The 57671-nt window shown below is 69.3% G+C and carries 54 protein-coding genes, 3 tRNA genes and 1 pseudogene (1 of these 58 running past the window's edge); 26 read left to right on the forward strand and 32 right to left on the reverse strand.

Annotated features, from left to right (window positions below; all coding sequences use genetic code 11):
• Positions 1-577, reverse strand: a pseudogene (locus BST28_RS13445) (DUF5631 domain-containing protein); the annotation flags it as partial.
• A 145-nt stretch (positions 578-722) separates the two neighbouring features.
• Between BST28_RS13445 and BST28_RS24090 the strand changes: the two are divergent.
• Positions 723-881, forward strand: coding sequence for a hypothetical protein (locus BST28_RS24090; RefSeq protein ID WP_165607077.1), 159 nt, complete (start codon positions 723-725; stop codon positions 879-881).
• On the opposite strand, the gene BST28_RS13450 is transcribed toward BST28_RS24090, so the two are convergent.
• The 5 genes from BST28_RS13450 to BST28_RS13470 all read right to left on the reverse strand — a co-directional run bounded on the left by BST28_RS13450 (position 878) and on the right by BST28_RS13470 (position 4598).
• Positions 878-1204: a DUF2694 family protein gene (locus tag BST28_RS13450; protein WP_083081378.1), complete on the reverse strand. Its 327-nt coding sequence runs from the start codon at positions 1202-1204 to the stop codon at positions 878-880. The genes BST28_RS24090 and BST28_RS13450 overlap by 4 nt on opposite strands.
• On the reverse strand, positions 1201-1518 hold the full coding sequence (locus BST28_RS13455; RefSeq protein ID WP_083081380.1) for a type VII secretion target: 318 nt from the start codon (positions 1516-1518) through the stop codon (positions 1201-1203). Before BST28_RS13455 ends, BST28_RS13450 begins: the two co-directional genes overlap by 4 nt.
• 15 nt (positions 1519-1533) lie before the next feature.
• Positions 1534-2859, reverse strand: a complete 1326-nt coding sequence (locus BST28_RS13460; RefSeq protein WP_083081382.1) for a DUF4226 domain-containing protein — start codon at positions 2857-2859, stop codon at positions 1534-1536.
• 123 nt (positions 2860-2982) lie between these two features.
• A complete protein-coding gene (locus BST28_RS13465; protein WP_065289124.1) occupies positions 2983-3813 on the reverse strand; it encodes a C40 family peptidase in 831 nt (276 codons plus the stop codon).
• Positions 3810-4598, reverse strand: a complete 789-nt coding sequence (locus tag BST28_RS13470; protein WP_065289125.1) for a helix-turn-helix domain-containing protein — start codon at positions 4596-4598, stop codon at positions 3810-3812. The genes BST28_RS13465 and BST28_RS13470 overlap by 4 nt, the downstream gene beginning before the upstream one ends.
• A gap of 152 nt (positions 4599-4750) precedes the next feature.
• Between BST28_RS13470 and BST28_RS13475 the strand changes: the two genes are divergently transcribed.
• Entirely contained in the window at positions 4751-5167 is a 417-nt protein-coding gene (locus BST28_RS13475; protein ID WP_019736915.1) for a WhiB family transcriptional regulator, read from the forward strand.
• A gap of 48 nt (positions 5168-5215) precedes the next feature.
• Positions 5216-6193 carry a pirin family protein gene (locus BST28_RS13480; protein WP_019736914.1) on the forward strand — a complete coding sequence of 326 codons (978 nt, stop codon included), beginning with the start codon at positions 5216-5218 and terminating at the stop codon, positions 6191-6193.
• 12 nt (positions 6194-6205) lie between these two features.
• Here BST28_RS13480 and BST28_RS13485 read toward each other — a convergent pair whose 3' ends face one another.
• From BST28_RS13485 to BST28_RS13505, 5 genes are read right to left on the reverse strand one after another with little or no spacing between them, the layout of a single operon-like run.
• Complete coding sequence (locus BST28_RS13485) at positions 6206-7231, reverse strand: zinc-binding dehydrogenase (protein ID WP_083081384.1); 1026 nt, start codon at positions 7229-7231, stop codon at positions 6206-6208.
• Between the two features lie 4 nt (positions 7232-7235).
• Positions 7236-8012, reverse strand: coding sequence for an SDR family NAD(P)-dependent oxidoreductase (locus BST28_RS13490; RefSeq protein WP_019736912.1), 777 nt, complete (start codon positions 8010-8012; stop codon positions 7236-7238).
• Positions 8009-9616, reverse strand: coding sequence for a fatty-acid--CoA ligase FadD1 (gene fadD1, locus BST28_RS13495; RefSeq protein ID WP_083081386.1), 1608 nt, complete (start codon positions 9614-9616; stop codon positions 8009-8011). Before fadD1 ends, BST28_RS13490 begins: the two co-directional genes overlap by 4 nt.
• A 9-nt stretch (positions 9617-9625) precedes the next feature.
• Complete coding sequence (locus tag BST28_RS13500; protein WP_083081388.1) at positions 9626-10546, reverse strand: alpha/beta hydrolase; 921 nt, start codon at positions 10544-10546, stop codon at positions 9626-9628.
• Positions 10543-11907 (reverse strand): flavin-containing monooxygenase, encoded by a 1365-nt coding sequence (locus BST28_RS13505; RefSeq protein WP_083081390.1) that lies wholly within the window; start codon positions 11905-11907, stop codon positions 10543-10545. Before BST28_RS13505 ends, BST28_RS13500 begins: the two co-directional genes overlap by 4 nt.
• A 128-nt stretch (positions 11908-12035) precedes the next feature.
• Between BST28_RS13505 and BST28_RS13510 the strand changes: the two genes are divergently transcribed.
• Both BST28_RS13510 and BST28_RS13515 read left to right on the forward strand, forming a co-directional pair.
• The gene (locus tag BST28_RS13510; protein WP_019737231.1) at positions 12036-12647 is read left to right on the forward strand and encodes a TetR/AcrR family transcriptional regulator; all 612 of its coding nucleotides are present in this window, start codon (positions 12036-12038) and stop codon (positions 12645-12647) included.
• A 64-nt stretch (positions 12648-12711) separates the two neighbouring features.
• Positions 12712-13431, forward strand: a complete 720-nt coding sequence (locus tag BST28_RS13515; protein ID WP_083081392.1) for an SDR family NAD(P)-dependent oxidoreductase — start codon at positions 12712-12714, stop codon at positions 13429-13431.
• 118 nt (positions 13432-13549) lie between these two features.
• On the opposite strand, the gene BST28_RS13520 is transcribed toward BST28_RS13515, so the two are convergent.
• Positions 13550-13632, reverse strand: a tRNA-Leu gene (locus tag BST28_RS13520).
• A 249-nt stretch (positions 13633-13881) separates the two neighbouring features.
• Between BST28_RS13520 and BST28_RS13525 the strand changes: the two genes are divergently transcribed.
• The 7 genes from BST28_RS13525 (at position 13882) to pknB (ending at position 23448) form a co-directional block, all read left to right on the forward strand.
• On the forward strand, positions 13882-15396 hold the full coding sequence (locus tag BST28_RS13525) for an FhaA domain-containing protein (protein ID WP_083081394.1): 1515 nt from the start codon (positions 13882-13884) through the stop codon (positions 15394-15396).
• Between the two features lie 146 nt (positions 15397-15542).
• The gene (locus BST28_RS13530) at positions 15543-16010 is read left to right on the forward strand and encodes an FHA domain-containing protein FhaB/FipA (protein ID WP_019737234.1); all 468 of its coding nucleotides are present in this window, start codon (positions 15543-15545) and stop codon (positions 16008-16010) included.
• Positions 16007-17467, forward strand: coding sequence for a PP2C family protein-serine/threonine phosphatase (locus BST28_RS13535; protein WP_083081396.1), 1461 nt, complete (start codon positions 16007-16009; stop codon positions 17465-17467). The genes BST28_RS13530 and BST28_RS13535 overlap by 4 nt, the downstream gene beginning before the upstream one ends.
• Positions 17464-18873 (forward strand): peptidoglycan glycosyltransferase RodA, encoded by a 1410-nt coding sequence (gene rodA, locus BST28_RS13540; protein ID WP_019737236.1) that lies wholly within the window; start codon positions 17464-17466, stop codon positions 18871-18873. The genes BST28_RS13535 and rodA overlap by 4 nt, the downstream gene beginning before the upstream one ends.
• Positions 18870-20348 carry a D,D-transpeptidase PbpA gene (pbpA, locus tag BST28_RS13545; protein WP_019737237.1) on the forward strand — a complete coding sequence of 493 codons (1479 nt, stop codon included), beginning with the start codon at positions 18870-18872 and terminating at the stop codon, positions 20346-20348. The genes rodA and pbpA overlap by 4 nt, the downstream gene beginning before the upstream one ends.
• Positions 20345-21577, forward strand: coding sequence for a protein kinase domain-containing protein (locus BST28_RS13550; RefSeq protein WP_065289234.1), 1233 nt, complete (start codon positions 20345-20347; stop codon positions 21575-21577). The genes pbpA and BST28_RS13550 overlap by 4 nt, the downstream gene beginning before the upstream one ends.
• Positions 21574-23448 (forward strand): Stk1 family PASTA domain-containing Ser/Thr kinase, encoded by a 1875-nt coding sequence (gene pknB / locus BST28_RS13555; protein ID WP_019738995.1) that lies wholly within the window; start codon positions 21574-21576, stop codon positions 23446-23448. Before BST28_RS13550 ends, pknB begins: the two co-directional genes overlap by 4 nt.
• 3 nt (positions 23449-23451) lie before the next feature.
• Here pknB and BST28_RS13560 read toward each other — a convergent pair whose 3' ends face one another.
• Positions 23452-24132: an aminodeoxychorismate/anthranilate synthase component II gene (locus tag BST28_RS13560; protein WP_083081464.1), complete on the reverse strand. Its 681-nt coding sequence runs from the start codon at positions 24130-24132 to the stop codon at positions 23452-23454.
• Between the two features lie 31 nt (positions 24133-24163).
• Positions 24164-24916 carry a DUF881 domain-containing protein gene (locus BST28_RS13565; RefSeq protein WP_083081398.1) on the reverse strand — a complete coding sequence of 251 codons (753 nt, stop codon included), beginning with the start codon at positions 24914-24916 and terminating at the stop codon, positions 24164-24166.
• A 92-nt stretch (positions 24917-25008) separates the two neighbouring features.
• Between BST28_RS13565 and crgA the strand changes: the two genes are divergently transcribed.
• Positions 25009-25290, forward strand: coding sequence for a cell division protein CrgA (gene crgA / locus BST28_RS13570; protein ID WP_083081400.1), 282 nt, complete (start codon positions 25009-25011; stop codon positions 25288-25290).
• A gap of 236 nt (positions 25291-25526) precedes the next feature.
• The gene (locus tag BST28_RS13575) at positions 25527-25868 is read left to right on the forward strand and encodes a PH domain-containing protein (RefSeq protein WP_234808285.1); all 342 of its coding nucleotides are present in this window, start codon (positions 25527-25529) and stop codon (positions 25866-25868) included.
• Positions 25869-25878: 10 nt separating this feature from the next.
• Here BST28_RS13575 and BST28_RS13580 read toward each other — a convergent pair whose 3' ends face one another.
• Positions 25879-26409: a peptidylprolyl isomerase gene (locus BST28_RS13580; RefSeq protein WP_165758085.1), complete on the reverse strand. Its 531-nt coding sequence runs from the start codon at positions 26407-26409 to the stop codon at positions 25879-25881.
• Between the two features lie 57 nt (positions 26410-26466).
• On the opposite strand from BST28_RS13580, the gene cwsA reads away from it, so the two are divergent.
• Positions 26467-26895 carry a cell wall synthesis protein CwsA gene (cwsA, locus tag BST28_RS13585; RefSeq protein WP_083081406.1) on the forward strand — a complete coding sequence of 143 codons (429 nt, stop codon included), beginning with the start codon at positions 26467-26469 and terminating at the stop codon, positions 26893-26895.
• A gap of 7 nt (positions 26896-26902) precedes the next feature.
• Here cwsA and BST28_RS13590 read toward each other — a convergent pair.
• From BST28_RS13590 to dnaA, 9 genes are all read right to left on the reverse strand, one after another.
• A tRNA-Ala gene (locus BST28_RS13590) sits at positions 26903-26975 on the reverse strand.
• Positions 26976-26987: 12 nt separating this feature from the next.
• Positions 26988-27061, reverse strand: a tRNA-Ile gene (locus BST28_RS13595).
• A gap of 72 nt (positions 27062-27133) precedes the next feature.
• A complete protein-coding gene (locus BST28_RS13600) occupies positions 27134-27976 on the reverse strand; it encodes a DUF3566 domain-containing protein (protein WP_083081408.1) in 843 nt (280 codons plus the stop codon).
• Positions 27977-28031: 55 nt separating this feature from the next.
• On the reverse strand, positions 28032-30527 hold the full coding sequence (gene gyrA, locus BST28_RS13605) for a DNA gyrase subunit A (protein ID WP_019738692.1): 2496 nt from the start codon (positions 30525-30527) through the stop codon (positions 28032-28034).
• A 41-nt stretch (positions 30528-30568) separates the two neighbouring features.
• Positions 30569-32584 (reverse strand): DNA topoisomerase (ATP-hydrolyzing) subunit B, encoded by a 2016-nt coding sequence (gyrB, locus tag BST28_RS13610; protein WP_019738691.1) that lies wholly within the window; start codon positions 32582-32584, stop codon positions 30569-30571.
• A gap of 254 nt (positions 32585-32838) precedes the next feature.
• A complete protein-coding gene (locus BST28_RS13615) occupies positions 32839-33396 on the reverse strand; it encodes a DUF721 family protein (protein WP_083081410.1) in 558 nt (185 codons plus the stop codon).
• The gene (recF, locus tag BST28_RS13620; protein ID WP_083081411.1) at positions 33393-34553 is read right to left on the reverse strand and encodes a DNA replication/repair protein RecF; all 1161 of its coding nucleotides are present in this window, start codon (positions 34551-34553) and stop codon (positions 33393-33395) included. The genes BST28_RS13615 and recF overlap by 4 nt, the downstream gene beginning before the upstream one ends.
• Positions 34554-34591: 38 nt before the next feature.
• On the reverse strand, positions 34592-35788 hold the full coding sequence (gene dnaN / locus BST28_RS13625) for a DNA polymerase III subunit beta (protein ID WP_083081413.1): 1197 nt from the start codon (positions 35786-35788) through the stop codon (positions 34592-34594).
• Positions 35789-36332: 544 nt separating this feature from the next.
• Positions 36333-37802 (reverse strand): chromosomal replication initiator protein DnaA, encoded by a 1470-nt coding sequence (gene dnaA, locus BST28_RS13630; protein WP_019735308.1) that lies wholly within the window; start codon positions 37800-37802, stop codon positions 36333-36335.
• 610 nt (positions 37803-38412) lie between these two features.
• Between dnaA and rpmH the strand changes: the two genes are divergently transcribed.
• The 9 genes from rpmH (at position 38413) to BST28_RS13675 (ending at position 44813) form a co-directional block, all read left to right on the forward strand.
• Positions 38413-38556: a 50S ribosomal protein L34 gene (gene rpmH, locus BST28_RS13635; protein ID WP_019735309.1), complete on the forward strand. Its 144-nt coding sequence runs from the start codon at positions 38413-38415 to the stop codon at positions 38554-38556.
• 17 nt (positions 38557-38573) lie between these two features.
• On the forward strand, positions 38574-38957 hold the full coding sequence (rnpA, locus tag BST28_RS13640; protein ID WP_083081415.1) for a ribonuclease P protein component: 384 nt from the start codon (positions 38574-38576) through the stop codon (positions 38955-38957).
• Entirely contained in the window at positions 38954-39271 is a 318-nt protein-coding gene (gene yidD, locus BST28_RS13645) for a membrane protein insertion efficiency factor YidD (protein WP_083081417.1), read from the forward strand. The genes rnpA and yidD overlap by 4 nt, the downstream gene beginning before the upstream one ends.
• A 43-nt stretch (positions 39272-39314) precedes the next feature.
• A complete protein-coding gene (gene yidC / locus BST28_RS13650) occupies positions 39315-40361 on the forward strand; it encodes a membrane protein insertase YidC (RefSeq protein WP_234808286.1) in 1047 nt (348 codons plus the stop codon).
• A gap of 72 nt (positions 40362-40433) precedes the next feature.
• A complete protein-coding gene (locus tag BST28_RS13655; RefSeq protein WP_205634639.1) occupies positions 40434-40997 on the forward strand; it encodes a Jag family protein in 564 nt (187 codons plus the stop codon).
• A 70-nt stretch (positions 40998-41067) separates the two neighbouring features.
• Positions 41068-41796: a 16S rRNA (guanine(527)-N(7))-methyltransferase RsmG gene (gene rsmG / locus BST28_RS13660; protein WP_083081421.1), complete on the forward strand. Its 729-nt coding sequence runs from the start codon at positions 41068-41070 to the stop codon at positions 41794-41796.
• Positions 41793-42794 (forward strand): ParA family protein, encoded by a 1002-nt coding sequence (locus tag BST28_RS13665; protein ID WP_413784801.1) that lies wholly within the window; start codon positions 41793-41795, stop codon positions 42792-42794. Before rsmG ends, BST28_RS13665 begins: the two co-directional genes overlap by 4 nt.
• 28 nt (positions 42795-42822) lie before the next feature.
• On the forward strand, positions 42823-43839 hold the full coding sequence (locus BST28_RS13670) for a ParB/RepB/Spo0J family partition protein (RefSeq protein WP_083081423.1): 1017 nt from the start codon (positions 42823-42825) through the stop codon (positions 43837-43839).
• Between the two features lie 227 nt (positions 43840-44066).
• Positions 44067-44813, forward strand: a complete 747-nt coding sequence (locus tag BST28_RS13675) for an acetyltransferase (RefSeq protein ID WP_065289251.1) — start codon at positions 44067-44069, stop codon at positions 44811-44813.
• On the opposite strand, the gene BST28_RS13680 is transcribed toward BST28_RS13675, so the two are convergent.
• The 8 genes from BST28_RS13680 to BST28_RS13715 all read right to left on the reverse strand — a co-directional run bounded on the left by BST28_RS13680 (position 44810) and on the right by BST28_RS13715 (position 55443).
• Positions 44810-46030, reverse strand: coding sequence for an N-acetylmuramoyl-L-alanine amidase (locus BST28_RS13680; RefSeq protein WP_083081427.1), 1221 nt, complete (start codon positions 46028-46030; stop codon positions 44810-44812). The genes BST28_RS13675 and BST28_RS13680 overlap by 4 nt on opposite strands.
• Before the next feature lie 157 nt (positions 46031-46187).
• Positions 46188-46529: a thioredoxin gene (gene trxA / locus BST28_RS13685; RefSeq protein WP_019735319.1), complete on the reverse strand. Its 342-nt coding sequence runs from the start codon at positions 46527-46529 to the stop codon at positions 46188-46190.
• Positions 46526-47527, reverse strand: coding sequence for a thioredoxin-disulfide reductase (gene trxB, locus BST28_RS13690; protein ID WP_065289246.1), 1002 nt, complete (start codon positions 47525-47527; stop codon positions 46526-46528). The genes trxA and trxB overlap by 4 nt, the downstream gene beginning before the upstream one ends.
• Positions 47528-47599: 72 nt before the next feature.
• Positions 47600-48103 (reverse strand): RsmA family anti-sigma factor, encoded by a 504-nt coding sequence (locus BST28_RS13695; protein ID WP_083081429.1) that lies wholly within the window; start codon positions 48101-48103, stop codon positions 47600-47602.
• Between the two features lie 31 nt (positions 48104-48134).
• Complete coding sequence (gene sigM / locus BST28_RS13700; RefSeq protein WP_065289248.1) at positions 48135-48743, reverse strand: RNA polymerase sigma factor SigM; 609 nt, start codon at positions 48741-48743, stop codon at positions 48135-48137.
• A 60-nt stretch (positions 48744-48803) separates the two neighbouring features.
• Positions 48804-52226 (reverse strand): murein biosynthesis integral membrane protein MurJ, encoded by a 3423-nt coding sequence (murJ, locus tag BST28_RS13705; protein WP_083081466.1) that lies wholly within the window; start codon positions 52224-52226, stop codon positions 48804-48806.
• Positions 52223-54595, reverse strand: coding sequence for a hypothetical protein (locus BST28_RS13710; RefSeq protein ID WP_083081468.1), 2373 nt, complete (start codon positions 54593-54595; stop codon positions 52223-52225). The genes murJ and BST28_RS13710 overlap by 4 nt, the downstream gene beginning before the upstream one ends.
• Positions 54596-54678: 83 nt before the next feature.
• A complete protein-coding gene (locus BST28_RS13715; RefSeq protein WP_065287005.1) occupies positions 54679-55443 on the reverse strand; it encodes an NUDIX hydrolase in 765 nt (254 codons plus the stop codon).
• A 381-nt stretch (positions 55444-55824) separates the two neighbouring features.
• Between BST28_RS13715 and BST28_RS13725 the strand changes: the two genes are divergently transcribed.
• Together BST28_RS13725 and BST28_RS13730 are read left to right on the forward strand one after the other, a co-directional pair.
• Complete coding sequence (locus tag BST28_RS13725; RefSeq protein WP_019736630.1) at positions 55825-57279, forward strand: CCA tRNA nucleotidyltransferase; 1455 nt, start codon at positions 55825-55827, stop codon at positions 57277-57279.
• Positions 57280-57304: 25 nt separating this feature from the next.
• Positions 57305-57671: the 5' portion of a hypothetical protein gene (locus BST28_RS13730; RefSeq protein WP_019736629.1), read on the forward strand. Its footprint extends 164 nt past the window's final position; 367 of the gene's 531 nt are visible here — the first part of the coding sequence; the start codon lies at positions 57305-57307; its stop codon lies beyond the right edge, outside the window.

The following is a 57671-nucleotide window of genomic DNA, read 5'->3' on the forward strand; positions in this document are numbered from 1 at the left end:
CCCCCGCCGCCTCCGCCACCGGCGGAAGTGGCACCTCCACCGGGGGCGGCGACGTGAGATCGACAGGCGGCTCGACGGCCATCGATTCGGGCATCCGGTGGCGGGCCCTGGACGACTCAGCCGGGCGGAGCTCCTCGGGTTCGGGCGCGGCGGGCGGAGTCGGTTCGGCCGTCTCGACGGGCACCGCGGCCGCATTCAGGCTGACGAATTCCGTCCTGAACTCCAGGGGCTCCTTATGAAGTTGACGCACGGTGGACTCCACCCGCAGGACCGCGAACGCCCTGGCGACATTGATGACCCTGGCCTCCGCGGCCTGACGCGCCTGCCCGGCCAGATCGGAGCGACTGATCGCATGCAGCTTCTCGTTCGCCGAATTGGCGATGCGCCGCAGATCCGCGTTCAAGTACTCGGCGAGCGGCGCCGTCTCGGGGGTGATCGTCGCCAATTCGGCCGGCCACAGCCCGCCGAGCACCCAGGCACTACAGTCCACCGGAGCGCTGAAGGCCGGGATCGCGAGTGATTCCCGAGCCGCGCTCCGCAGGCGCTGGCGCGCCGAACGTCGACCGAAGATTGCCACCGCGCAAGCCTACCGTTGCCGCTCAGCCACCCTGACGGAATCGCACCCCCATCGAATCCGCCGCGCAACATCTGCAGAAGATCATCCACAATCGCTGCGCGCCGTGAATTGTCAGCCCCCCCAGCAGGTCGGTAGCGTGCTGAGCATGGCCGATGTCGGGTCGCCCGCAACGGGGTGTGCAGCGCAGCTGAGCGAAGTGCTCGCCCTGCTGGCCCGTGCACGGAACCTGTTCGGCGACATGATGGTTGAACCTCCCCCCGACATCGCACCGCGGGCCGACGCGGCCGGGCGCTGGGTGGTTTAACGTCCGCTGCCGTCACCGGCCTGGCGGCCGGCGTAGAGCTGGTGACTCAGTAGGCGCTCGGTGGCCACCCGGAGATCCTCGTTGGTCGGCACCGCCGCCGAGGGGGCGTGCCCGGTGGTGATGATCTCGCCGCGGATCTCCAACGCCGCCTTGAGAAACGACACGTCTGCGGCCAGGACGATGGCCTCCGCCAGCCGATGCGCGTCGGCCGACATGGCTGCCTCACTGAGCGCCACGCTGTGCAGATAGCCTCCGCGGCAGGACCGGAACAGCACATCGCCACTGGGGTGAACGGTGTCGAACGCCGGGTTCGGTTCAGTCATCGGCGCCCATCGGTGAGGTGCCGGAAGGCCTTGGCCGCTTCTTCTTCATGCTTGTTCCACGTTGCCACGGCCTGGTTCAGATTGTCCGACATCTGCAAATGTTCGCTGGACTGATCGTCGTAGCAGTTCTTGCGTGCGTTGAGCAACTCCCCGGCCGCCCGACGAAAGTCGCTGTAGATCGGTCCGAGTGCATTCAGGGTCGCCTCGATACCCTCGTGGGAGGCCGTGGCGGTGGCCAGATAATCCGAGGCCTGCTGGTGGTTCCCGGCGGCATTGGTCAAAACGCCCTGATCGACATGGATCTTCTCTGGCATCTCTTACCTCCCTGGCTAGTCGACGATGACGGGTGGAACGCGGATTTTCAAGCTCGCGGCACCGGGCAGGTGTCCCGCCGGCCGGGTCGGGGCCGGTTCACCGGCCGCGGTGGGCTCGGCGATTCGCAGGTGCTGCCAGCCCAGGAATCCGGGGCCGCGCAAATTACCGGCCAGATGGATCTGTCCGTCGAGCAGTGCTTTGCCATCACCGACGGCCACCGCATGGCGGTCGGTGAACACCCCGATGTCGCCGGGCCGCAGCCGGGCCGGGTCGACCGGCGCCGTCACCGGGATTCCAGGCGGCGGGATGTCAATCTGCTGGCGGCGGAACGCCTCCGCGACAGGCGTCCCCTCAGCGGCGGCCTGCATCGCCGCGGCCAGCCGCGCATCGGCGACGGTGGTGGTCGCGCCGTCGGGCAGCGTCACGGTGACGGGGCCGTCGTCGTGCGGGGTCTCCGACGACGCCGCCTCCTCGGTCTGTTCACCCTCGGCGGGGGCGGCATCGTCGACGGACATCGCCTGCTCCGGTTCGAACGGGTCGTCGGTGGGAATGTCGCCGCCGTCCGGATCGGACAACCATCCAGCGGGCGGAAGCCCGGCCGGCATGGCGGCGGGCATCCCACCGAACCCCGGGCCGTCGCCGCCGAGTCCGGGAACCATCGGCATCACCGGCGCCTCCGGCTGGCGCTGGGGCGCAAACGCGTAACCCGGGTCCGGCTCGTCTTCGGGCAGCGGGTCCAGATAGGCATCCGCATCGCCGTCCGGGTCCAGAGGCGGTGACGCCGGATCGCGGTCGGATTCGGCCGTCGAGTCGACGGGGGCCGCGCGGTCGGTCTGCGCCGCATACAGCGCCGTCAACGCGGTGGCCAGCGCCTGTTTGGACAGGTCGTCGTCGTTGGCCTCTTCGACCACCCTGATGATTTCGGCGAGTTTGGCGATCAGGAACCGCTGGAACTCCCGCGCCCCGGAGGCGGTGCCCAGATCCCAGGCCTGAGCGGCGCCGATGATCTCCGCCTCCAGGTTCTCGAGGCGCCGACGGCCCTCCACGGTGGTCTTGTGCGCCTGTCGGAGCGCTTCGATGATCTGCCGGTCGAACTGCGCAGACGCCGACAGTTGGTGCGCCAGTGCGGCTTCGGCGAGCTTCATCGCCTGCGCCGCACGTCCCTGTTGTTCGGCGCCGGGCGACGGTTGTACCGATCCCAGTCCGTTCAGGATGCGATCGTAGGCCGCCTCCGGCAGAGGCAACGTCAGCGCCGCCTGCGCCACGCGTGTCGCCTCGCTCGCGCCGCCGGCCCGTTCGATCCGGCGGATCGCGTCGAGCACGTCGTCGCGGGTCGTCATGTGCTCAGCCCAACGCCGCTGCGCGGGGCCGCTGTTGAGGCGCTGGCCGCTCCATGGCCGGTGACTGTACCGATGGTGTCCCGGGCCGACAATTCACCGGCACACCCGGTGTGGACACGCCGATCACGGCACCGGACGACGGATCGCCACCCGGGCTCCCAGCGGACTGATCCGGACGGACGCTCCGGCGTGCGGGGCTTCGACCACCATGTTGTCGCCGATCGCGAGCTGGACGTGGCCGGGGTTGGGAAACACCAGATCGCCGGGGCGAATCTGGGAGCGCGGCACCGGGATTCCGTCGTTGATCTGGGTGTAGGTGGTGCGTGACAGCGGCACTCCGGCCTGGGCATAGGCCCACTGGGTCAGACCCGAGCAGTCGAATCGGTCCGGGCCGATGGCGCCCCAGACGTAGGGTCTGCCCAGCCTCGACAACGCGGCGCGCACCGCCAGCCCGGCACGAGTATCGGGTAGCCGCAACCGATCCAGGCTCGGTGCCCGGCGCCGTGACCGGTAGCGAAGTCGTCGCAGCCCCGCCCGATGCGCCCGGGCGCGGTGTCGGGCCGCCAACACGTGCGCCCGCTGGGCGCGCAATCGTGCCGCCCGGCGGCGCATCGCCTCCCGCTGTGCCAGCGGTGTGTCGGCGACGACGTTCGCGTCGGCACGGGCCTCCGCCACGACGCCGCGGGTCTGCTGGCCGGCCCGGGCATGGTCGGCGACCGCCGCGGCCAGCAGCGCCGTGGCCGCGGCGTCGGTTCGGGCGTTGGCCATCAACCGATCCCGCTGGGCCAGCACCGCCTGCCGGTAGTGTTCGCGGCCTGGGCCGATATCCAACTGCGCGGTCCGTTCCAGCAGATCGATAGGGCGATCCAGCCGCGCATCCACGGACACCGGCTGCGGGCGGGCCGTGAACAGCCGGTGGGCGCGGTTCAAGATCTCCAAGTCAGTGTCGGTCACCGGTGTCTTCCTCCCTCGGCTTCCGCGGGGGCCTCGGATACCGCGTCGGAGGCCCCGTCGGCGAACGCGCGCACCCGGGCCAGCGCGCCCGGTGGGATGACTCCCCTGTTGCGGATGTCCCATAGCTCATCGGCACTGACGCCGAGCAGCGCCGCGATCACCGGCTCGGGCAGCGAGGACCGCGCGCAGGCGGCGTCGAATCGGGCGGTCAGGCTCGCGGGCATGCGCTGCAGCAGGTCGCTGCGGATGGCCTCCAGATCCCGCAGGTGCCCCATGAGCCGGGAGGCGTGGTCCCCGCCCGCGTTCACCGCGACCCGCCAGGAGCTGGCCGCCAGCATCTCCGCCTTCACGCACTGGGCGATCACGGAAAGAATATACGTCTCGTATTCGTCTGATGCTTCCGACGGCAGCCTGGCGATCACCGAACGCAACGCGTCGAGCTGCGCCTCGGCGTATCCCTCGAGCACTTCGGTGTCGCTGTGGCGGTCGACGACGACGGCGGTGGCGGGCCGCGCCGGCGATATCCGAGGCCCGCCGGCGGACAGCAGCTGAGCCAGTTCGGCGTCGGGATCTTCGGCGACCAGCAGGCGCGAATAGGTCCCCGGCGGTAAGCCGAGACCATTCTCAACCTTCTGAACTGTGCCTTTGTGGGGTTTGCGGGCGCCGCGCTCCAAATAGCTCAAACCCATGATGCTGACGCCGGTGGCCGCGGCGAGGTCGGCCAGCGACCAGTCCCGTGCCTCGCGCAGTGCCCGAATGGCCGCGCCCGCTGACTCGCGGCTCACCGTCGCGCCCCGACCATGTCCGGATACTACACAGCCTCGCCCGACCCTACTTACATATATGTTTTTATCCACTTTCTGTTGCGCACACCCTCTTCGTTCATATACGTTTTCATCTACGTTATCCGCTCTGTTCTCACGAGGAGGCCCTTCCGATGGCACCCCCCTGCTCCGCGAACCCGGAACTGTGGTTCGGCTACCCCGACGCCGACGGTGCCGACGGCGCCGCCAAGGCCCGGGCCTACGAACAGTCCTCCACCGAGGCGCGCCTGCTGTGCCTTCGTCGCTGCCCGCTGGCGCAGCAGCGCCGATGCGCCGCACTCGCCGTCGAACGCAGCGAGGAGTACGGGGTGTGGGCCGGCGTGAAACTCCCCGGTGGCCAGTACCGCAAGCGAGCCGAACTCGCCCGCGCCCACGCGGTCCTGCGGGCGATCGCCGCGGGCGAGATCAACGCCCGCGAACTCCCCGACAACCAGACCCTGTTGACCAACCACGAACGCGAGCGGCTACCGGTGACGGCGGCCGTGTTTCACCTGCCCTCCGGCCGGATCGGCTCCCCGTCGGCAGCATGACCGGTAGGGTCACCTGCGCAGCGTGGCCTACGGCGCGGAGGTGAGGCCTTGAGCAACCTGGAGACCTCGTCGGACGAATTCGCTTGTGCCGCAGGTCCGACCGATGGTGTCGAGGTACTGCAGCCGCGCGAAGTCCCGCTGGGGGGGCCGCGCGCGATGCGGGTGCGCCGCACCTTGCCGCAGCGGGAACGCTCGCTGATCGGCGCCTGGTGCTTCGTCGACCACTACGGGCCGCAGGACCAGGGCCGCGACGGCGGCATGGACGTTCCGCCCCACCCGCACACCGGATTACAGACGGCGACCTGGCTGTTCAGCGGGCTGGTCGAACACCGCGACAGCGCCGGCGTGCACGCGCTGGTCCGCCCCGGCGAATTGAACCTGATGACCGCTGGCGCAGGCATCTGCCACTCCGAGGTCTCCGTCGAACCGCAATCGGCGCCGATCCTGCACGGGGTACAGCTGTGGGTGGCCCTGCCGGATTCCGCGCGCTTCACCGACCGCGCCTTCCACCATTTCGCGCCCGAATCGGTTTCGCTGTCCGGCGGCTCGGCGCTGGTGTTTCTCGGCGCGCTGGCCGGCCACCACTCCCCCGTTCCGTCCTTCACTCCCCTGCTCGGCGCCCAACTCGATCTGGACCCGCGACAAGAGCTCGCGCTCGATGTCGATCCGGCGTTCGAGCACGGCGTGCTGTGCGACCGGGGCGCGGTCGGCCTGGGCGGGATCACTTTGAGCATCGGTGAATTGGGCTACCAGGGCCCGGGCCGCACGGTGTTGGTGCTGCGCAACGCCGGTGACGCCCCGGCCCGGCTGCTGCTGCTGGGCGGGCCGCCCTTCGGCGAGGAGCTGGTGCTGTGGTGGAACTTCATCGGCCGCAGCCACGAGGAGATCGTCGAGTTCCGGCGCGAATGGCACGACGGCGATACGCGCTTCGGCGAGGTCCGCGGCTATCGGGGCCGGCTGGACCGGCTGCCCGCACCACCCCTGCCGCCGGTTCGGCTGCGGCCACGGCGCGCGGGTGGGCGGTAGCGATCGTGATCGCTAAGGCGTGAGAAGCACTTTCACCACATCCCCGGAACGGGCCGCGACAGCCCGGTACGCCTCGGCCGCGTCGTCCAGGGGAATCTCGGTGGTGAAGATGCCGTCCATCGACAGCCGCCCGGACTGCAGCAGCGGAACCAGCTGCGGCCAGGTCTGCTGCACCGGGGCAGTCGTCATTCGCAACGTGATGCTGCGCACCAGCGCCGGCAACGCCGGGAACGGGAACGGCTGCAGGTCGTGCACCCCGACCACCGACACCGTTCCGCCGGCCCGCACCGCGGTGAGCGCATCCGACATCGTCACATCGGAGCCGACGGCATCGATCACCGCGTCCACCCCGCGCCCGCCGGTCAGCTCCATCGCCGCGGACGTCGCCGACGGCTCCGCCGGGGTGATCCCCATGGCCACCACCCGCTCGCGGCGCTGCGACACCGGGTCGACGCCGAGAACCGTTGCGGCGCCCAGGAACAGTGCGCTGCGTGCCGCGCACAGCCCCACCGCGCCGAGCCCGATCACGGCCACCGTCCCCCCGACCGGAATGTCGGCGCGCAACGCCGCCGCCCACCCGGTGGCGAGGTTGTCGGTGAGCAACAGCGCTTCTTCGTCGCAGAGCCCGTCGGGGATGCGGGCGAGCTGAAAGTCGGCTCCCGGCACGGCCAACAGCTCCGACTGCGCCCCGCCCAGGGCACCGGAACCGAAGATCTGCGGACCCGAGTGGCATCGGATCGGGTCCCGGGTGGCGCATCCGGCGCAGTGACCACAGCCGGCCACCGAGGACACCATCACCCGGTCACCGACGCGCACCGAACCCACCTCGGGGCCGGCCTCGACAACGGTGCCGATCGCCTCGTGACCCAGCGGCACCGGGTCGACGATCGGATAGTCGCCCTCGTAGAAATGCAGGTCCGACCCGCAGATCGCGGTTGCGGTCACCGCGACCACGGCGGCGTCGGCGCCCGGCAGTTCGGGGTCGGGGCGGTTGTCGACCCGGATCGATCCGGGGGCATCGATCACGACACTGCGCATGGGTTCATCCTTCGGTTAACGCTTGCACTTTGCCGAGCACGTCGGGGTAGCGCTTCAGGTGCGCGCCGCCGTTGATGTCGAAGGCGGATCCGGTGATCCACGCGGCCCGCTGCGAGGTCAAGAACTCGACGGCGTCGGCGATGTCATCGGGGACTCCGGCGCGTCCCAGCGGAGTGTTCTCGAGGTATTCGTCGGTCAGGCCCGGGACCATCGCCAGCCCGGCGACCAGGGGAGTGTCGACCAGGCCGGGGGAGACCGCGTTGACCCGGATGCCGCGGGCGGCCAACTCCAGTGCGGCCACCTGGACCAGCATCAGCACGCCGGCCTTGGCGCTGCAGTAGGCCGCCATCGCGGTCCCGGGCTGGCGGCCGTTGAGCGAGGAGACGGCGACGATGCTGCCGCCGTCGTCGAGGGTGCGGGCCGCGTGCTTGATCACCAGCATGGTTCCGGTCAGGCAGACGTCGATGGTGGTCTGCCAGCCGGCCAGCTCGATGTCGGGGATCGCGCCGATGACCGACAGCCCCGCGCAGCTGACCACGGTGCGCAGCGGCCCCGCTGCCCGGGCGGCCGCGAAGGCCGCCGCGACGCTGTCTTCGTCGGTCACGTCGGCGGTCACGGCACTGGCCGCCTCCCCGAGCTCGGCGGCCCGCTGCTGTGCTGCCTGGCCGTTGATATCGGCGATCACCACGTGATCGCCGCGCGCGGCCAGCGCGTGCGCGGTGGCCAGACCGATTCCGGAGGCGCCGCCGACGATCAGGGCGACCGGTGCCCGCCCGGTCACGCCCGGGATCCCGTCGCCGCCAGGTATTGGTGCTGCCGGTCCGGACGCACCCACAAGGTGTCCGTGCCCACGTCGCGGCCTTCGGCCACCAGCACGCGTTTGAGGATCTTGTTGGTGGCCGTCGCGGGCAGCCGCGGGGTCAGCCGGACGTAGCGGGGCCACGCCTTGGGGGACAGATCCTCTTGAGCAGCAAGGAACTCGGTGAACTCATCCTGGGACAGTCGGGCGTTGTCGCGCAGCACCAGTGCGGCCATCACCTGGTCGCCGACATCGCCGTCGTCGGGTACCGCGTACACCGCGGCCTGATTGATGTCGGGGTGGCGCATCAGGATGCGTTCGATCGGTGCCGCCGCGAGGTTTTCACCGTCGACCCGCATCCAATCCGCGGTGCGTCCGGCCAGATAGATCCAGCCGTCGACGTCGGCGTAGGCGAGGTCACCCGACCAGTACATGCCGCCGCGCATCCGCTCGGCGGTGGCCTGCTCGTTGTTGTAATAGCCCGAGAAGAAGCCGGCCCCGGTCGTGTTGACCAGTTCCCCGATCGCCTCGTCGGGGTTGGTCAGCCTTCCGTGTTCGTCGAAGATCGCCGGCGGGCATTCGGCCACGGGATCGCTCTGGTAGATCGCCACGCCGGGAAATCCCCGGCCCACCGAGCCGGGCGGGGTGCCCTCGTCGCGGGTGATGGTGACGGCGTTCTCGGTCGAGCCGAATGCGTCGACGACCTGTACGCCGAACCGCCGGGCGAATTCGCCGATGTCGCGCTCGGATGCCTCGTTGCCGAAGGCGACGCGCAGTGGATTGTCGGCGTCGCCGGGTCGCTCCGGGTGGGCCAGCACGTAGGCGAGGGGCTTGCCGACGTAGTTCATATAGGTGGCGCCGTAGCGGCGTACGTCGGACAGGAATCGCGACGCGGAGAACTTCGCCGGCGCCATCGCCGCGCCGGCGGCCACCGCGGGGCCGAAGCCGGCGGCGATCGCGTTGGAGTGAAACAGCGGCATGGACAGGTACACGACGTCGTCGGGTCCGAGTCCGAACCGTTCGGTGAGAGACTGCCCGGCGACCAGCACCATCAGGTGGTTGACCAGGACGGCTTTCGGGTCGCCGCTGGTGCCCGAGGTGAAGATCATCATAAAGGGATCGCTCGCCTGCGCCCGGCGGTGCGGGGTCAGCTCGCCGCCGCTGTCGCAGGCCTGTTGCCAGGCCGGGTCATCGACGTCGATGACGGCGAGTCCACTCAGGTCCAGGCCCGTGAGCAATCCCCGGTGCTCGGCGTCGACCAGCAGCAGTTGTACGTCGGCGGTGCGCAGGTCGGCGACCAGCGCCGATCCGCGCCGGGTGTCGTTGACCCCGCAGAGCACGTAGCCGCCCAGGGCGGCGCCGGCCACCGCGGTGAGCATCGCCGGCGTATTGCCCAACAGCGCCCCGACGTGCACCGGGCGGTCGATGTCGGCGCGGGCGAGCACCGCGGCGGCGTGCCGGGCCGCGCCGGCGATGTATTCGCGCCAGCTCCAGCGGATCTGACCGCCGCGGGCGTCGTGGTAGAGCACGGCCGGCCCGTCGGCGTCAGCGCGTTCGGCTAGCAGTTGCTGCATCGTCTCGGCCATGGCGCCCTCCTAACCGGTGACCGTAGCGCTCGGAGCGGCCAGGTGCCGGGCCAGGAAGGCGATCTGGTGGTCGACAACGTGGTCGAACCAGTCGCCGCCGGCGAAGACGTCGAAGTGATCGCACGGATAGTGCCGTACTTCGGCGCGCGCGGCGAACGCCGCCTTCGCTGCGGCCTGCGGGGGAGCGCCGCGGTCGAAGTCGGCGATCTGCACCAGCATCGGGCAGGAGATCGCCGCGGCGTGCTTGGCGGCCGGGCGGTAGCCGCCCAGCTGCAGGCCGATTCCGGCGTCGACTTCATTGCGCCAGGTGGGGCCGGCCATCGCGGTGTAGGCCTCGTAGTAGCCGTCGGCGGTCAGGGTGGCCAGCTCGCCGGGCCGACCGACCAGGGGGATCGTCGCGGGGGCGCGGCCCGCCCGCTGGGCCAGCGCGCTGCGCCAGCCGGTCACCGTCGAGCGCAGCAGCGTCGACGGACGGTGGTTCGGCAGCGCCGCGACGGCGGCGGCCGGTCCGCTGACGAGCGGCGTCAACGCGACCGCGGCCGCCACGCCGGGCACCGTGGCGGCCACCTCGAAGACGTGGCCACCGGCCAACGAGACGCCCCACACCACGAGTCGCCGCGGGTCGACACCGGGCCGTTTGACCGCCGTGGCGCAGGCCGCGCGGAAGTCGGCGATCTGGTCTTTGATCGAAATCCGTTGCCGGGGGTGGCCTTCCGACTGCCCGAAATAGCGGTAGTCGAAGGCGAATGCGGCGAACCCGGCGGCGCTCAACCGTTCGGCGAACGGGATCAGCCCCGAGTCGACTGTGCCGCCGAAACCGTGGGCGAGCACCACCACCGGAGCGCCGCTGTCATCAGCCCGATCGTCCGCCGCCGGGAAGAACCGGCCGACGCATGTGCTGCCGCCGCTGTCGAATCGGACCGTGCTCACGCCGACGCTCCCGTCTTGTGCACCCCGGCCCAGGCCGGTGCGCCGAGTTCGGCGGCTCGCCGCACGCCGCGGGGGATCTCGGAGGTGCGCATGTCGTGTTCGTAGAGGAAGTAGTCGAGTTGCTGGGTGTGCCGCGGTCTGTCCAGCATGTGGCCGGTGTATTTGCGCATGTCGGCGTCGATGACCCGGCGCATCTCGGTGACCGACGGCAGCCGGTAGCGGCCGGCGGCATAGGCGCCGATCAGGCGGGCCTGGGCCTCCACGAACGGGAACAGGGTCGGGGTGGCTTGGGCGAATCCGGCGAACACCAGGTCGTCGATGCCGGGGTAGAACATCCGCTTGTACAGGTCGATCCGGTTGTCCGGTGCGCTGATGAACTCCGGGTCGAAGAACGGGAAGGTGATGTTGTAGCCGGTGGCGTAGATGATGATGTCGAATTCACCGCTGGTGCCGTCGGTGAAATGCACTGTGTCGCCGTCCAATCGGCTGACGTTGGGCTTCGGGATCACATCGCCGGAGCCCAGTCGTAGCGGCAGCTCCACCGACTGGGTCGGGTGCGCCTCGAAGAACTTGTGGTTGGGCGTCGGTAGCCCGAGGTCCTCGGGCTGGCCGGCGATGAACGGCTGGGCCCACTGCGCGAATTTGCGCTGCCAGGAGAATGGCAGGTAGGGACTGGTGCGGTAGTACTTGTCGGCGGGCTTGCCGGCTAGGTACTTCGGCACGATCCAGGCGCCGGAGCGCGTCGAGAGGGTCAGTTCATTGTCCAGCGCCTTGGAGGACAGTTCCACCGCGATGTCGGCGGCGCTGTTGCCCAGGCCGACCACCAGGATGCGCTTGCCGGTGAACTCCAGCGGCGTCTTCGGGTCGATGTAGTGGTGCGCGTGCAGCGACTCACCGGTGAATTCGCCCGGGAAGTCCGGAAAGCGCGGGTCCCAGTGGTGGCCGTTGGCGACCACCAGCAGGTCGAAACGGCGGTGCTGACCGTCGGCCAATTCCAGTTCCCACCCGCCGCCGGGCAGCCGCTGGGCGTGGCCCACCTCGGTGTTGAACACGATGTTGCGTTTGAGCTCGAAGGCCTCCGCGTAGGAGTCCAGGTACTCCTTGACCAGGGTGTGGTGCAGGAAGTCGGGATAGTGGGGTGGCATCGGGAAGTCCTTGAAGGACAACTGATGCTTCGAGGTGTCGATGTGCAGCGACCGGTAGGCGCTGGAATGCCCGTTGGGATTGCCGAAGGCCCAGTTGCCGCCGATCCGGTCGGAGGATTCGAAGCAGGTGTAGTCGATCGCGTAGTCGGACAACATCTTTCCCGCGGTCAGGCCACTGATGCCGGCACCGATGATCGCGGTGTGTGGTGCGGACATGGGTGAACCTCCGACCGTCGGGGGAGTAGACAGGTTGGAAAGAAGTGTCTACCTGACGCGTGGCAATAGTACACAGATCTGCGAATCTGTCTACACCCTTGTTAGGCTTACCGGCCAGGAGGTGCGCCGTGAACGCAAAGCCGGCATCGGCGACGTCGACGACCGATCGGCTCCTGGATGCGACCGAACAACTGCTGGCCGACAAGGGGATCCGGGCCACGACGATGATCGACGTCGCCGAGCGCGCCGGGGTCTCCCGCGCCTGGCTGTACCGGAACTTCCCGGACAAGCCCGCACTCGTCGGCGCCGCGATCATCCGCCTGGTCGAGACCAGTTGGACACAGTCTCGCGCGGAGCTCTCCACCCTGCCCGGGTTCGAGGAGCAGCTGGTGGCCGGCGTGCAGATCGGCCGGCGCGCCTACGACGACCCGGGCACACTGCTGATGCGGCTGCGCACCGCCGAACCGGAGGAGTTCACGGCCTGCGCCGGAGCAGGCGTCCGCGGCCTGGTGCCCGACCTTGCCGCGTTCTGGTATCCGTTCTTGGAGGCCGCCGCCGCTGCCGGAGAAATCCACGGCGACACCGACTTACCGGAAGCCAGCGAATGGATCGCCCGGGTGATGATCAGCCTGGGCAGCGTCCCGGGCAACCACATGGACCCCGATGACCCCGCCGCGGTGCGTCGGCACCTGCGGCGGTACGTGTTGCCGGCGCTGCAGGTAGCACCGGATGCGAGCTGAGCGCCCGGGACCTGCGCGTCGTCGGGCGGGGAGTAATTTCGGCGCCGTTGCGTTGCAACAACCTATGGAACTTCGTAATCGGATCGCCCTGGTCACCGGCGGCACCGCTGGAATCGGCCTCGAATCGGCGCGCCTGCTCGCGGCCGAAGGCGCCGAGGTGGTGATCTCGGGTCGCGACGGCGAGCGCGGTGCCCGAGCGGTGGCCGAGCTCGCCGGCAAGGCGACCTTCGTTCAAGCCGATCTGAGCGATCTCGACGCGGTCGCGCGGCTGGTCGGCCAGGCCGGCGACATCGACATCCTGGTCAACAATGCCTCGGTGTTCCCGGTTGCCCCGACGGTTGAGCAGGATGTCGCGTCGTTTGACCAGATGTTCGACACCAATGTGCGCGGCACCTACTTCCTGGTGGCCGAAGCGGCACGGGGCATGATCGAATGCGGTCGGGGCAGCATCATCAACATCACCTCCACTGCCGCCGACAAGGGTTTCCCGGGCACGTCGGTCTACGGCGCTACCAAGGCTGCGCTGGCAGCGCTGACCCGCACCTGGGCCGCGGAGTTCGGTGCGCACGGGATCCGCGTCAACAGTGTCTCGCCGGGACCGACGCGGACGCCGGGAGCCGCGGCGATGGGAGAGTTCATCGACGACATCGCGGCGACGCTGCCGCTGGCGCGTACCGCCGGGCCGGAGGAGATCGCCCAGGCCGTGTTGTTCCTGGCCTCGCCGCGCGCCAGTTACGTCACCGGATCGACGCTCTTTGTCGACGGCGGCGGTTCGGCGGTCTAGCGCCCGCCGGAGGCGTCGATCCTTCGGACTGCGCCGCTGCGACCACCGGCCCGCCAACAGAAAAACCCCGGCAAAGCCGGGGCCGATCTGTAGCCGATGACGCGACTCATCACAAAAGTGGGCGAAGGGGGACTTGAACCCCCACGTCCCGAAGGACACTGGCACCTGAAGCCAGCGCGTCTGCCATTCCGCCACTCGCCCGAGCGACCGGGGGAGCCTATCACGGCTCGCAGAGGGTGCTTTCGACCCGGTTCGGACCCTAACGCCAACCCTACCGCGGGCCGCCGTGACCCCATCGTGACCTGCTCTTATCCGATTCTCCGCCGTACAAGGGTGCCGCGGCGGCACACCGGGTCGATACCATGTCCAGGGCGGATGCAGCTGCGCGACACGCCGCAGCCAGGCGTCCCCGGCACGAGGAATTGACGGCGGCAAGTGAGGCGGCAGTTGATGGACAGCCAGCGCGGGCTGGTTCAGCGCATCGAGCGCAGGCTCGAATCCGCCGTGGAGGATGCGATGGCCAGGGTCTTCGGCGGGGAAGTGGTCCCCGAGGAGGTAGAGGCCGCGTTGCGCCGGGAAGCCGCCGCGGGGGTGCGGGCTTTAGCCGGAAATCAGCTTTTGGCGCCCAACGAATACATCATTACCCTCGGTGTGGACGACTACGACAATGTGGGCGCCGACCAGGGTTTGACGTCGAAGGCCTTCGCCCGGCATTTAGCGGGATATATCGGCGAGCAGGGGTGGCAAACGTATGGTGATGTGGTTGTCCGGTTCGAGCAGTCTCCGAGCCTGCGGACTGGTCAAGTCCGCGCGCGGGGCGCTGTCAACCCGGACGCTCGCCCCCACCAGACGGTCAGTGAACCCCGCCCGCCACAATCAGATCATGCGTTTACCGCAGAATCAGGAGTGCCTCCGATGACCGATGACCCGAGCTACCGCGGCGCCCACGGGCAGCAGGACCGTCCCGGCGACGACTACTACGACCCGCGCTACGGTCGGCCGGCCGACGACGCACGTGGCGGTCAGGACCCGCGGGGCCACTACGCCCCCGAGCCCGAGCCCTACCAGCAGGACCCGCGCGGTGGCGGCTACCCCGAGGGCCCCGGTGGCCCGGGTGCCCCGGGTGCCCCAAGTGCCTATGCCCCGCCGCGTCGGCCCGAGCAGGTGGGCTACCCCGAGCAAGGGGGCTACCCCGAGCAAGGGGGCTACCCGGAGCAAGGGGGCTACTCCGAGCAGGGCGGCTACGCGCCGCCGTCCTATGAGCAGCGTCCGCCGAGCGGCTATGGAGCCCCCGCCGGTTATGGCTCGGGCTACCCCCAGCAACCGCCTCCGCCGGCCGCCTACCCGGGCGGTGGCGGCCAGCCCGGGTATGGCGACTACGAGCGGCCCCCGGCCCGCCACGACGACTACGCCGGCTACCCCGAAGCCCAGCCCGAGCAGCGCCCCTCCTACCCGGACCAGGGCGGCTACGACCAGGGTGCGCCGTCCTACGGCCGGCAGGACTACGGTCAGCCCGACTACCGCTACGGCGAGTCGCAGGGCGCCCCGGCCGGCTACGACTACGGCCAGCAGGGCGGCTACGGCGAAACCCAGGCGGGTTATGACTACGGCCAGCCGCCGGCCCCCGGCGGCTATGAGGGTCCGGGCGGCGGCTACGGCCAGCGCGCCTACTCGGCGCCGACCACGGTCACCTTGCAGCTCGACGACGGCAGCGGCCGGACCTACCAGCTGCACGAGGGCACCAACGTGGTGGGCCGCGGCCAGGACGCCCAGTTCCGGCTGCCGGACACCGGCGTCTCGCGTCGTCACCTGGAGATCCGCTGGGACGGCCGGGTCGCGCTGTTGTCCGACCTGAACTCCACCAACGGCACCACGGTCAACAACGCCCCGGTCCAGGAATGGCAGCTGGCCGACGGCGACGTCATCCGGCTCGGGCACTCCGAGATCATCGTCCGGGTCCACTAGGGACGAGCGGAGCCTACGCCGCCTGGCGGCAGCGAAGCCCTCCCGCTTTGCCCTACGGCGACCCACGCCCAAGTATCGTGACTTTGCCGAAGTGCTCCGCCGCGATGAGCACGACGTGGACGGTGCAAGGACGGAGAGGACGCCGGATGCAGGGACTGGTGCTGCAGCTGACGCGAGCCGGTTTTTTGACGTTGCTGTGGCTGTTCATCTGGTCGGTGCTGCGGATACTGCGGACCGATATCTATGCGCCGACCGGCGCGGTGATGGTGCGCCGCGGCCTGTCGATCCGGGGTGTGCTGCTGCCTTCGCGGCAGCAACGCACCGGTGCCCGCCACCTGGTGGTCACCGAGGGGCCCTTGACCGGGGCCCGGATCGCGCTCAGCGATCAGCCGGTGCTGATCGGCCGCGCCGACGACTCCACCCTGGTGCTCACCGATGATTACGCCTCCACCCGGCACGCTCGATTATCTCAACGGGGGTCGGAATGGTATGTCGAAGACCTCGGCTCGACCAACGGCACCTACCTTGACAGGGTGAAGGTGACCACTGCGGTACGGGTTCCCGTCGGGACGCCGATACGAATCGGCAAGACCGCGATCGAGCTCCGCCGGTGAGCCTGGTTCTGCGGTACGCCGCCCGCAGTGATCGCGGCCTGGTGCGCTCCAACAACGAGGACTCGGTGTATGCCGGGGCCCGGCTCCTGGCCCTGGCCGACGGCATGGGCGGGCACGCGGCTGGCGAAGTCGCCTCCCAGCTGGTGATCGCCGCCCTGGCCCACCTTGATGACGACGAGCCGGGTGGCGATCTGCTGGCGAAGTTGGAAGCCGCTGTGCAGGAAGGCAATTCGGCGATCGCGGCCTATGTCGAGGAGCACCCGGAGCTCGAGGGCATGGGCACCACCCTGACCGCGATCCTGTTCGCCGGCCCCCGCCTGGGACTGGCCCACATCGGCGACTCCCGCGGCTATTTGCTGCGCGACGGCGAGCTGAGCCAGATCACCAAGGACGACACCTTCGTGCAGACCCTGGTCGACGAGGGTCGCATCACCTTGGAAGAGGCGCACAGTCATCCGCAGCGGTCCCTGATCATGCGGGCGCTGACCGGCCACGAGGTGGAGCCGACGCTGATCATGCGTGAGGCGCAGGCCGGCGACCGCTACCTGCTGTGCTCCGACGGTTTGAGCGACCCGGTGAGCACCGAGACCATCCGCGAGGCGCTGGAGATCCCCGACGTCAACGAGAGCGCGCTGCGGCTCATCGAGTTGGCCCTGCGCGGCGGCGGACCCGACAACGTGACCGTCGTGGTGGCCGACGTCGTCGACGTCGACTACGGCCAGACCCAGCCGATCCTGGCCGGGGCGGTCTCCGACAACGACGAGGACCACCTCACCGCGCTCAACACCGCCGCCGGGCGGGCTTCGGCGATCTCCCCCCGCAAGACCGTCGCCAAGCGAGTGCTGCCACGGATCGAGACGCTGACCCGGCCGCCGCGGTCCCGGCGGCGCACGATCATCATCGCGCTGCTGCTGCTGATCCTGCTGGCGGCCGCGCTGCTGATCGGACGGGCGATCGTGCGCACCAACTATTACGTCACCGCCTACGGCGGCACCGTGGCGATCATGCGCGGCGTGCAGGGTTCGATCCTCGGTGTGCCGCTGCAGGAGCCCTACCTGCTCGGCTGCCTCGACAGCCGCGGCGATCTGGTGCAGATCAGCTTCAGCCAGTCCGGCGACAAACTGGCCTGCCGACTCATGACGTTGCAGGATCTGCGGCTGCCGGCCCGCCAACAGGTCAGCAACGGCCTGCCCGCCGGCACCCTCGATGACGCGATCACCCAGCTGCGCAACCTGGCCCGTGACTCCCTGCTGCCGCCGTGCCCGACCCGAAGCACCTCCGGAAAGGCGGGCGGCAGCGGTTCGACGCGCGCCCCGGATCCCGGGACGGCCCCGACCGGTCCGCGGCCCGGCCCAGCGCAGCCGACCCCGACCTCCGGGGTGCCCCACCTGCCCACCCTGACCAGCCTGCCGCCGGCCCCGCCAGAACCGGGGACCGACTGCCGGGCGGCCTCATGAGCACAGCGCCGCAGCCGCCGGTGGCGCTGACGCCGGTGCTGCCGGATCGACGCAACGCCGAACTGCTGCTGCTGTGCTTCGCGACCATGATCGTCGCGGTGGCGATGCTGATCGTCGAGGCCGGCCACGAACAGGGTCTGCGCCCCGACCTGGTCGGCTACGGGGCGGCGTTTCTGGTGCTGTTCGCCTTCGCGCACCTGGTCATTCGGCACTCGGCGCGTTACGCCGACCCGCTGCTGCTGCCGGTGGTGGCCCTGCTCAACGGCCTCGGGCTGGTGATGATCCACCGCATCGATCTGGGCGCCGCGTTCGACGGCGCCGGCACCCGCCCGGGCGCCAGCGAACAGATGCTGTGGACGCTGGTCGGCGTCATCGTCTTCGCCCTGGTCCTGGAGTTGCTCAAGGACCACCGCCGGCTCGCCGGCAGCGGCTACGTCTGCGGGCTGGTGGGCCTGGTGCTGCTGGTGATCCCCGCCCTGTTGCCGGCCTCACTGTCGGAGCGGCAGGGCGCCAAGATCTGGATTCGTCTGCCCGGCTTCTCGATTCAGCCCGCCGAGTTCTCCAAGATCCTGCTGCTGGTGTTCTTCGCGGCGGTGCTGGTCTCCAAACGCCAGCTGTTCACCAGCGCCGGCAAACACGTGCTGGGGATGAACCTGCCGCGCCCACGCGACCTGGCGCCGCTGCTGGCCGCCTGGGTGATCTCGGTCGGTGTGATGGCGTTCGAGAAAGACCTCGGCACCTCGCTGCTGCTGTACGCGTCGTTTCTGGTGATGGTCTACCTGGCCACCCGGCGGTTCAGCTGGATGGTGATCGGCATGCTGCTGTTCGTCGTCGGCAGCATCGCCGCGTACTTCATGTTCGGCCATGTCCGGGTGCGGGTGCAGACCTGGCTGGACCCGTTCGCCGACCCCGAAGGCACCGGCTACCAGATGGTGCAGTCACTGTTCAGCTTCGCCACCGGCGGCATCTTCGGGACCGGGCTGGGCAACGGCCAGCCCGGCTACGTGCCCGCGGCGTCGACGGACTTCATCATCGCCGCGTTCGGCGAAGAACTGGGTCTGGTCGGGCTTGCCGGCGTGCTGATCCTGTACACCATCGTGATCGTGCGCGGCATGCGCACGGCGATCGCGGTCCGCGACAGTTTCGGCAAGCTGCTGGCGGCAGGGTTGGCCGCCACCCTGGGTATCCAGCTGTTCATCGTGGTCGGAGGTGTCACGAAGCTCATTCCGCTGACCGGGCTGACCACGCCGTGGCTGTCCTACGGCGGGTCGTCGCTGCTGGCCAACTATGTGCTGTTGGCGATCGTGCTGCGTGTCTCGCACGCCGCCCGCCGCCCGCTGAGCACCCAGCCGCAGCGCACCGCCTCGATCGGTGATACCGGCACGGCGGTGATCGAGCGCGTATGAACACCTCCCTGCGCCGCGTCACGATGACCCTGATGGCGCTGATCGTGCTGCTGTTGGGCAACGCCACACTGACCCAGGTCTTCGCCGCCGACGGGCTGCGCGCCGACCCGCGCAATCAGCGGGTGCTGCTCGACGAATACTCCCGCCAGCGCGGCCAGATCACCGCCGCCGGGCAGCTGCTGGCCTACTCGGTGGCCACCGACGACCGGATCAAATACCAGCGCATCTACCCCGACCCGGCCGTGTACGCGCCGATCACCGGGTTCTACTCGCTGCGCTACTCCAGCAGCGGCCTGGAGCGCGCCGAGGACACCGTCCTCAACGGATCCGACCCCCGGCTGTTCGGGCTGCGATTGGCCGACTTCTTCACCGGCCGCAGCCCCCGCGGCGGCACCGTGGAGACCACCATCCGGCCCCGGGTGCAGCAGGCCGGCTGGGAGGCGATGCAGAACGGCTGCTCTGGCGGTTGCCGGGGTGCGGTGGTGGCCTTGGAGCCGTCCACCGGCAAGGTCTTGGCGCTGGTGTCGACGCCGTCGTATGACCCCAACCAGTTGTCGTCGCATGATTCGGTGCAGCAAGGCCGGGCCTGGCAGCGGCTGCGCGACGACCCCCGGTCGCCGTTGACCAACCGGGCCATCAGCGAGACCTACCCGCCGGGCTCGACGTTCAAGGTGATCACCACCGCGGCGGCGCTGCAGTCCGGCATCAGCGAGAACGAGCAGCTGACCAACGCGGCGCGCATCGCTCTGCCCGACAGCACCGTCAAGCTGGAGAACTTCGGCGGCACCACCTGCGAAGGCAGTGAGCAGACCGTGCCGCTGCGGGTGGCGTTCGCCCGGTCCTGCAACACGGCCTTCGTCCAGCTCGGTATCCGCACCGGCGCCGACGCCCTGCGCACCGCCGCCCAGGGGTTCGGCCTGGACGTCACCCCCGAACCGATCCCGCTGCAGGTGGCCGAGTCCACCGTCGGCCCGATCCGCGACGCCGCCGCGCTGGGGATGACCAGCATCGGCCAGAAGGACGTCGCGGTGACGCCGCTGAAGAACGCGGTGATCGCGGCCACCATCGCCAACGGCGGACTGACGATGCAGCCGTACCTGGTCGAGGGGCTGGAGGGACCGGACTTGGCCGGAATCGCGACCACGCAACCGCGCGAACTACGCCGTGCGGTGTCCTCGCAGGTCGCGGCTAAGCTAACGGAACTGATGATCGACGCCGAAAAAGTGACCCAGCAGGAGGGGGCCATCCCGGGCGTACAGATCGCGTCGAAGACCGGCACCGCCGAGCACGGTCCCGATCCGCGGAACACTCCGCCGCACGCGTGGTACATCGCCTTCGCCCCGGCCAGTGCCCCGAAGGTGGCCGTCGCCGTCGTCGTCGAGGACGGCGGCGATCGCTTGGCGGCGACCGGCGGCGCGCTGGCGGCGCCGATCGGCCGGGCTGTCATCCAAGCGGCATTGCAGGGGCGATCATGAGTCCGCAGGTCGGAGCAGCGCTGGCCGGGCGCTACCGGTTGCAGCGGCTGATCGCCACCGGCGGCATGGGCCAGGTGTGGGAGGCCGTCGACAACCGGCTGGGCCGCCGGGTCGCGGTCAAGGTGCTCAAACCCGAGTTCTCCTCCGACCCCGAGTTCATCGAGCGGTTCCGCGCCGAGGCGCGCAACACCGCCATGCTCAACCACCCGGGGATCGCCAGTGTGCACGACTACGGCGAGACCGACCTGGACGGCGAGGGCCGAACCGCGTTCCTGGTGATGGAGCTGGTCAACGGTGAACCGCTGAACTCGGTGCTGAAACGGACCGGGCGGCTCTCGCTGCGGCATGCCCTGGACATGCTGGAGCAGACCGGCCGGGCGCTGCAGGTGGCGCACAGCACCGGGCTGGTGCACCGCGACGTCAAGCCCGGAAACATCATGATCACCCCGACCGGCCAGGTGAAGATCACCGACTTCGGTATCGCCAAGGCCGTCGACGCCGCCCCGGTCACCCAGACCGGCATGGTGATGGGCACTGCCCAGTACATCGCCCCCGAGCAGGCGCTCGGCCAGGACGCCACCGCCGCGAGTGACGTGTACTCGCTGGGCGTCGTCGGCTACGAGGTGCTCTCGGGCCGCCGGCCCTTCACCGGCGACGGTGCGCTGACCGTCGCGATGAAGCACATCAAGGAGCCGCCTCCGCCGCTGCCGGCCGAACTGCCGCCCAACGTGCGCGAGCTGATCGAGATCACCCTGGCCAAGAACCCCAACATGCGTTACCGCAGTGGCGGCCCGTTCGCCGACGCGGTGGCCGCGGTGCGTTCCGGCCGGCGGCCCACCCGGCCCAGCCAGTCGCTGCCGCCGGGGCGGGCGGCGCCGTCGGCGATCCCGTCAACCGCGGCGACCCGGGTTGCGCCGCCGGTGTCGGCACGTGCCACCGCGGCGCGGCGGGCCCGGCCGGGCACCGGAAACCACCGCACCCCGCCGCCGCGACGCACCTTCACCGCCGGGCAGCGCGCGCTGCTGTGGGCAGCCGGCGTGCTCGGCACGCTGGCGATCGTCATCGCGGTGCTGATCGTGGTCGGCGCCAAGAGTCCGGGCGGCTCGCTGGCGCCGGCCACCATCACCCAAACCCCGGCGCCGCAGACCGAGTCGTCGAGCGCCGAGTCGCCGCCGGCCGGGCCGCCCGCGCAGTCCTCCGGCTGGACCTGGCACAGGGCGTCACGATGACCACCCCGCAGCGGCTCTCCGACCGCTATGAACTCGGTGAGATCCTCGGCTTCGGCGGCATGTCGGAGGTACACCGGGCTGTCGACGTCCGGCTGCACCGCGAGGTCGCGGTGAAGGTGCTGCGCGCCGACCTGGCCCGCGACCCCAGCTTCTACCTGCGGTTCCGGCGCGAGGCGCAGAACGCCGCGGCGCTCAATCACCCGGCCATCGTCGCCGTCTACGACACCGGCGAGGCCGACACACCGGCCGGGCCGCTGCCCTACATCGTGATGGAGCTCGTCGAGGGCGTCACCCTGCGCGACATCGTGCAGAACGACGGCCCGATGCCGCCCATCCGGGCCATCGAGGTGATCGCCGATGCCTGCCAGGCGCTGAACTTCAGCCACCAGCACGGCATCATCCACCGCGACGTCAAGCCGGCCAACATCATGATCGACTCGCACAACGCGGTGAAGGTGATGGACTTCGGCATCGCCCGCGCGGTCGCCGACGCCGGCAACAGTGTCACCCAGACCGCGGCGGTGATCGGCACCGCCCAGTATCTGTCGCCCGAACAGGCGCGCGGCGAGACCGTCGACGCCCGCTCGGATGTGTACTCGCTGGGCTGTGTGCTCTACGAAATCCTCACCGGCGACCCGCCTTTCGTCGGGGATTCACCGGTTGCGGTGGCCTATCAGCACGTCCGGGAAGACCCTGTTCCGCCGTCCCAACGGCTACCGGGACTCTCGGCGGACCTCGATGCCGTGGTGCTCAAGGCGCTGGCGAAGAACCCGGACAACCGCTACCAGACGGCCGCCGAGATGCGCGCCGACCTGGTGCGCGTGCACAACGGTGAGACACCGGAGGCCCCGCGGGTGCTCACCGAGGCCGACCGTGCCTCGATGATCACCCCTCGCTCCGGCGAGAGTGCCGCGGAGCAGACCGACCCGCTGCCCCGCCAGCAACTCGACTTCGCCCACGAGCGGCCGGGTTCGGTGGGCCGGTGGCTGATCGCCGCGATCGTGCTGTCGGTGCTGACCGTCATCGTCACGGTGTCGATCAACACCTTCGGCGGCCGCACCCATCAGATCCAGGTGCCCGACGTCAGCGGCCGAGCGTCGGTCGATGCGATCGCGGAGTTGCAGAACAAGGGCTTCAAGACCCGCACCGACCAGCGCGCCGACTCCGAGGTGCCGCCGGATCACGTGATCAGCACCGACCCGCCGGCCGGAGCCCCGGCCAACAAGGGCGACAAGATCACCGTCAACGTGTCCTACGGCCCCGAGCAGCGCCAGCTGCCCGACGTGGCGTCGCTGAGTTACGCCGACGCGGTCAAGAAGCTGACCGCCGCGGGATTCGGCAAGTTCAAACAGGTCAATTCGCCGTCGACCCCCGAGCTCAAGGACAAGGTGCTCGGCACCAACCCGCCGGCCAACCAGACCACGGCGATCACCAACGAGATCGTGATCGTGATCGGCAGCGGCCCGGCGACCAAGCCCGTCCCCGACGTCACCGGCCAGACGGTGGAGCTGGCAACCAAGAATCTGACCGTCTATGGCTTCACCAAGATCACCGAGGTGACGGTGGACAGCCCGCGTCCGGCCGGCGAGGTGATCGCCACCGAGCCGCCGACCGGGGCGACCGCGCCCGTCGACGGGGTGGTCGAGCTGCGGGTGTCGCGCGGCAACCAGTTCGTCATGCCGGATCTGACCGGGATGTTCTGGACCGATGCCGAACCGCAGCTGCGGGCGCTGGGTTGGACCGGGATGCTGATCAAGGGTGCCGACGTCGACGCCGGCGGCTCCGGACACAACCGGGTGGTCTACCAGAGCCCGGCGGCGGGCCAGGGCGTCAACACCGACGGCAACATCACGTTGCGGTTCGGCCAGTAGCCGTCAACTGACCGCGGGAACCGGTGTCACCGCGGTCTGCACGGTGGCGGCGATCTCGTCCTCGAGCCGCCGCACCAAGGCGTCGTCACACGCGTAGCCGCAGAACCCCAGCCAGTTGGCCAGCATCCGGTGACCGCCCTCGGTGAGGATGGACTCCGGGTGGAACTGCACCCCGTGGATGGGCAGCTCGGTGTGGCGCACCCCCATGATGACCCCGCCGCGGGTGCGCGCCGTGACCTCCAGGACGGCCGGCAGCGTCTCGGGCAGGATCGTCAACGAGTGGTAGCGGGTGGCGGTGAACGGATCCGGCAGTCCCTTCAGCACCCCGGTGTCGGTGTGGAAGACGGTGCTGGTCTTGCCGTGCAGCAGTTCCGGCGCCCGGTCGACCGTGCCGCCGAACGCGACGCCGATCGCCTGGTGGCCCAGGCACACCCCCAGCACCGGGATCCGCGCCTCGGCGCAGGCCCGGACCAGGGCGATCGACGCCCCGGCACGTTCCGGGGTGCCCGGACCCGGGCTGAGCAGCACCCCGTCGAAGTCGGCCACCACGGTGTCCAGGGCGGCCGGGTCGGCCAGGCGGGCGTCGTCGTTGCGCCAGACGGCAGCCTGCACGCCCAGCTGGCCCAGGTACTGCACCAGGTTGAACACAAAGCTGTCGTAATTGTCGACGACGAGGATCCGCACGCTCACAGGCTACCGCCGCGGCCCGCGGGTCTCAGTAGTCGACCGGACCGGCCGGGACGGCGTAGCGCATCCGGGCGGGCCCGGGCGTCTCGGCCACCTGCAGGTCGGTGCCGACCTGTTCGCTGTAGCCCAGACCGAACCGGATCACGTACTGCTTGTACAGGGTGACCAGGGGAGCGTCGGCCAGCGCGGACTGCATCGCAGCCGGGTCACCGATCGCGGTGATGACGTAGGGCGGGCTGTAGGTCCGGTCGCCCAGCAGCAGGGTGTTGCCGACACAGCGCGGTGCTGACTCGGCGGTGATCCGCTGGTCCTGCATCTGGACGGCCTCGGCCCCGGCACTCCACAACGCGTTGAGCACCGCGGAGATGTCTTGCTGGTGCACCACCAGATCGTCGGGGGCGGCGTCGCGGGGGAACCGGCCGTTGGCGTCGCGCTGCGCATCGGTGAGGGTCACCACCAGGCCCGGCCCGTGCACCGCCTCCAGACCGGCGGCCTGGGCCATCTGGTCGGTGCGGTTGCGCATCGCCGATAACGCCGCGCCGGCCCCGCGGCCGTGCACCGAACCCACCGCGGTTGCCAGCGCGTCACGTTTGCCGGTGAGCTCCTCCACGGTGGATTGGGTGGCTCGGACCAGGTCGACCAGGCGGGGTGCGTCGCCGCGCCGGATCTCCTTACCGCCGGAGACACCGTGGGTAGCGGCCAGCAGCAGCCCGGCGAGCAGGCACACCAGGGGAACGCCCACCCGCCACGGGGAGCGGCGGCCGGGGAACTCGACCTGCATCTGCTCTCCAATTCTCGGCGGATCGCCCGGCTGGGTTAATCTCGTACCGACCCATACTCGCAGCTTCACCGCCGCACTGTCCCGAGGTACCGATGCCCAAGTCGAAGGTTCGCAAGAAGACCAGCTTCACCCCCTCGGCCGTGAGCCGTACCCCGGTCAAGGTGAAGGGCGGGCCGTCGAGCGTGTGGTTCGTCGCGCTGTTCCTGGGACTGATGCTGTTCGGGCTGGTGTGGCTGATGGTGTATCAGTTGGCGGCCACCGGGCTGGACACCCCGGCGGCGCTGAACTGGATGAGTGAGCTGGGCCCGTGGAACTACGCGATCGCGTTTGCTTTCATGATCACCGGGCTGTTGCTCACGATGCGCTGGCGCTGAGCCGCTCTGGCCTCGGATTTTGGTGATGTCGCGCCGTCGGCGATGCCAGCCGGGAAGGCGAAAGCTTGCCCAATCACATCGATGTGATTCATCCCCAGTGTGGACAACTCCTGTAGATAACTTCAAAACCGCAGGTCGCATTGGCTGAGAATCGGCCCCAGCAAACACAGTGGTCGCCTCCCGCCGGCGGAATCGCTGGTTGCGCGCTTGCCGGTGCGGTGTTAGCTACCAGCGCTGTGACGCTCGCCACAGACCTGCCCGGACGTGTTCTGGCCGGTCTTGCCGGAGTCGGCCTGATGGTGTTTGCCGGATTCTCCTGGCGGTCCCGGCCCAAGCTGGCGCTCACCGCCCAGGGCCTGGCCGTGCGCGGGTGGTGGCGCACCCGGATATTGGCTCCCGACAGCCTGACGCGGGTGCGCGTCACCGAGTTCCAGCGGATCGGGCGCACGAACCGGCTGCTGGAGATCGAGACCGACGACGACCTGTTGATCCTGTCGCGGTGGGAACTGGGAACCGATCCCCGCGATGTGTTCGATGCCCTGACCGCGGCCGGCTACACCGGCCGCGCCCAGGGTTGACCTGCAGGCGCTAGGAGACCGTCACCGACTCGATGACGACGGGCTCGGCGGGCCGGTCGGAACGGTCGGTCGCGGTGGTGGCGATGGCGTCCACGACGCGCTGGGAGTCCGGGTCGACGACCTCACCGAAGATGGTGTGCTTGCGGTTCAGGTGCGGGGTCTGACCGACGGTGATGAAGAACTGCGAGCCGTTGGTGCCGGGGCCGGCGTTGGCCATCGCCAGCAGGTAGGGCTTGTCGAACACCAGCTCGGGGTGGAACTCGTCCTCGAACTTGTACCCGGGGCCGCCGCGACCGGTGCCGGTCGGGTCGCCGCCCTGGATCATGAAGCCGCCGATAACCCGGTGGAACACCGCGCCGTCGTAGAACGGGCCCGACGAGCCGCCGGAGGCGTTGGCGGTCGAGTACTCCTTGGTGCCCTGTGCCAGCCCGACGAAGTTGGCGACGGTCTTGGGGGCGTGGTTGCCGAAGAGCGCGATCTTGATGTCGCCGCGGTTGGTGTGCAGCGTGGCGGTTGCGGTGGCGATGGGGCTGGAGGTCATGGGTTCACAGTGTGCCATTCGCGGCGTGGTGGGCTGCGTCACGGGTAGCGTTGCACCATGCACCAGTCGACCCAGAATCAGCTGACTCACCGAGAACGCCTGACGCGGGGGCTGGCACACACCGCGGGCGGGCCGGTCGACATCGCGCGGGGCGCCGTCGGGCTGGGCGGGGCCGCGGTGCAGCGCAGCGCGGTGGAATTGCGAAGGCGCTACCGGGAGAGCCGGCTGGCCGACCACGTGGCCGACGCCGCCGAGGCCGCCGCACGGGAGTTGGCCGCCGCCGGGGAGGCGGTGTCCACGCTGCCGGACGTGCTCGCCTACGGCGAGCCGCGACGCCGCCGGATTCGCCGCTCCTGGGTGATCGCGGGAGCCGCCGGCGCGGCGTTGGCGGTGGGGGCCGTGGTGGCGGTGTTGATCCGCCGTTCGGGTCGGCCGGAGGAGCCCTCGCCGCGGCCACCGAGCGTGGACACGCAGCCCAAGATTTAGAAGATTGTGGAGCCTAGGAGATTCGAACTCCTGACATCTGCCTTGCAAAGGCAGCGCTCTACCAACTGAGCTAAGGCCCCTGATGGGACTCGTGGGCCTAGGAGGACTCGAACCTCCGACCTCTTCGTTATCAGCGAAGCGCTCTAACCGCCTGAGCTATAGGCCCGTAGTCGACTACGACCGAGCGCCGAGATTACCGCACCCGGGGCCCCCCGACCAAAATGGCCCAAAATGCCGGTCAGTCCCGGTCGGCCAGGGTCACCTCGACGCCGCCGACGACGTCGGTGCTCAGGTTGTAGATCACCACACCGAGGGTCGCCATCGCCGTCAGCACGACGACGTTGACCAGCCCGATCAGGGCGGCGCCGCCGAAGATCGAACTGCCCGAAACCAGTTCCGCGGCACTGTTGTTGGTCAACAGGTCACCGACGTTGCTGTTCAGCTTGCTCCAAACGCCCATCGCGCCCAGCAGGACATATAACACCGCGACGGCGATCATCCAGACGAAAAACAGCGCCGTCGACAACAGCAGCGATACCTTCAACGCGCTCCACGGGTCGATCCGCCGGATCTGCATGCTGGCCCGCACCGGACCTCGCGGTCCCGACGACACCTGCGTCCGCCTGGACGCCGGGCGGCGCTGGGCCGGCTCGGACAGATCCGGAAGCTCACTGCCGTAGGCGTCCTCCGACGGCACCGGCGGGGCCGGTTTGGCCGGCTTGGCCGGCTTGGCCGGTTGTTGGGCCGGTTGTTGGGCCGGTTGCTGGGCCGCCGGTTGGGCGGGCTTGGCCGGCGCGGCCTGCGGGGCACCGGGTGCAGCCGTTCCGGAGACGAAACGCCGCAGCCGCTCATCGACGCCGGGGGAGTGCGCCGGCGGGTTGGGCTCGGCCGGCCGGGGCGGTTCGGCGGTGCGGGCCGGGCCGGGCTGGCGGGTCTTCGCCCCGCGCTGCCACGGCGGCGCCTCCCCGGTGTCGGTGATCCGGCCGGGCCGGCCCGCGGGCCGCTGACCAGCAGCCTCGGCCGAACCACTGCCCGGGGACTCGGCCTTGCCCGGGTGCCCCGGCTCATTCGGTGCGCTCACCCACGGCTCCTTCGCTGTGTATCCGAGCCGCCCGGCGGCTGGGTTTCTCGTCGGTTCAGCTACCCGACTCCTCGTCGGCCGGCTCTTCGTCGGCGTTCCGCGCGATCGCTATCAGTGTGTCGCCCTCACCCAAGTTCATCAACCGAACGCCCTTGGTCTGCCGGCCGGCCTTGCGGACCTGCCGTGCCGCGGTGCGGATCACCCCGCCGCCGGAGGTGATCGCGTAGAGCTCACTGTCGTCATCGACGATCAGCGCCCCGACCAGCCGGCCTCGCCGGGAATCGTACTGAATGGTCAGGATGCCCTTGCCGCCGCGACCCTGCGCGGTGTACTCCTCGATCGCGGTCCGCTTGGCGTAGCCGCCGGCGGTGGCCACCAACAGATAGGTGTTCTCCCGGACCACGTTGAGCGACAGCAGCCGGTCGTCGGCGTTGAAGCGCATGCCCTGCACGCCGGAGGTCGCCCGGCCCATCGGGCGCAGCGCCTCGTCGTTGGCCGCGAACCGGATCGACTGTCCGTTGGCCGACACCAGCAGCAGGTCGTCCTCGGCCGAGCACAGCACCGCCCCGACGAGTTCGTCGCCCTCACGCAGGTTGATCGCCACGATGCCACCGGACCGGTTCGAGTCGAAGTCGGTCAGCTTGGACTTCTTGACCAGCCCGTTGCGGGTGGCCAGCACCAGATACGGCGCGTCCTCGTAGCCCTTGATCTGAATGACTTGGGCGATGCGCTCCTCGGGCTGGAAGGCCAGCAGGTTGGCGACGTGCTGGCCGCGTGCGGTGCGCAACGCCTCCGGCAGGTCGTAGGCCTTGGCCCGGTACACCCGGCCCTGCGTGGTGAAGAACAGGATCCAGTCGTGCGTCGAGCAGACGAAGAAGTGCGCCACGATGTCGTCCTGCTTGAGCCCGGCGCCCTGCACCCCCTTGCCGCCGCGCTTCTGGCTGCGGTACAGGTCGGTCTTGGTGCGCTTGGCGTAGCCGGTCTCGGTGATCGTGACCACGACGTCCTCGCGGGCGATCAGGTCCTCGTCGCTGACCTCACCGTCTGCGGCGATGATCCGGGTCCGGCGGTCGTCGCCGTACTTGTCGGCGATCTCGGCGAGCTCGTCGTGCACGATCGCGCGCTGACGCTCCGGCTTGGCCAGAATGTCTTCCAGGTCGGCGATCTCGGCTTCGATCTTGGCCAGGTCGTCGATGATCTTCTGGCGTTCCAGGGCGGCCAGCCGGCGCAGCTGCATGTCCAGAATCGCCTGCGCCTGGATCTCATCGATGTCCAGCAGCTCGATCAGGCCCTGGCGCGCGACGTCGACGGTTTCCGACCGCCGGATCAGGGCGATGACCTCGTCGAGGGCGTCGAGTGCCTTGACCAGACCCCGCAGGATGTGGGCCCGCTCGTTGGCCTTGCGCAGCCGATAGGTGGTGCGCCGCACGATCACGTCGAGCTGGTGGGCGACGTAGTGGCGGATCATCTGGTCGAGCCGCAGCGTGCGCGGCACCCCGTCGACGATCGAGAGCATGTTGGCGCCGAAGCTGGTCTGCAGTTGGGTGTGCTTGTACAGGTTGTTCAGCACCACCTTGGCCACCGCGTCGCGCTTGATTTCGACGACGATGCGCAGGCCCACCCGGTCGCTGCTCTGATCCTCGATGTTGGCGATTCCCACCAACTTTCCGTCGCGCACCTGCTCGGCGATCGACGTGATGAAGTTGTCGTGGTTCACCTGGTAGGGCAGCTCGGTGATGACCAGCATGGAGCGGCCGCGCGAGTCCTCTTCGATCTCGACGACGCCGCGCATCCGGATGGACCCCCGGCCGGTCCGGTAGGCGTCGTTGATGCCCTGCGAGCCGACGATAAGACCGGAGGTGGGGAAGTCCGGGCCCTTTACCCGCTCCATCACCGCTTCCAGGGTGGCCTCTTCGTCGGCGTCGTAGTTATCCAGGCACCAGAACACCGCTTCGGCGAGCTCGCGCAGGTTGTGCGGCGGGATATTGGTCGCCATACCGACCGCGATGCCGCCCGAGCCGTTGGCCAGCAGGTTGGGGAACCGGCTGGGCAGGACCGTCGGCTCTTGCACGCGGCCGTCGTAGTTGGGAACGAAATCGACTGTCTCCTCGTCGATTTCGCGCAGCATCTCCATCGCCAACGGAGTCAGCCGCGCCTCGGTGTACCGCATGGCCGCTGGCGGGTCGTTGCCCGGCGAACCGAAGTTGCCCTGTCCGTCGACCAGCGGGTAGCGCAGTGACCAGGGCTGGGCCATCCGCACCAGCGTGTCGTAGATCGAGGCGTCGCCGTGCGGGTGGTAGTTACCCATCGTCTCGGCGACCGAACGGGCCGATTTCGCGTGGCTGCGGTCCGGGCGGAATCCGGAGTCGTACATCGCATAGAGCACGCGGCGGTGCACCGGCTTGAGACCGTCACGCACCTCGGGCAGGGCGCGGCCCACGATCACGCTCATCGCGTAGTCGATGTAGCTGCGCTGCATCTCCTGCTGGATGTCGACCGGCTCGATCCGCTCCACCGAGTCGTCTCCGGGTGGCAGCGTTGTGTCTGTCATCTGTTCCTCGTTAGGTCAGCTGTCGGGAAGGTCGGAGATCGCTAAACATCCAGGAAGCGAACGTCTTTGGCGTTACGTGTGATGAAACTGCGCCGCGCCTCGACGTCCTCGCCCATCAGGATGGAGAACAGTTCGTCGGCCGCGGCGGCGTCGTCGAGCGTCACCTGGCGCAGCACCCGCACCGACGGGTCCATCGTGGTCTCCCACAACTCTTTGGCGTCCATCTCGCCGAGACCCTTGTACCGCTGGATCCCGTCGTCCATGTTGATCTTCTTGCCGGCGGCCTTGCCCGCCTCGAGCAGGCCATCGCGTTCCCGGTCGGAGTAGGCGAATTCGGGTTCGGAACCGCGCTGCCACTTGAGTTTGTACAACGGCGGCTGCGCCAGGAAGACGTGGCCGTGCTCGATCAGCGGCCGCATGAACCGGAACAGTAGGGTCAAAAGCAGCGTCGAGATGTGCTGGCCGTCGACGTCGGCGTCGGCCATCAGCACGATCTTGTGGTAGCGCAGCTTGGCGATGTCGAACTCGTCGTGAATCCCGGTGCCCAGCGCGGTGATGATCGCCTGGACCTCGTTGTTCTTCAGTACCCGGTCGATCCGGGCCTTCTCGACGTTGATGATCTTTCCGCGCAACGGCAGGATGGCCTGGAACATCGAGTCGCGGCCGCTCTTCGCCGAGCCGCCGGCTGAATCCCCTTCCACCACATACAGTTCGCACTTGCTGGGGTCGTTCGAACGGCAGTCGGCTAGCTTGCCGGGCAGCCCGCCCAGGTCGGTGGCGCTCTTGCGGCGCACCAGCTCTCGGGCCTTGCGTGCCGCCATCCGGGCTTGTGCCGAGGACACCGCCTTGTTGATGATCGTCTTGGCTTCGGCGGGGTTGGCTTCGAACCAGTGGCTGAGCTGCTCGTTGCAGACCTTCTGAACGAACGACTTCACCTCGGTGTTGCCCAGTTTCGTCTTGGTCTGGCCCTCGAACTGCGGCTGGGACACCTTCACCGAGATGACGGCCGCCAGCCCCTCGCGGATGTCGTCGCCAGTGAGATTCGGGTCCTTGTCCTTGAGCAGCTTCTTGTCCTTGGCGTATTTGTTGACCACGCTCGTCAGCGCCGAACGGAAGCCCTCTTCGTGGGTGCCGCCCTCGGCGGTGTTGATGGTGTTGGCGAAGGTGTGCACCGACTCCGAATAGCCGCCGTTCCACTGCATCGCGATCTCGACCTCGTGGCCGGTGCCCTTGCCGTCGAAGTCGATGATCGTCGGGTGGATCGCGGTCTTGGTGCGATTGATGTGCTGCACGAAATCACGCAGGCCGCCCGGATAGTGGAAGACCCGGTGCTTGACCTTGTGCGGCGCTTGGGCTTCGGCCGCCTGGGCCTCGGCGGTCTTGGGTGCTTCGGCGGTGTCGCTGACCACCTCGTCGACGACTTCTTCGGTGCGCACCCGCTCGTCGGTGAGCTCGATGGTCAGTCCCTTGTTGAGGAAGGCCATCTCCTGCAGGCGCCGCGCGACGGTTTCGAAGTCATAGTTGGTGGTCTCGAACACGTCCGGGTCGGCCCAGAACCGGATGGTGGTGCCGGTCTTCTTGGTCTTCTCACCCTTGCGCAGGGTTCCGGGCACCGACTTGTCGTAGGTCTGGAACCACTCGTAGCCGTCGACGCAGATGTCGGCCTCCAGCCGGGTGGACAGCGCATTGACCACCGAGACGCCGACGCCGTGCAGACCGCCGGAGACGCTGTAGGCGCCCTCTTCGAACTTTCCACCGGCATGCAGCACGGTCATGACGACATCGACGGTCGGAATGCCGGTGGCGTGCATGGCCACCGGGATGCCGCGCCCGTCGTCGGTGACCTCGACGCCGCCGTCTTCGAGGATGCGCACCGCCACCTTGCTGGCGAAGCCGGCCATCGCCTCATCGACGGCGTTGTCGACGACCTCCCAGATCAGGTGGTGCAGCCCGCGTTCACCGGTGGAGCCGATGTACATACCGGGTCTTTTACGGACGGCTTCGAGGCCTTCGAGAACCTTGATCGAATCGGCACCATATTGGTTTTGGGCAGCCACGGTCGGAAAGCTCTCCTCAGAGTCGCAAGCAAGCATTCGGCGCACCACATCATCGGATGCGCGGGGGATACCGGAACAGTCTACCGTGACCAACCGACGGCGGGCATTTTCTTGGGGCGTTTCCGCCCATCTGATTGCGCCGTGACGCGGATATCGCGGTCAACCATGTGTCCGGCCGCTGGCCGGAGCAATTTTCGAGCTCGTAGCCCCGCTGAGACGCGGATCGTCCGGCGGCCGGGCCGACCGAGCCAGGTCTAGCCGTAGGTGTCCCGCGGTCCGCGCCCGGAGACGTGCAGCGGGCCCTTGCGCCACGATGGCGCCGTCGGGCCGGTGATCTTCAGCGTGCTCACCACCCCGTCGCCGACCGCGGCGGCGATTTTCGCCAGCAGCTGGGCCTGGACCAATCGTAGTTGGGTGGCCCAGGCCGTCGATTCCGCCGACACGCTCAGCACCCCGTCGACGAGTCGGGTCGGCGTCGCATGAGAGGCGATGTCCTCACCGACCACCGCGCGCCATCGCCCCAGGACCGTGCCCTCGGCGACCTGCGCCGACCAGCCGCGGGCCTGCGCGAGGTCGCGGGTGGCGGCGCCCAGCGTCTGGGGGTCGCGGCGATCCGGGCCCGGCCCGGACCAACTGCGCCGGCCGGCGCCGCTGCCCGGCCCCCGGCGGCGCACCGGCGCACGACGCCCCTGCCCGACGTCCTTGCCCTGGCTGCGCGCGGCTTCGCGGGCCTCGGCCAGGGTCCGACGGACCAGATCCATGCCGGCCAGTCCGGCCAGGTGCGCCGGCGGTTCGAATTCGGCATCGCTCATGATCCGCTCCCGATCAGTTCGGACACCCTGCCGTCGTCGCCCTCGGCGACCGCGATGCGGATCTGGCGGGCCTGCCAATCCGCCGGCACATCCTCGGTGACCGCGGCGGTGATCAACACCTGTTCCGCGGACGCGGCGACCTCGGCGAGCGCCCGCCGACGCGCGGTGTCCAATTCGGCGAACACGTCGTCGAGCAGCAGCACCGGTTCGGCGCCCTCGCTGCGGAGCAGTTGATAGGCGGCCAACCGCAGTGCCAGCGCCATCGACCACGATTCCCCGTGGCTGGCAAAGCCTTTCACCGGCCGGTCACCGAGCCGCAGTTCCAATTCGTCGCGGTGTGGCCCGACCAGGCAGACGCCGCGTTCCAATTCGGCGCGCCGCCGGTTCGCCAATTCCGCCAGCAGCACCTGCTGTAGTCGGGGAGGACCCTGCTCGACGTCCTCGGGAGAAACCTCCACTTTGGGCCGGTAGGCCACCGCCGCATTCCGCGGTCCGGGCGCAAGCAGTTGATACGCCTTTTCCACCTCGGGGGCCAACTGGTTGACCAGGTCGATCCGGGCGGCCATGAGGTCTGCACCGTGCGTTGCCAGTTGGGCGTCCCAGACGTCAAGGGTGTCCAACACCGAACGGTCACCGCGGTGCAACGCCCCCGCCGCGCTTTTCAGCAGCGCCGTACGCTGCCGTAACACCTTGTCGTAGTCGGCACGCACGGCGGCGACCCGCGGCCGGCGCACACTGGCCAACTCGTCGATGTAGCGGCGTCGCTCCCCGGGGTCCCCGCGGACCAGCGCCAGGTCCTCGGGTGCGAACAACACCGCGCGCAACACCCCGACGACCTCGCGGGCGTGGCGCACCGGAGCTCGGTTCAGCCGGACCTTGTTGGCACGCCCCGCCGCGATCTCCAGATCCACCGCGAGTTCCCGGCCCTCGTTGACCACGATGGTGGATATCACCGCGCGCTCGGCACCCGATCTGATCAGCGGTGCGTCGGTAGCCACCCGGTGCGAACCCAGTGTTGATGAATACCACAGAGCCTCAACAAGATTGGTCTTCCCATAACCGTTCGGCCCGACCAGGACCGTCGCGCCCGGTTCCAGTTCGAGGTCGACGTGCGCCCAGGACCGGAAATCGCGCAGGCCCAGGTGGCGGACATACACCGCGAAACCACCCCTCCCGTCGTGGCGGGCCGGGCCGGTCAGCCCGGCAGGCGAACCGGCATCAACAGGTAGACGTAATCCGACGGTACGGCCGGGAACGGGCCGGCGCCGCTCAGCACCGGGTCGTCGTCACCGGCCGGTCGCAGCACCGCCGGCTTTTTAGGATCGGTGAATCCCATCGAGACCTTCTCGCTGTGCAGCGAGCCCAGGCCGTCGGTCAGATACGTGGGGTTGAAGGCGATGGTCAGCGGCTCGCCGACGAAGTCCACCGGCAGGTCCTCCTCGGCCCGGCCGACATCCTCCGCGCCGGCGGACAGCCGCAGGGTGCCCTCGGACAACTCCATGCGGACCTGCGCACCACGATCGGCCACCAGCGCGACACGCTTGATCGCCTCGGTCAACTCCGCCACCCCGATGGTGGCGACCGCAAGGTGTTCGCTGGGCAGCAGTTGGCGGAATTTCGGGAATTCGGCGTCCAACAGTCGGGTGGTGCTGCGCTTGCCGCCGCTGGTGATCCCCAGCAGGCCTTCACTGCCGACCGCCTGTCCCGCACCCAGCGCCAGATGCACCTCGGTGCCGTCGCTGCTGGCTTTGGCGGCTTCGGCCAGCGTCTTGGCCGGCACCAGCACGGCAGCTTCGGTGCCCGGTGCCGACGACCAGGTCAATTCCCGTACCGCCAGACGGAAACGGTCGGTGGCAGCCAAAACCACCGTGTTGCCGGAGATTTCGACGCGAATTCCGGTCAACATCGGCAGCGTGTCGTCCCGGCCCGCGGCGACCGCCACCTGACCGATCGCCTCGGCGAACAGATCCGCCGGCAACACCCCGGTCTCGTCGGGCAGAGTCGGCAGCGTCGGGTAATCCTCGACCGTCATGGTCGGCAGCGAGAACCGGGCGTTACCACAGGTCAATGACGCTCGAGTGGCCTCCACCTGGACCTCGACCGGCTTGGCCGGGAGTGCCCGGGTGATATCCGACAAGAGCCGTCCGGACACCAAAACACTGCCCGGAGAAGCGATCTCAGCCGCAAGCTGGACCTCGGCGGAAACCTCGTAGTCGAACCCCGAAACCGTCAACCCGTTGTCGGAACCCGTCAGCAGCACCCCGGCCAGCAACGGCACGGTGGGCCGGGCCGGCAGGGATTTCGCCACCCACGCCACCGCGTCGGCGAAGTCGTCCCGGTCCAGGCGGAATCTCAAGTCGGTCAGACCTGCGTTCGTGGTCGCCGCGTCCATAGCGTCCTCTCGTCACCCCGATATCAAGCCCTACCCCGCGGCGACCGGTGAACATCCCCCACCTGCGGCCGTGCAACGCCCCCGACAAATCGCAAGGGCGGTAGGTCACCAACCGTAGAGCCTAGAAGCTCGTCGTGAAAGTTAATCGACGACAACCGTCGCCCCGAAGGGGCCCTGCGCTAAGCCGGGGCTCGACGGTTGTGAACAGCCCCCTGCGGCGCGAATCCCCAATGGCCTGTTTTTAGAGAGAATCGACGAAGAGATCCCAGTATTAGTAGTAAGGCCTGTGCAAGTTGGGCACAGCGGTGCATCGATGCTGTTGAGCGGGGCGATGGGGCTGGGGACCGCCGGTGAATAACACGCCGGGTCCGGTTGGGGTCGCTGTGCATGAAGCCGCCGCTGTGTATCCCCGGCCGGTTGCTCATCGGTTCATGGACAGGTTGTCCGCAGCGGTATCCACAGGCTGCGGACGTAACAGGTGTTACGAGTGAGTCGGAAGTTTTTTGCAAGAAAGCGGGGATCATCTGGGGCGGTGGCCCCGATATCAGCGCTTGGCGCGTTGCCGGATCCGGGTGGTGAGCTCTTTGACCTGATCGAAGACCTCGCGGCGCTCGGCCATCTCGCCGCGGATCTTGCGTTCGGCGTACATCACCGTGGTGTGGTCGCGGCCGAAGGCCTGGCCGATCTTGGGCAGCGACAGGTCGGTCAGCTCGCGGCACAGGTACATGGCGATCTGGCGGGACTGGGCCAGCGGGCGGGTCTTGCCCGGACCGCGTAGTTCTTCGACGCTGGTGTCGAAGTACTCGGCGATCACCGCCATGATGATCGCGGCGCTGATCTGCATGGTGCTGGCGTCGGCGATCAGATCGCGCAGGACGATCTCGGCAAGTGCGCGATCGATGGGGGTCTTGTTGAGCGAGGCGAATGCCGTGACCCGGATCAGCGCACCCTCGAGTTCGCGGATGTTGCGTTCGATGCTGGTGGCGATCAGCTCGAGCACGTCGCCGGGCACGTCGAGACGTTCCATCTGCGCCTTCTTGCGCAGAATCGCGATCCGGGTTTCCAGATCGGGTGGCTGGACGTCGGTGATCAGTCCCCACTCGAATCGGGTCCGCAGGCGATCTTCCAGCGTGGCAAGCTGTTTGGGCGCTCGATCGGATGTGATCACGATCTGCTTGTTGGCGTTGTGCAGGGTGTTGAAGGTATGGAAGAACTCCTCCTGGATACCTTCTTTGCCCTCGATGAACTGGATGTCGTCGACGAGCAGCACATCGATGTCGCGGTAGCTGCGTTTGAACGCGACCTTGCGGTCGTCGCGCAGGGAGTTGATGAAGTCGTTGGTGAACTCTTCGGTGGAGACGTACTTGACGCGCATTCCGGGAAAGAGTCGCTGGGTGTAGTTGCCGGCCGCGTGCAGCAGGTGGGTTTTGCCCAGACCGGACTCACCCCAGATGAACAGGGGGTTGTAGGCCCGGGCCGGCGCTTCGGCGATGGCCAGCGCAGCGGCGTGGGCGAACCGGTTCGAGGTACCGATGACGAAGGTGTCGAAGGTGTAGCGCCGGTTCAGGCTTGCACCGTCGGCAGTCGCGGAGTCATCACTGGGCCGCTCGGTGAAGTAGTTGGGCCAGTCGTATTCGACGTCGGTGGTGTCATCGTCGTCTTCGTCCTCGGTGGCGCGGACCGGGACCGGATTATCCGAGGAGGCGGAGCCGTCGTCGGTGGGCGCCGGGGCGATGCGCACGCCGAGCTCGATGTCGTGCCCGAGCCGACGGCTCAGCGCAGCGGTGATCTGCGTGCGCAGGTGCCGTTCGATCTCGTTCTGCACGAAGCTGCTCGGAACGGCCAGCAGCGCGAAGCCCTCGACGATCGCCAACGGGTGCACCAGGTTGAGCCAAGCCTTCTGCTGGGGTGTCAGAACCGGTGCTGAGACATCGGGCGCGGGGGCTTCGCCGTTGAGTTCCGCGACAACTTCGTCCCACAGGGTGAGGAACGCCGACCCGGGGTCATCGGTCAATGACTCATCCCCCTGGCTCGAAGTCGTACTGCACGGATCTCGTGCGGTGACATGCTATCCACACAGTTATCCACAGGTGTGGATGAGGTGCGCATACCCCGGTGAGGCCCTCCGGGCCAGTTGCTCGGCAACGGCCACTCCCGACAGTCAGGCGATACCTGAAGCGCAGGCCGCTTCGTCCTGTTCGATTACGGCCGAGATCCGCTCCAGTCGGAAACGGCGCTGGCAAGCAAGCTAACAGGTTTCGGGGCGGGCGACCACTCCTTTCATCGAGATGAATCGAGCAAAAACGGCGTGTCGAGAACGACCGTGGCGGGTGTGACCAGTGTTAATAATGGGCCGCACTCGAGGCGCTCCGAAGCGGTCCGGCGGGGGGCCTGCGACGGCGGCGGTGCCAGGGTTTGACCCGGCGAACCTGCATCAGTACCCTCGAACAGTCGCCCGAACGTCGGCGATACGGCAGCGACCGGCTCCTGGCCGGAGACCGCGCCGGTTACCAGCAAGACGCAGAAGTTCACCGAGCTTACCGAGTGCGTCGCGTGCGGCAGGCACAACGGGCTTCCGGTGTGTCGGACAGACGCGGCGCAAGACGCAACAAGGAGAGTGTGCCGTGGCCAAGGGCAAGCGGACCTTCCAGCCCAACAACCGACGTCGGGCCCGGGTGCACGGGTTTCGCCTGCGGATGCGGACGCGCGCTGGCCGCGCCATCGTCTCGGGCCGGCGTCGCAAGGGCCGTCGCTCGCTGACTGCTTGAGCACAGGCAGCACCGCGGTGCTCCCGGCTCAGTTCCGGATGAGACGCTCGGCGGATTTCGGTGCGACGGTCAAGCAGGGCCGCAGGGCGGTGCAGCCCGACGTCATCGTGTACAGCCGAGTCCTCGACGACCGGCGAACCGACACCCCTGACCCGTCTGCGGCGACGCCGCCGCGGGTCGGCCTGATCATCGCCAAGTCGGTGGGTTCCGCGGTCGAACGGCACCGGGTGGCCCGCCGGCTGCGGCACGTGGCCCGCGACATGCTCGGCGATCTGCGGGCGGGGGAACAATTGGTGATCCGTGCACGGCCCGGCAGTAGCGCCGCGAAGTCCGAGTCGCTGCGGACCCAGTTGCGCGCCGGTTTGCGGTCGGTCCACCGAGCCGGGGGTGCGGTGCGGTGACTCACGGTGTCGCGGCGGCGCCGGTTCGCGGCGTGATCTTCGTCATCCAGCTCTACCGGCACATGATTTCGCCGCTGCGACTGCCCAGTTGTCGCTTCATACCGACCTGCAGCCAGTACGCGGTGGATGCCTTAAGCGAATATGGATTGATCCGGGGCACATGGCTGGCAGTTGTGCGCCTGGCAAAGTGTGGGCCGTGGCATCAAGGAGGCTGGGACCCCATACCGGAACGGTCTCAGCGCGTCGCCGGATGCAACTGTCCGTCCGAGAACGTCTCGGACAACCAAGCGGAGGGTGAATACCGTGTCCTTTGATCCGGGCAGCCTGGACTACGTGTACTACCCGGTGTCGGGCATTATGTGGTTGTGGTACAAGGCATTTGGCCTTTTACTCGGTCCGGCGAGCTTCTTCACCTGGGCGTTGTCGGTGACGTTCCTGGTTTTCACGCTGCGCGCTCTGCTCTATAAGCCGTTCGTCAAGCAGATCCGGACCACCCGGCAGATGCAGGAGCTGCAGCCGCAGATCAAGGCACTGCAGAAGAAGTACGGCAAAGACCGTCAGCGCATGGCCCTGGAGATGCAGAAGTTGCAGCGCGAGCACGGCTTCAACCCGATCCTGGGGTGCTTGCCGATGCTGGCGCAGATCCCGGTGTTCCTGGGCCTGTTCCACGTGCTGCGTTCGTTCAACCGCACCAGCACCGGGATCGGTCAGCTGGGGCTCTCGCCGGACGTGAACCGGCAGCTGGGTAACTACTTCTTCAGCGCCGCCGACGTGGGTAACTTCTTGGACGCCAACCTCTTCGGTGCGCCGCTGGGTGCGACGATGATCCAGCGGACCGGGTTGGACGCCTTCGCCGAGTTCAACCGGGTGTCGGTGATCGCGGTCGGCGTACCCATCATGATCGCGGCCGGCATCGCGACCTACTTCAACAGCCGGGCGTCGGTGGCACGGCAGAGCCCGGAAGCGGCGGCCAACCCGCAGACCGCGATGATGAACAAGCTGGCGCTGTATGTGTTTCCGCTCGGCGTGGTCGTCGGCGGACCCTTCCTGCCGTTGGCGATCATCCTCTACTGGTTCTCCAACAACATCTGGACGTTCGCCCAGCAGCACTACGTCTTCGGCTTGATCGCCAAGGAGGACGAGGCGAAGAAGGAGGAGGCGCTGCGCCGCCGGGCGGCCAATGCCCCGGCGCCCGGGGCCAAGCCCAAGCGCACCGGCCGCACGGCCACCGCGGATGTCGCCACCGCCACCAGCGACGAGACTGAAGCACCGGTCGGCGACCCGGCCGAGCCCGGGGACACTCAGCAAGTGAAGGCCGATGCGGCCAAGCGGAACACCGGCCGGCCCGCGCCCCGGGGCGGTCGCCCCGGCGCCGGCGCGAAGCCGAAGAAACGCAAGCGGTGATCCACCGCGACCAGCCAACCGGCACGTGAGTTGCCGGGCACAGAGGGAGACGACATGACCGATATGACCGACATGGATGACGCAGAGACCAGCGAGCGCGAGACCGGGGACGTGGTGGGGGAGCCGGAGACCCAGGGCGACACCGCGTCCGCAGCGGCGCCGCCGGCCGACCTCGAAGAGCGACTGGTCGCCGAGGGGGAGATCGCCGGCGACTATCTCGAGGAGTTGCTCGACCTGTTGGATTTCGACGGCGACATCGATCTGGACGTCGAGGGCCGCCGGGCGGTGGTGAGCATCGACGGCGGCAACGATCTCACCAAGCTGGTGGGCCGCAAGGGCGAGGTGCTCGACGCCCTGCAGGAGTTGACGCGGTTGGCCGTTCATCAGAAGACCGGTGAGCGCAGCCGGCTGATGCTCGATATCGCGGGCTGGCGGCGCCGGCGCCGCGATGACCTGACCGCGCTGGGCGACGAGGTGGCCCGCCGGGTGCTGGAGACCGGCGCCGACGAGGAACTGGCCCCGATGAGCCCGTTCGAACGTAAGATCGTCCACGATGCGGTGGCTGCCGTCGCCGGCGTGCACAGCGAGAGTCAGGGCGTAGAGCCGTCACGCCGCGTCGTGGTTCGGCGGGACTAACGGGGCGCACCGCGCGGAATTACATCCGAGTAATTCGCTAGCGCGGCCCCGCGCCCGGGAAGCCGGAGGAATGTTTCACGTGAAACATGTCGGGGGAGCGCCGGCACCCGCACCGCCGGAGGAAGCCGCCGAGGTCTTCGGTGAGCGGCTCCCGACGGCGCGGCGTTACGCCGAGCTGTTGACCGGGCCCGGCGTGGAGCGAGGCCTCCTGGGTCCCCGGGAGATCGACCGGATCTGGGAGCGGCACCTGCTCAACTGCGCGGCCATCGGGGAGTTGCTCGATCCGGCCGAGCGGGTCGTCGACATCGGCAGCGGGGCCGGCCTGCCCGGGATCCCGCTGGCCATCGCTCGACCGGATCTGCTCATCGTGCTCGTGGAGCCGCTGCTTCGCCGCAGCGAGTTTCTCCGGGAGGTGGTCGCCGAACTGGGGCTAGACCGCGTGGCCGTGGTGCGAGGCCGCGCCGAAGACCGGGCGGTGCACGACGAGGCCGGCGAGCGCGACGCGGCCGTGTCCCGGGCGGTCGCCAGCCTCGACAAGATCAGCCGATGGAGCCTGCCGCTGCTCCGGAAGGGCGGAAGGATGCTGGCCATGAAGGGCGAGCGGGCACAGGTCGAGGTGGATGAGCATCGCCGTGTGATGATCGGACTAGGCGCGAACGACGTAAGGGTGGTGAGATGTGGCGTGAACTATTTAACCCCGCCCGCGACCGTGGTGACGGCACTGCGGGGGGAGCCCAAGCCGGCGCGCGCGCGTCGCGTGGGAGGCCCGGCGCGACGGGCCAGCGGGAGGCCGACGTGAGCCGACCGGGCGGGCCCGCCACCCCGCCAACCGTGTCGGCCAAACACTCCGACCGGCCGCAGAGCGCGGTTTCACGTGAAACATCGGTCGGTTCGGTTTCACGTGAAACATCGTCGGAGTTCGACACCCCGATCGGCGCCGCCGCCGAACGCGCCATGCAGGTGCTGCACACCAACAACCGCCTGCCGCGCCCCCAGCGCCGCCGGGTGTTCACCGTGGCCAACCAGAAGGGCGGCGTAGGTAAGACCACCACGGCCGTCAATCTCGCGGCCGCCCTCGCGGTCCAGGGAATCAAGACCTTGGTGATCGATCTGGACCCGCAGGGCAACGCCAGCACCGCCCTGGGCATCGCCGACCGGCAATCCGGCACCCCGTCCTCCTACGAGGTGCTGATCGGGGAGATGCCGGTGCAGGCCGCCCTGCGGCAGAGTCCGCACAACGAGCGCCTGTTCTGCATCCCGGCCACCATCGACTTGGCCGGCGCGGAGATCGAGTTGGTGAGCATGGTGGCCCGGGAGAACCGGTTGCGGAATGCGCTGGCCGAACTCGACGGATCCGACTTCGACTACGTCTTCATCGATTGCCCGCCCTCACTCGGCTTGCTCACCGTCAACGCCTTGGTCGCGGCGCCGGAGGTGATGATCCCGATCCAGTGCGAGTACTACGCGTTGGAGGGCGTGTCTCAGTTGATGCGCAACATCGAGATGGTGAAGGCTCACCTCAACCCGCGCCTGGAGGTGACCACGGTGCTGCTGACGATGTATGACGGGCGCACCAAGCTCGCGGACCAGGTCGCCGACGAGGTCCGCCGGTACTTCGGCGACCGTGTGCTCCGGACGGTGATTCCGCGGAGCGTGAAGGTGTCCGAAGCGCCGGGCTACAGCATGACGATCATCGAATACGACCCGGGTTCCCGCGGGGCGATGAGTTACTTGGACGCCAGCCGCGAACTCGTCGAACGGGACGCGGCAGCCAGCGGGCAGGAGGGGCGGCGCTGATGCCCGCCGTGAGCGAGAAGGAACGTAGATGACCGGACCGTCGCGCAGGAAGGGCGGCTTGGGCCGCGGCCTGGCATCGCTTATCCCCACCGGGCCCGGCGAGGGCGCAGAATCCACCGCGGAGCGGGGAGCCGGCATGGGACCGCGGATGGGTGACGCCGCGGCGGACGTGGTGCTGGGCCGCTCGGGCAGCGCCGCTGCGGTGGACCCCGCAACCACCGATGTGGGGGCGGTCTACCGGGAGATCAGCCCGGCCGCGATCGAGCCCAACCCGCGCCAGCCCCGCCAGGTGTTCGACGACGAGGCGCTGGCCGAACTGGTGCACTCCATCCGCGAATTCGGGCTGATGCAGCCGATCGTGGTGCGCGAACTGCCGGGCGCTGCGCCCGGCAAACCGCGCTACCAGTTGGTGATGGGGGAGCGGCGTTGGCGGGCCTCCCAACAGGCCGGCCTGGAGACGATCCCGGCGATCGTCCGCGAGACCGAGGACGACAATCTGCTGCGCGACGCGCTGCTGGAGAACATCCACCGGGTACAGCTGAACCCGTTGGAAGAGGCGGCGGCCTACCAGCAACTGCTCGACGAGTTCGGGGTGACCCACGACGAACTGGCCACCCGCCTCGGCCGGTCCCGCCCGCTGGTGACCAACATGATCCGCCTGCTGCGGTTGCCGATCGCGGTCCAGCGCAGGGTGGCCGCCGGGGTCTTATCGGCCGGCCATGCCCGCGCGCTGCTGTCCCTGGAAGGCGGAACCGAAGCGCAGGAGGAGCTGGCCGCGCGGATCGTGGCCGAAGGTCTGTCGGTGCGGGCGACCGAGGAGGCGGTCACCCTGGCCAACCGCGGGGACACCTCGACGCCCGTGGCGCCCCGGCGCAAACCGATCCAGATGCCCGGTCTCCAGGACATCGCCGAGCGGCTTTCGACCGCCTTCGACACCCGCGTGACGGTCAGCGTGGGCAAGCGCAAGGGCAAGATCGTCGTCGAATTCGGGTCCGTCGAAGACCTGCAGCGCATCGTCACGCTGATGGACTCCACGACCGGCTGACACCTGTGTTGGGCCACGACCTATCACCGGCGGTAATTACGTCACTGTGACGGTAGTGCCCGCCATCGGCGCGGCGAGGCGCGAAACGTACTGTTCGACAACGCGTTTCGCGTTTCGGGGGGATTCGGACGCCGGGACGCGCCAATGGTGGCATCCGGCGGCTCAACCCTCCTATCCTTAAAGGGCCGTCGTCGACGGCAGCACGGGTTGAGATGACCGGGAGTTCAGTGTCTGTCCGAATCACACCGCTGAAGCTCGAGTGCTTCGATCAGCTTCCCAAGCACGCACGCCGGTGCGTGTTCTGGGAGGTGGATCCGGCGACCCTCGGCCGCGACGACCACCTCTCGGATCCGGAGTTCGAGAAGGAAGCCTGGCTGTCGATGGTGATGCTGGAGTGGGGCCCGTGCGGCCAGGTGGCCACGCCGTCGAACCCCGGCGTCGGGGATTCGCCCTGCCTCGGTTATGTGCTCTACGCCCCGCCGCGGGCGGTCCCGCGGGCGCACCGCTTCCCGACGGCACCGGTGTCAGCCGACGCGGTGCTGTTGACCTCGATCGGCGTCGAACCGGCACCGATGGCCGACGGCCTGCCCAGGGAATTGATCGCCAGCGCGGTCGAGGAACTGGTCCGCCGCGGCGTTCGGGCACTGGAGGCCTTCGGTCGGACCCCGGCGGTCGGGGAGTTGCTGGACCCCGACAATGTGCCGCCCGATGTCGCACCCGTGCTCGAAGCCCTCGGGGACTGCTCGGTGGAGCACTGCATCATCGGGGCGGACTTCTTGACCGATGTCGGGTTCACCGTGGTGGCACCGCACCGGTACTTCCCCCGGCTGCGCCTAGAGCTCGACAAGGGCCTGGGCTGGAAGGCGGAGGTGGAAGCGGCGCTGGAGCGGTTGTTGGAGAACGCGCAGCTGGAACAGCCGGTCGGGGCGGGCGCCCCGGCGACGTCGGCGTCCACGGCGGCCGAGCCTCGCTAGCCGCCGCCGAGCCGGCTGGCCCGCTCCACCGACAGCTCGTGGGCCAGCAGTTCGGCAAACGTGAACGTGCCGGTGGGCCGGTCGTTCTTGCCGAGCAGATACAGCCGCTTGACCGCGGCCAGCATCCCCTCGGCGATGGCGTCGCGGGTGGCGGGGTAGATCAGCATCCCGCGATCACGCGGGCTGGTGATGTAGCCGACGTCGACCTCGACGGTCGGCATCCTGGTCAGCCGCAGCAGGTCCCAGGTCCGGCCGTGGGCCCGACAATCCTGTAATCCGGTGCGGGCCACAATCTCTCGTTGGATGAAATCGGCGAGGCTACGCCCGATCGTGGACACCGACCCATGCGAATTGCCGAAGTGGAACGAGGCCACTCCGTTGGCCGCCGGACTGGTGTGGGTGGCGCAGCGAAGGCTGATCATCAAGTCGGCGCCAACGGCATTCGCGGTGGCGGCGCGTTCGGCATCGGAGGGGCTGCGGCCGTTGGGCCGGGACAGGAAGGTCTCCATCCCGATCGCGGTCATCCGGCCTTCGAGCCGACTTGCCAAGTCCCACAAGATATCTGCTTCGCTGATCGGACCCGTCGCGGTCTGGGTGATCAGCCCGTGGTCACCACCGCCGCGGCCCGGATCGATGACGATCCGCTTACCCGACAACCGCGGTCCCGAGCGCCGCACCAACTCTTCTTCCCGGATCGCGTGCGGCGAACCGCCGGTGACGCGCGAAGCCAGAAAGTTCAAGGAGCGCAACGTCTCCGGCCCGCAGATACCGTCGGCGTACAGACCGTACTCACGCTGGTAGGACATCAGCGCATTGTGGGTCTGGATGCCGAAGTAGCCGTCGACCATCCCGGTGTAGAAGCCCAGATCCTGCAGGCGGGCCTGCAACGTAGCCACGTCGTCGCCGTACATCGGTGCGCCGAACTGGTGATTGAGAATGCGTGCACCCAGCCGATAGGAGGCCTCTTTGAGTGCGCGGTAGGTGGCCTCGCCGATGATGCCGTCGACGAGCAGTCCGCGCTGCTGCTGAAAGGCGCGCACCGCCTGGTCGAGATCGTCGTCGAACACATCCAGCGCGACATGCTTGCCGGTGGTCAGATCGGCGTCGGGGCTGTCCACCAGGCCCAGCGCGGCCAGCGCCTCACGGATCTCGATGACGGCACTGCTGCGGTCGCCGCGGCGCAGCGCGTCCTCTGCGCCGCGGTGCCGACCCGACATCACTGAGCCCTCCGGTTGTCGCTGCTGGCAGCGAAAACGTCGCTGGCCGTCACCAGCAGGTTAGGCAGCATTGTCTCAGATGCTGGCCGAATTATTGAAAACGACGAGGCCAGAAAGATGCGTGGCCGGGCCGGCCGCCGCACCGGGCGGGCGACGGCTAGCCGACGTCCGCGAGCTCGCGCAGCAGCGCCGCCTTGCCCTTGGCGCCGACGATCCGTTTGACCGGCTGACCGTCCTTGAACAGGATCAGCGTCGGGATCGAGACCACGTTGAACTCGCGCGCGGTCTCGGGATTGGCGTCCACATCGAGCTTGGCGACCGTGAGCTGGCCGGCCTGCTCGGCGGCGATCTCCTCGAGCACCGGGGCGACCATCTTGCAGGGGCCACACCACGTTGCCCAGAAGTCCACCAGCACGGGCGTATTGCTGGCCAGTACGTCGGCGGCGAAGGTGGCGTCCGAGACGCTCACCGTGTTGTGGTCGGCGCGGTTGTCAGTCACTGTGATGCTCCCATCAGGGTTTCGGTGGCGGTGTCCTGCGGTTCGGCGCCGTCGGCGGTGTCTGCCAGCCAGCGCTCGGCGTCGATAGCGGCGGTACAGCCGGTGCCGGCGGCGGTGATCGCCTGCCGGTAGCTGCGGTCCACCAGGTCGCCGGCGGCGAACACCCCCTCCAAGGAGGTGCGCGAGCTCGGCTGCTGGACCAGCACGTAACCGTCGGGGTCCAGCTCGACGGCTCCGCGGACCAGTTCCGAGCGGGGGTCGTGGCCGATCGCCACGAATACCCCGGTCACCGGCAGGGTGGTCTCCTCCCCGGTGACCGTGTCGCGGACCCGCAGGCCGGTCACCGTGTCCTGGCCTTCCACCGCGACCGGGACGGTGTTGGTCAAAAACCGGATCTTGTCGTTCTCACGTGCCCGGTTGAGCATGATCTTCGAGGCCCGGAACTCCTCGCGGCGGTGCACCAGGGTCACGCTGCGGGCGAATCGGGTCAAGAAGGTGGCTTCCTCCATCGCGGAGTCGCCACCGCCGATGACGGCGATGTCCTGGTCACGGAAGAAGAATCCGTCGCAGGTGGCACACGAGCTGACGCCGCGGCCGAGCAGTTCCTGCTCGCCGGGGATATGGAGGTAGCGGGCAGCGGCGCCCATGGCCAAGATGACCGCCCGGGCCAGGTGCGTCTCGCCCTCGGCGGTGACGACCGATTTGACCGGGCCGTCCAGGGCCACCGACTCGACGTCTTCCATGCGCAGGTCGGCGCCGAAGCGCAGCGCCTGCTCACGCATCTCGTCCATCAGGTCGGGGCCGTTGATGCCGTTGCGAAAGCCGGGGTAGTTCTCCACCTCGGTGGTGGTCATCAGCGCGCCCCCGAAGGAGGTCCCCTCGAACACCAGCGGGGCCAGCTGGGCCCGGGCGGCATAGATGGCGGCGGTGTACCCGGCCGGGCCGGAACCGATGATGATCACCTCGTGGATGGTCGGTGTCTCAGGAGTCGAGGACATCTGCGCCTTTCCGGTCGGATCGGTTACAGGGGCTATCAACGTCAGCGTAGGCGGCGGTTGTTCCCCGACCTGCTACGGACGGCGAACGGTCGTGTCGGCCAGCAGGCCGGTGTCGGCGGAACTGCAGCTGGGGGCCACCGCCAGCGCGACGATCGTGCCGGACGAGGCGCCGGGCAGCAGCAGCACGATCCCGGGCCGGCCGTTGACGGTGATCTCGCGTGCGCCCAGGACCACGGTCGAGGCCGGGTAGCCCAGGCCGGCCAGGCAGCCGATCCGTCGGCCGGGGTCGGCCAGCGCGCCGTATTCGGGGCTGCGGTCCAACAGCTCGAGGAGCTCCGGGCCGGTCAGCGGCAGCACCGGGGCCGGTTCGGAGGCCACGGTGATCGCGTCGAAGGACCGCGGGCCGCTGGGGGCGTCGCCGGGGAACCGGATCAGCGCCGTCGTACCCAGCCCGATCGCGGCCAGTGCGGCAGCGGTCCCGGTCACCGCGGCGATCCGGTTGAGCCGGGGCAGGGGACGGCTCGAATGGGCCGGACGCCCAGGGTTCTCCCGGTCTTGTCGATCACCTGCATCCATTGCAGTGCCGCCGCTCCCGCTCGCTTCGTGGCTATGCGCAGTCGCCGATCCGATGGTGCATGCCACCGTCAGGTGCCAAGGCTATCCGCCCCCCGCGCTCGGCGGCGCCGGCGTGGTCCCGGCCCAGCAGCACGGCGAGCCGGGCCCGGCCGCGCGCGCAGCGGCTCTTGACGGTGCCCGGCGCCACCCCGAGTGCGCGGGCGGCGTCGGCGACCGAGTAACCGTGCATGTCGACGGCCACCACCGCGGCCCGCTGTTCGGCCGGCAGCCGGCGCAGGGCGGCGTGCACGTGCAGCGCGGTCTCCACCTCGGCGGTGCGGTCGCTGACGGCCGGATGCTCAGCGAGCGGCTCGGTGTGGTGAACTCTGCTGCGGCGCAACCGATCCAGGCAGGCGTTGACGACGATCCGGTGCAGCCAGCTGCCGACGGCGGCGTTGTGGCGAAACGACCCGGCGCCCCGGTGTGCCGAGAGCATCGCTTCCTGCAGGGCGTCTTCGGCGTCTTCGGGGCAACCGGTGGTGAGTCGGGCCAGCCGGCGTAGCCGGCGCTGATGGCGGCCGTAGAGCTCACCGAAGGCGTAGCGGTCACCGGCGACGTGCGCGGCCAGGAGTTCGGCGTCGCTGCGGTCCGGCTGCCCCATGGGCGGACACTAACCAGCCGACGGCCCGACGGCACTTCAGCTGTGCACAGGCCCGGATGCCTACGACGCTGCCTGCACGGTGATCTCGGATATCTGGGTGCGGCTCTCCCCGCCGGTGCTGCCCATCGTGGTGATCCACACCAGCAGGTTGGAGGTCGGCGACGAGGAGTCGGCCGAGATCTTGTTGGCCCCGGGCTGCAGTGCCTTGGCGGGCGCCAGCAGCGTGGTGTCTTCGAGCCGGGCCGGCTTCGGAGTCGGAGAGGACCGCAGCTCCACCCGGGTTCCGGTGCTGGAGACGTTGATCCCCACGCTGCCGATCACCGTGGGCTTGGGCAGCTGCAATATCAGCCCGACACCGTTCTTGAAGTTCGGGAACGGCACCGGGTCGGAATAAGTGTCCGTCGACCAGAAGGTGGCCGGGTTTCCGTCGATGGCCAGCCCGGCGTCCTGGGGCCGGTCGGCCTCACCGCCGGGGGAGAACACCGTCGCCTGCACCGGTTTCACCGTGCTGCCGGGCGCGGCCGAAGCCGAGCGGGACGCCGACGCCGTCGGGCTGCTCAGGCCCAGTTCGGTCTTGTCCAGGCCGTTGACGTCGCCGAAGATCCGGTTGAGCACCGAGGCCAGCACCAGTAGAGCGACCAGGATGACGGCGCCGCCGATCCCGGCGCCGATCATGACCCGGCGGCGCCGCTCGGCGCGCAGGTCGGCGTCCACGGGCCGCGGTTCGCGACGCGGCGCAAGCGGCTCGTCGTCGACGGGGCCCAACAGCTCGGTCTGTTCGTGCAGCGCGGTGGCCTGCTGCAGCAGGTTCGACAACGTCGAAGCGCCGCGGATGCCGCCGTCGGACTCGATGGCGTGACTGGCGGCCGCGGAGATCTGGAACGGGATGTCCGGGTTGACCGTGTCGGGTTTGACCGGATTGCCGGCGGCATCCCGCTCGGCCGGGGCGAGGCCGCAGTCGGTGCTGGCATCCAGCGGCCACCGGTTGACCAGCAGCGCATACAAGGTGGCGCCGATACCCCGGATGTCGTCCTCGGGCTTTGCCTCGGGCAGCGTCGCGGGGAACGCCAAGGTGACGTCGCCTTCGATGCTGACCCGGACCCGGGCCGGGTGGTCGATCGACAGGGCGACGCCGGCGTGGTGGGCGGCCTCGGCGGCGGTGGCCAACGACCGCATCGCGCGGGCTGCGCCGATCGGCGAGGGCGCCGTTCCGGCCACCTCGGGAAGGGAGGCGCCGCGGACCCACTCGGACACCACGAGCCCACCGGCGCCGACCCGCACCACGTCGAGCACGCGGGCGATCCCGGGCAGATCGATCTGGCTGAGCCGCTGGGTGCGCGACAAGATGCCGGTGAGCTGCTCCTCGGGCATGGTCTGGTCCGGGTCGACGAACGTCAGCGCCACCTGCCGGTCCAGCGCGGTGTCCAGGGCCTGCCAGAACTGCAGCACGTCGGTACCGCCGTGGTGCACCAGGAGCCGGTAGCGTCCGCGGGCGATGCTCAAACCCGGTGTCAGCTGATCCCCGGCCCCGGCCCCGGCCCCGGCCCCGGCGTCGGCGGCGGCGGCCGGCTCGGGGGTGACCGCGCCGCCGGGGGGCCGCTGGGATGACGTCGGAGCAACCGATCGCGACGCCGCGCGAGCCCCGGAACCCTCCGAAGGTTTGTTGGTCACCTCCGTACCTTTCGGTGTCCAGCCACCGGCGATGCGCTCCGGAGGCATCTGTCGGACGGAAGCGCTCACCGCGTCCCCGTCCGGCGTGGGCAAACGGTCGTGCCCAGCGTACGGGACGAGGGGATCGGGGGATGGCGGGTTTGACGCGCCGATGTGCGGGGTGTGCACCCCGAGCCGGCGGCGCACCGCGGCCAGCGCCGCGGTGGCTTCGGGCACCCGGGCGCGGATCATGACCGCCGCGATGATCGGCACCATCACGACCGCCAACACCGACAGGCGCAGCATCGAACCGGCCGCGCCGTGGTCGGTCAGGTCGCGGAGGCCGAGCACCCGGTCGAGCACTTCGGCGATCAGCCCGGCCAGCAGCGACGCCGTCACCGTGACCAGGATGGTGCGGACCACGTCGGGTCCCAGCAGGTGACCGCTGACCGGGCGCAGCGCGCGGCGCAACAGCACGTGGCCGACGGCTGCGCCGGCCAAGAAGCCCAAACCGTTGGCCAGGCCGAGGTAGGCGGCCACCAGTTCGGGGTTGTCGGTCAGGTGCGGGGCCAGCACCGACGCGACGATCTTCACCACGGTGATCACCACGATCATCGCGATCGGAATCCACGGCTGCTCGCGGGCGTAGAAGACCCGCAGCTGCAGCAGCACCATGGCGTAGGGCAGCAACGTGAACGCCGACATGGCGACTGCGACCCCGAGGTATCCGGCGTCGACGTCGCCGAAGTTGCCGTAGGCGAACAGTGCGCTGCCGATCGCCGGGCCGCCGACGGTCATCAGCGCCACGATCGGGATCAGGGTGATCATCATCAACCGGGTGGCCAGCGACAGGTCGGCGAGCACCGCGGGGTCGTCGCCGGCGGCGGCGTTACGGCTCAGTCGCGGCATCACCACCGTCAGCACCGTCACCCCGATCATCCCGAACGGCAACTGCAGCAGCAGCCAGGCGTAGTAGTAGATCGCCGGGCCGGACGCTGCAGAGGTGGCGGCGATCTGGTTGGTCACCACCAGGCCGACCTGGCTGATCAACACGTAGAGCACCATCGCGGCGGCCATCGCGCCGAAGCGCTTGAGCCGGTCGTCGATGCCCCACAGCGGGCGCAGGCTGATGCGCTCCCGCCGGATCGCCACCAGCAGGACCGCGGTTTGGGCCACGACGCCCGCCGTGGTGCCCAGACCCAGCACCAGCAGCTTGGCGTTACCCATCCGCACCGGGTCGACCGAGAGTTCACCGGGCACCAGCAGGTAGACCACCAGCGTGGCGATCGCGACGACGTTGTTGACCACGGGGGCCCAGGCCGGCGCGCCGAAGATGTTGCGGTTGTTCAGGATTGCCATGAACACCGAAGACAGCCCGTAGCAGATCACCTGCGGCAGAAGCAGATACGCGAACGCCGTGGTGAGCGGCTCGTTGACCTGAGGGTCCCCGCCCAACATCAACTTGACCAGCAGGGGCGCAGCCGCCACCGAGATCACGGTGGTGGCCAGCAGCAGTGCCGTCGCCAGTGTGACCAGGCGCCGCACGAACGCGGTGCCGCCGTCGGGGTCGTCGCGTTCGGCGCGGGCCAGCACCGGCACGAAGATCGCGGTGAACGTCGCCTCCAGCACCAGCGCGGCAATCTGGTTGGGCAGCTGGTTGGCCACCGAGAAGGCGCTCGACAACGCCGCGCCCAGAATCGCGGCCAGCAGCACGATGCGCACGAAACCGGTGATGCGGCTGACCAGGGTGGCCAGCGCCATGCCCCACGACCGCGACACCACCGCGGCGTCGGTCAGCTCCGGGCGCGCGGGTTGCGGCGCCGGCGCGTTCACCGGCCCGCACCCCGGCCGGGCCCGCCCGCGGTAGCCGCGGGTGGGCGGGGATGGTCCGGGCTGCGGGGGCCGGGGCGCGGCGGACCGGATGGCGGCGGGCGGTCCAAGTCGGCGCGGTCGGGCTGGCCGCGGAAGCGGTGCCACAGCCGCCGCGCCGTCAGCGCCGTCAGCGCCGCGGCCGCGGTCATGGTGATCAGGAACAGCACCATGCCGTAGGCGTTCGAGTGCACCGACAGCCGCGCGGCCTCGCCCAGCGGCAGCCCATCGGGGGTCTGCAGGGCGACGTCGACGACGAAGTGCTGGTTGACCCGCACCTCCACCGGAACCCGCAGCGGCAGGTAACCCGGCGGCAGTTCCAGATCCCCCATGTCGGCCACCGTCATGCCCGGCGGGGCGTCGACATGCAGACGGACCCGGATAGGCACTGCCAAATCGTTGCGCAGGGCCAGCGGCAGGGGGCTGTGCTCGGTGGCCAGGGTGTAGGAGCCGGCCGGGTTGACGATGGTGACCGCGCCGATCAGGTCCGAGACGGTGTCGCCGACGATCACCAGCCGCTGGCCTGCCACACCGGCGCGCACGTCGAGCGCCTCCGACTGGCTCAACGCGCGCAGCATGTCCTCGGCGAGCGGAGCGGTGTACTGGTCGCCGGTCAGACCGGTGCGCACATCGGTGGTCAGCGCGGAGGTCAGTCCCCACAGCCGGCCGATGTCGTAGGCGACCGCGCCGATGAGCTCCGGACCGAAACCGCCCGCTGCTTGCTCGGCCGGAAGCGGATGCGCCGGCGCGGCGGTGACGTCCCGGGCGTCGGCGATCACCGCGCCCAGCGGGCGCGGAACCGCCAACCCGGACCGCAGAGCGGTGGCCAACGTGGTCAGTACGGCCTGGGCGTCGTCGGCCCGCGGCTTCCAGTACGCCGGCGGCATCAGGATCTCGTTGCGCGGTGCGCCGGGGCTCTCCGGGGACTCCAGCACCCGCCACAGCATCGAGCCGAGGGCGTCTTGGCGGCGGGCCAGGGCGGAGTCGTGGTGCAAGCGGACCGCCAGGGAGCCGTCGAGATAGGTCGGCTCCACCGGGTCGGTTCCCATCGCGGCCAGTGCCGCGCCGACGGCGGGGTCATACGGTGCCACCACCAGCCGGGGGGACAGCCGCCGCGGGGTGGTGTCGGCGGTGGCCGGTGCGCCGGAGACGGAGTCCTGGGCCGAACAGTCACCGGCCGTGATCACCACCGCTGTGCCCTCTGGGCCCTGTGCGCTGATCAGGTCTGCGGCGCCGGCCGTGAGTTTCCCGTCGCCGAGTACGACGGCGCCGCGGGTCGACGAGATCTGCAGAATGCGGTCGATGATGTCGGCGGGCCGGCTCACCGCGATCGCGTCGAGCTTCGAGTCACCCACTCGGGCCAGCGCGTCGAGGTCGACCTGCGCGTAGGGGATCGCGGTGACGCAGGTGTGGCGGGCCAGCCGGCGCAGGCGCTCCAGCCAGGTCGCGGCCGCGTCCCGTCCGGTGCCCGGGTGCGAGGCGGCGGCTTCGGGGGAGTCGGCCGTGTGGGCTACGACGTAGCCTCCGGTCATCGCGTTGACCGTGACCAACAGGTCGGGGTCGACCGCCAGGCACAGCGCCCGGTTGACGACGCCGCCACTGTCGACGGGAGGGCTGGTGGCGAACTCGGCGGCCGACAGCAGGGCGTCCAGCCGGCCGCCCGGGGCCAGTGAACTGGCCAGGTCATCGTCGGTGAGTCGAACCGGCACGGTGCCGCCGGGCGCCCCGGGAGTCAGCCGGGGACGGTCGGCCAGGGGCCACAGCATGGTCAGCTGGACCGGCTGGGAGGTGTCGGGCGCGACGGCCCCGGAGAGGGGATCGGAGTCGGTCTCGGTCTTGGGCAGGCCGGCCACCGGGAGGAGGAAGCGGGCGTCGTCGAGGCGAGCCGGCTCGCCGTAGTCCGGCGTACCGTTGACGTTGACCAGCACCGGATAGATGCCGGGGCGGTCGATGTTCAGCGCTGGCTGGGTCGACGAGCGCAGCGGCGCCGAAAGCGTGAAGCGGGCCTCCTGCCCGCGTTGCAGTTCGGTGGCGACGGTGTTGAACGCGCCCACCGGCCGGTACTGGTCGTTGGCGCCACTGAGGTTGGTGCGCAGGCCGGCCGATGACGCGACGGCGCCGGCCTGTTCGAGGCGCACCATCAGATCGCGCACCGGGCGGTCGCCGACGTTGCTGACGGTGCCGGTGACGGTGACGACCGGGACGCTGGAGGTGGTGATGACCTCCGGGGTGACCCGGTCGACGCGGATCTGGACGAACGGTGCGGCGCCGGGCTCACCGGCAGCGGCGGGTGGAGCGGAGGCGGCGCCGAGAGCTACGGCGAGGGCCATCATCAAGGCGGCCACCACCGCCAGAGGGGCCGTGCGGGGCGCTGACAGGGGGGCCAAGCTACCCCGACCGATGCGGCGGGTACTGGTCACGGGTCCAGCCCGCGACCGTTCTTCCGGTCCGGTGCGTGCTCGTCGGGTCGTGAGTGTCGGGTGCGGGAATGGGTCTGGGGCCGCCGCCAGGGCGCGGTGACCGGCAGCGGCGGCAGCGCGGCCGGGCCGTCGGTCTGCAGGCGGTCGATCAATTCGTCGGCGACCACGGCCAGCCGGCGTTCGTCGGCGTAGGCCAGCCGGGACGGCAGCTCCCGGATCGGCACCCACGCCACCTCGGTGACCTCCAGGTCGGCGTCGCACAGTTCTCCGCTGGAGAACCGCATCAGGTAGTGATGCACGGTCTTGTGCACCCGGCGGCCGTCGGTGACGAACCAGTAGTCGATGCTGCCCAGCGAGGCCAGCACGTCGCCCTGGACGCCGGTTTCCTCGGCGACCTCGCGGATCGCGGTCTGCTCGGCGGTCTCACCGACCTCGATATGCCCCTTGGGCAGCGACCACAACATCCTGCCCCGCCGGTCGATGCGCCCGATCAGCGCCGCGACCTGGTCTTCCCGCGGCCCGTCGATGCCGTCGACGACCAGGCCTCCGGCGGACGTCTCGTGCACGGTGCGCAGCCGCTCCGGCCCGTGCCGGGCGCTGCGGGGCCGGCGTTGCGCCGAGCGGCCGGGTGTCGCGGCGGCCCCGGCACCGCTGTCGGTGGCCGCGGCCTCGGTGTGGCTGGTTTGCGGACCTGACGTGCGTCGACCGCGGCGCCGCCTACGGCGCCGTCCCGAATTGGCTGCTCCGCCGTCGGCCGACACCCATGCGATAGTAGCTGGCACGAACCGGCCAACCCGCCTCCCTCGCCGGGTCGGGCCCGGCCGCTGCGCCCGGCTTCGCCGCGCTTGCGACCACCGCGGGGCTATGGCGGCGGCCCGCTGCGCCCGGCTTCGCCGCGCTTGCGACCACCGCGGGGCTATGGCGGCGGCCCGCTGCGCCCGGCTTCGCCGCGCTTGCGACCACCGCGGGGCTATGGCGGCGGCCCGCTGCGCCCGGCTTCGCCGCGCTTGCGACCACCGCGGGGCTATGGCGGCGGCCCGCTGCGCCCGGCTTCGCCGCGCTTGCGACCACCGCGGGGCTATGGCGGCGGCCCGCTGCGCCCGGCTTCGCCGCGCTTGCGACCACCGCTAGGCTCATCGAACGTGCCCGAAGCCCATCAGGACGCCGACCTGCTGACCACGGCGGCCGTCGTGCTGAACCTGCACGCCGAGCTGCTGCGTGAGCTCGGCGCCATGTTCGACGAGGCCGGCCACCAGCTGTATCTGGTCGGCGGATCGGTCCGTGACGCCTTGCTGGGCCGGGCGGGGCCGGATCTGGATTTCACCACCGACGCTCGCCCCGAGCAGGTGCAGGGCATCCTGCGTGGCCGAACCGAAGCGTTGTGGGACACCGGAATCGAGTTCGGCACGGTGGGCGCCGCCTTGGGCGGGCATCGCCTGGAGATCACCACCTTCCGTGCCGACCAGTACGACAGGGTCTCGCGCAATCCCGAAGTGCGCTTTGGTGATTCGCTCGACGCGGACCTGGTGCGCCGCGACTTCACCGCCAACGCGATGGCGGTCCGCATCACCCCGGCCGGCCCGGGGGAGTTCCTCGACCCGCTGGGCGGGCTGGCGGCGCTGCGGGCCGGAGTCCTGGACACCCCGACGGCGCCGCAGGATTCCTTCGGCGACGACCCGTTGCGGATGCTGCGCGCCGCCCGGTTCGTTTCCCAACTCGGGTTCAGCGTGGCCCCGCGGGTGCGTGCCGCGATCGAGGAGATGGCCGGGGAACTGTCCCGCATCACCGCCGAGCGGGTGGCCGCCGAACTGGACAAGCTGCTATTGGGCGCCGACCCGGCCGCCGGTATCGACTTGATGGTGGCCACCGGGATGGGTGATGTGGTGCTGCCCGAGGTCGGCGCCATGCGCATGGCAATCGACGAACACCACCAGCACAAGGATGTCTACCAGCATTCCCTGACCGTGCTGCGGCAGGCGATCGACCTCGAGGACCCCCCTCCCGACGGAGGCCCCGATCTGGTGCTGCGCTGGGCGGCGCTGTTGCACGACATCGGCAAGCCGGACACCCGACGCCACGAGGCCGACGGCCGCGTGAGTTTTCACCACCACGAGGTGGTGGGCGCGAAGATGGTCCGCAAGCGGATGCGCGCGTTGCGCTACTCCAAGCAGATGGTCGACGACGTCTCGCAGCTGGTCTACCTGCATCTGCGTTTCCACGGCTACGGCGACGGCAAATGGACCGATTCGGCGGTGCGACGCTATGTCACCGATGCCGGACCGCTGCTGGGCCGGCTGCACAAACTGGTCCGCGCGGACTGCACGACCCGCAACAAGCGGCGGGCGGCACGTCTGCAGGCCAGCTACGACGAACTCGAGGCGCGGATCGCGGAGTTGGCCGCGCAGGAGGATCTGCAGCGGGTGCGCCCCGATCTGGACGGCAACGAGATCATGACTCTGCTGGGCATCCCGGCCGGCCCGCAGGTGGGGCGTGCCTGGAGTTATCTCAAGGAGCTGCGCCTGGAGCGCGGACCGTTGTCGCGCGAGGAGGCGACGGCCGAGCTGCTGGCCTGGTGGCAGTCCCAGGGGAACCAATAGCGGGGCTGGCTCGTCTGATTCGGGTATGGACTACTGCCTGGGCGATGGGGACGGCGCGGCCACCATGTGGACCGGACCGCCTGATCTCGATCTCGATGGCGATGGGCTCGCCGATGCGATCGCCCTCGATTTCGACGGCGACGGGCTGCGCGACGACGCGTTGGTCGACCTCGACGGCGACGGGGTCGCCGACCACTTGCTGCTGGACCTCGACGACGACGGGGCCCCGGAGGCCTCCTTCGCCGACGACGGCTCCGGCACCTGGGGGCACGGTGTCGCGGCCGGCTCCGCAGACCGATCCGGTGGGCTGCGCTGGCTGGGCTTCGACGAGGTCGAGCACACGGGAGGGCCGCTGATCGACTTCGACGGCGACGGGCGCATCAACGACCTGT

This window comes from Mycolicibacter kumamotonensis (assembly GCF_002086285.1).
Classification (GTDB): Bacteria; Actinomycetota; Actinomycetes; order Mycobacteriales; family Mycobacteriaceae; genus Mycobacterium; species Mycobacterium kumamotonense.

Coding starts and splice junctions, on each gene's coding strand:
- BST28_RS13580 (WP_165758085.1), bottom strand. CDS start 26,409: ATGACCTCCAGCCCCATCGCCACCGCAACCGCCACGCTGCACACCAAC.
- BST28_RS13695 (WP_083081429.1), bottom strand. CDS start 48,103: ATGGATGCAGGTGATCGACAAGACCGGGAGAACCCTGGGCGTCCGGCC.
- pbpA (WP_019737237.1), top strand. CDS start 18,870: ATGAACACCTCCCTGCGCCGCGTCACGATGACCCTGATGGCGCTGATC.
- cwsA (WP_083081406.1), top strand. CDS start 26,467: ATGCACCAGTCGACCCAGAATCAGCTGACTCACCGAGAACGCCTGACG.
- yidC (WP_234808286.1), top strand. CDS start 39,315: ATGTGGTTGTGGTACAAGGCATTTGGCCTTTTACTCGGTCCGGCGAGC.
- rsmG (WP_083081421.1), top strand. CDS start 41,068: ATGTTTCACGTGAAACATGTCGGGGGAGCGCCGGCACCCGCACCGCCG.
- sigM (WP_065289248.1), bottom strand. CDS start 48,743: ATGGGGCAGCCGGACCGCAGCGACGCCGAACTCCTGGCCGCGCACGTC.
- trxB (WP_065289246.1), bottom strand. CDS start 47,527: ATGTCCTCGACTCCTGAGACACCGACCATCCACGAGGTGATCATCATC.
- BST28_RS13670 (WP_083081423.1), top strand. CDS start 42,823: ATGACCGGACCGTCGCGCAGGAAGGGCGGCTTGGGCCGCGGCCTGGCA.
- BST28_RS13460 (WP_083081382.1), bottom strand. CDS start 2,859: ATGACGACCCGCGACGACGTGCTCGACGCGATCCGCCGGATCGAACGG.
- crgA (WP_083081400.1), top strand. CDS start 25,009: ATGCCCAAGTCGAAGGTTCGCAAGAAGACCAGCTTCACCCCCTCGGCC.
- fadD1 (WP_083081386.1), bottom strand. CDS start 9,616: ATGGCCGAGACGATGCAGCAACTGCTAGCCGAACGCGCTGACGCCGAC.
- BST28_RS13710 (WP_083081468.1), bottom strand. CDS start 54,595: ATGATGGCCCTCGCCGTAGCTCTCGGCGCCGCCTCCGCTCCACCCGCC.
- BST28_RS13655 (WP_205634639.1), top strand. CDS start 40,434: ATGGATGACGCAGAGACCAGCGAGCGCGAGACCGGGGACGTGGTGGGG.
- gyrA (WP_019738692.1), bottom strand. CDS start 30,527: ATGACAGACACAACGCTGCCACCCGGAGACGACTCGGTGGAGCGGATC.
- BST28_RS13615 (WP_083081410.1), bottom strand. CDS start 33,396: ATGAGCGATGCCGAATTCGAACCGCCGGCGCACCTGGCCGGACTGGCC.
- BST28_RS13455 (WP_083081380.1), bottom strand. CDS start 1,518: ATGCCAGAGAAGATCCATGTCGATCAGGGCGTTTTGACCAATGCCGCC.
- BST28_RS24090 (WP_165607077.1), top strand. CDS start 723: ATGGCCGATGTCGGGTCGCCCGCAACGGGGTGTGCAGCGCAGCTGAGC.
- BST28_RS13475 (WP_019736915.1), top strand. CDS start 4,751: ATGGCACCCCCCTGCTCCGCGAACCCGGAACTGTGGTTCGGCTACCCC.
- rodA (WP_019737236.1), top strand. CDS start 17,464: ATGAGCACAGCGCCGCAGCCGCCGGTGGCGCTGACGCCGGTGCTGCCG.
- BST28_RS13680 (WP_083081427.1), bottom strand. CDS start 46,030: ATGTCGGGTCGGCACCGCGGCGCAGAGGACGCGCTGCGCCGCGGCGAC.
- BST28_RS13525 (WP_083081394.1), top strand. CDS start 13,882: ATGGACAGCCAGCGCGGGCTGGTTCAGCGCATCGAGCGCAGGCTCGAA.
- BST28_RS13505 (WP_083081390.1), bottom strand. CDS start 11,907: ATGTCCGCACCACACACCGCGATCATCGGTGCCGGCATCAGTGGCCTG.
- dnaN (WP_083081413.1), bottom strand. CDS start 35,788: ATGGACGCGGCGACCACGAACGCAGGTCTGACCGACTTGAGATTCCGC.
- BST28_RS13565 (WP_083081398.1), bottom strand. CDS start 24,916: ATGCAGGTCGAGTTCCCCGGCCGCCGCTCCCCGTGGCGGGTGGGCGTT.
- BST28_RS13515 (WP_083081392.1), top strand. CDS start 12,712: ATGGAACTTCGTAATCGGATCGCCCTGGTCACCGGCGGCACCGCTGGA.
- BST28_RS13485 (WP_083081384.1), bottom strand. CDS start 7,231: ATGCGCAGTGTCGTGATCGATGCCCCCGGATCGATCCGGGTCGACAAC.
- BST28_RS13450 (WP_083081378.1), bottom strand. CDS start 1,204: ATGACTGAACCGAACCCGGCGTTCGACACCGTTCACCCCAGTGGCGAT.
- pknB (WP_019738995.1), top strand. CDS start 21,574: ATGACCACCCCGCAGCGGCTCTCCGACCGCTATGAACTCGGTGAGATC.
- BST28_RS13530 (WP_019737234.1), top strand. CDS start 15,543: ATGCAGGGACTGGTGCTGCAGCTGACGCGAGCCGGTTTTTTGACGTTG.
- BST28_RS13550 (WP_065289234.1), top strand. CDS start 20,345: ATGAGTCCGCAGGTCGGAGCAGCGCTGGCCGGGCGCTACCGGTTGCAG.